The sequence below is a fragment of the Halalkalibacterium ligniniphilum genome, from assembly GCF_000334155.1.
GTDB lineage: Bacteria > Bacillota > Bacilli > Bacillales > Bacillaceae_D > Halalkalibacterium > Halalkalibacterium ligniniphilum.
This window is the reverse complement of the sequence record NZ_ANNK01000111.1, coordinates 1-57,388: the sequence shown is the minus strand read 5'-3', so window position 1 is coordinate 57,388 and position 57,388 is coordinate 1. Positions and strand designations below refer to the sequence as shown.

58 protein-coding genes, 5 tRNA genes, 1 other RNA gene and 1 riboswitch (1 of these 65 cut by a window edge) are annotated in these 57,388 nt (G+C 41.1%); of the genes, 47 read left to right on the top strand and 17 right to left on the bottom strand.

From position 1 onward, the window contains the following. From BLT_RS0113820 to vrrA, 3 genes are all read right to left on the bottom strand, one after another. On the bottom strand, positions 1-471 hold the start of the coding sequence (locus BLT_RS0113820) for a 4-hydroxy-3-methylbut-2-enyl diphosphate reductase (protein ID WP_017728364.1). Its footprint begins 474 nt before the window's first position; the window shows 471 of its 945 coding nt (coding positions 1-471); it begins with the start codon at positions 469-471; the stop codon falls past the left edge of the window. 106 nt (positions 472-577) lie between these two features. Continuing rightward, the gene (locus BLT_RS0113815; RefSeq protein ID WP_017728363.1) at positions 578-1,072 is read right to left on the bottom strand and encodes a CarD family transcriptional regulator; all 495 of its coding nucleotides are present in this window, start codon (positions 1,070-1,072) and stop codon (positions 578-580) included. A gap of 121 nt (positions 1,073-1,193) precedes the next feature. Then, the gene (gene vrrA / locus BLT_RS0113810) at positions 1,194-1,874 is read right to left on the bottom strand and encodes a VrrA/YqfQ family protein (RefSeq protein ID WP_161603247.1); all 681 of its coding nucleotides are present in this window, start codon (positions 1,872-1,874) and stop codon (positions 1,194-1,196) included. A gap of 363 nt (positions 1,875-2,237) precedes the next feature. Here vrrA and BLT_RS0113805 point away from each other — a divergent pair, with 363 nt between their 5' ends. After that, complete coding sequence (locus tag BLT_RS0113805) at positions 2,238-3,563, top strand: DEAD/DEAH box helicase (protein ID WP_017728361.1); 1,326 nt, start codon at positions 2,238-2,240, stop codon at positions 3,561-3,563. Positions 3,564-3,599: 36 nt separating this feature from the next. Beyond that, complete coding sequence (locus BLT_RS0113800) at positions 3,600-4,496, top strand: deoxyribonuclease IV (RefSeq protein WP_017728360.1); 897 nt, start codon at positions 3,600-3,602, stop codon at positions 4,494-4,496. Positions 4,497-4,665: 169 nt separating this feature from the next. On the opposite strand, the gene BLT_RS0113795 is transcribed toward BLT_RS0113800, so the two are convergent. After that, complete coding sequence (locus BLT_RS0113795; RefSeq protein WP_017728359.1) at positions 4,666-4,929, bottom strand: DUF2624 family protein; 264 nt, start codon at positions 4,927-4,929, stop codon at positions 4,666-4,668. Between the two features lie 235 nt (positions 4,930-5,164). On the opposite strand from BLT_RS0113795, the gene BLT_RS0113790 reads away from it, so the two are divergent. The 4 genes from BLT_RS0113790 to BLT_RS23240 all read left to right on the top strand — a co-directional run bounded on the left by BLT_RS0113790 (position 5,165) and on the right by BLT_RS23240 (position 8,816). Beyond that, positions 5,165-6,295 carry a two-component system sensor histidine kinase NtrB gene (locus BLT_RS0113790; protein ID WP_017728358.1) on the top strand — a complete coding sequence of 377 codons (1,131 nt, stop codon included), beginning with the start codon at positions 5,165-5,167 and terminating at the stop codon, positions 6,293-6,295. A 492-nt stretch (positions 6,296-6,787) separates the two neighbouring features. Then, positions 6,788-7,546, top strand: a complete 759-nt coding sequence (locus tag BLT_RS0113785; protein WP_017728357.1) for a metal ABC transporter ATP-binding protein — start codon at positions 6,788-6,790, stop codon at positions 7,544-7,546. Beyond that, on the top strand, positions 7,546-8,409 hold the full coding sequence (locus BLT_RS0113780) for a metal ABC transporter permease (protein WP_017728356.1): 864 nt from the start codon (positions 7,546-7,548) through the stop codon (positions 8,407-8,409). The genes BLT_RS0113785 and BLT_RS0113780 overlap by 1 nt, the downstream gene beginning before the upstream one ends. Positions 8,410-8,588: 179 nt before the next feature. Then, positions 8,589-8,816, top strand: a complete 228-nt coding sequence (locus BLT_RS23240) for a transglycosylase SLT domain-containing protein (protein WP_017728355.1) — start codon at positions 8,589-8,591, stop codon at positions 8,814-8,816. Positions 8,817-9,011: 195 nt separating this feature from the next. On the opposite strand, the gene BLT_RS0113770 is transcribed toward BLT_RS23240, so the two are convergent. Both BLT_RS0113770 and BLT_RS0113765 read right to left on the bottom strand, forming a co-directional pair. Further along, positions 9,012-11,129: an RNA degradosome polyphosphate kinase gene (locus BLT_RS0113770; RefSeq protein ID WP_017728354.1), complete on the bottom strand. Its 2,118-nt coding sequence runs from the start codon at positions 11,127-11,129 to the stop codon at positions 9,012-9,014. Between the two features lie 4 nt (positions 11,130-11,133). After that, on the bottom strand, positions 11,134-12,750 hold the full coding sequence (locus BLT_RS0113765) for a Ppx/GppA phosphatase family protein (RefSeq protein ID WP_017728353.1): 1,617 nt from the start codon (positions 12,748-12,750) through the stop codon (positions 11,134-11,136). Positions 12,751-12,942: 192 nt separating this feature from the next. Here BLT_RS0113765 and BLT_RS0113760 point away from each other — a divergent pair, with 192 nt between their 5' ends. The 3 genes from BLT_RS0113760 (at position 12,943) to BLT_RS0113750 (ending at position 15,150) form a co-directional block, all read left to right on the top strand. Further along, positions 12,943-13,722 (top strand): metal ABC transporter ATP-binding protein, encoded by a 780-nt coding sequence (locus BLT_RS0113760; protein ID WP_017728352.1) that lies wholly within the window; start codon positions 12,943-12,945, stop codon positions 13,720-13,722. A 2-nt stretch (positions 13,723-13,724) separates the two neighbouring features. Beyond that, the gene (locus BLT_RS0113755; RefSeq protein ID WP_035425864.1) at positions 13,725-14,591 is read left to right on the top strand and encodes a metal ABC transporter permease; all 867 of its coding nucleotides are present in this window, start codon (positions 13,725-13,727) and stop codon (positions 14,589-14,591) included. 127 nt (positions 14,592-14,718) lie between these two features. After that, a complete protein-coding gene (locus tag BLT_RS0113750) occupies positions 14,719-15,150 on the top strand; it encodes a Fur family transcriptional regulator (protein WP_017728350.1) in 432 nt (143 codons plus the stop codon). A 314-nt stretch (positions 15,151-15,464) separates the two neighbouring features. On the opposite strand, the gene BLT_RS24075 is transcribed toward BLT_RS0113750, so the two are convergent. Then, complete coding sequence (locus BLT_RS24075; RefSeq protein ID WP_161603246.1) at positions 15,465-15,617, bottom strand: hypothetical protein; 153 nt, start codon at positions 15,615-15,617, stop codon at positions 15,465-15,467. Between the two features lie 165 nt (positions 15,618-15,782). On the opposite strand from BLT_RS24075, the gene BLT_RS0113740 reads away from it, so the two are divergent. From BLT_RS0113740 to BLT_RS0113730, 3 genes are all read left to right on the top strand, one after another. Continuing rightward, on the top strand, positions 15,783-16,472 hold the full coding sequence (locus BLT_RS0113740; RefSeq protein ID WP_017728348.1) for an SDR family NAD(P)-dependent oxidoreductase: 690 nt from the start codon (positions 15,783-15,785) through the stop codon (positions 16,470-16,472). A 127-nt stretch (positions 16,473-16,599) separates the two neighbouring features. Next, positions 16,600-16,758, top strand: coding sequence for a YjcZ family sporulation protein (locus tag BLT_RS23235; RefSeq protein ID WP_017728347.1), 159 nt, complete (start codon positions 16,600-16,602; stop codon positions 16,756-16,758). Between the two features lie 300 nt (positions 16,759-17,058). Continuing rightward, the gene (locus BLT_RS0113730) at positions 17,059-17,277 is read left to right on the top strand and encodes a DUF1540 domain-containing protein (protein ID WP_017728346.1); all 219 of its coding nucleotides are present in this window, start codon (positions 17,059-17,061) and stop codon (positions 17,275-17,277) included. Between the two features lie 146 nt (positions 17,278-17,423). Here the strand turns inward: BLT_RS0113730 and BLT_RS0113725 are convergent, their stop codons facing one another. Further along, complete coding sequence (locus BLT_RS0113725) at positions 17,424-18,008, bottom strand: hypothetical protein (RefSeq protein ID WP_017728345.1); 585 nt, start codon at positions 18,006-18,008, stop codon at positions 17,424-17,426. Between the two features lie 161 nt (positions 18,009-18,169). Between BLT_RS0113725 and BLT_RS0113720 the strand changes: the two genes are divergently transcribed. Then, on the top strand, positions 18,170-18,661 hold the full coding sequence (locus tag BLT_RS0113720) for a DUF4190 domain-containing protein (protein WP_017728344.1): 492 nt from the start codon (positions 18,170-18,172) through the stop codon (positions 18,659-18,661). 56 nt (positions 18,662-18,717) lie between these two features. Here the strand turns inward: BLT_RS0113720 and ispG are convergent, their stop codons facing one another. Continuing rightward, positions 18,718-19,821 carry a flavodoxin-dependent (E)-4-hydroxy-3-methylbut-2-enyl-diphosphate synthase gene (gene ispG, locus BLT_RS0113715; RefSeq protein WP_017728343.1) on the bottom strand — a complete coding sequence of 368 codons (1,104 nt, stop codon included), beginning with the start codon at positions 19,819-19,821 and terminating at the stop codon, positions 18,718-18,720. A 103-nt stretch (positions 19,822-19,924) separates the two neighbouring features. Further along, positions 19,925-20,260: a hypothetical protein gene (locus BLT_RS0113710; RefSeq protein WP_017728342.1), complete on the bottom strand. Its 336-nt coding sequence runs from the start codon at positions 20,258-20,260 to the stop codon at positions 19,925-19,927. 147 nt (positions 20,261-20,407) lie between these two features. Between BLT_RS0113710 and BLT_RS0113705 the strand changes: the two genes are divergently transcribed. The 3 genes from BLT_RS0113705 (at position 20,408) to BLT_RS0113695 (ending at position 23,674) form a co-directional block, all read left to right on the top strand. Continuing rightward, positions 20,408-21,634 carry an MFS transporter gene (locus BLT_RS0113705; RefSeq protein WP_017728341.1) on the top strand — a complete coding sequence of 409 codons (1,227 nt, stop codon included), beginning with the start codon at positions 20,408-20,410 and terminating at the stop codon, positions 21,632-21,634. Positions 21,635-21,759: 125 nt separating this feature from the next. Further along, positions 21,760-22,632 carry a DUF1002 domain-containing protein gene (locus BLT_RS0113700; protein ID WP_017728340.1) on the top strand — a complete coding sequence of 291 codons (873 nt, stop codon included), beginning with the start codon at positions 21,760-21,762 and terminating at the stop codon, positions 22,630-22,632. A 385-nt stretch (positions 22,633-23,017) separates the two neighbouring features. Next, a complete protein-coding gene (locus BLT_RS0113695) occupies positions 23,018-23,674 on the top strand; it encodes an NfeD family protein (protein ID WP_017728339.1) in 657 nt (218 codons plus the stop codon). 25 nt (positions 23,675-23,699) lie between these two features. Here BLT_RS0113695 and BLT_RS0113690 read toward each other — a convergent pair whose 3' ends face one another. Further along, positions 23,700-24,482 carry a DUF1189 domain-containing protein gene (locus BLT_RS0113690; protein WP_017728338.1) on the bottom strand — a complete coding sequence of 261 codons (783 nt, stop codon included), beginning with the start codon at positions 24,480-24,482 and terminating at the stop codon, positions 23,700-23,702. A 355-nt stretch (positions 24,483-24,837) separates the two neighbouring features. On the opposite strand from BLT_RS0113690, the gene BLT_RS0113685 reads away from it, so the two are divergent. The 11 genes from BLT_RS0113685 to BLT_RS0113635 all read left to right on the top strand — a co-directional run bounded on the left by BLT_RS0113685 (position 24,838) and on the right by BLT_RS0113635 (position 32,743). After that, on the top strand, positions 24,838-26,463 hold the full coding sequence (locus BLT_RS0113685; protein WP_017728337.1) for a Na/Pi cotransporter family protein: 1,626 nt from the start codon (positions 24,838-24,840) through the stop codon (positions 26,461-26,463). A 413-nt stretch (positions 26,464-26,876) separates the two neighbouring features. Next, a tRNA-Asn gene (locus BLT_RS0113675) sits at positions 26,877-26,951 on the top strand. A gap of 7 nt (positions 26,952-26,958) precedes the next feature. Then, a tRNA-Met gene (locus BLT_RS0113670) sits at positions 26,959-27,032 on the top strand. A 27-nt stretch (positions 27,033-27,059) separates the two neighbouring features. Beyond that, positions 27,060-27,132: transfer RNA gene (locus BLT_RS0113665), tRNA-His, on the top strand. A gap of 7 nt (positions 27,133-27,139) precedes the next feature. Beyond that, positions 27,140-27,216 (top strand) — tRNA-Ile (locus BLT_RS0113660). Between the two features lie 19 nt (positions 27,217-27,235). Next, positions 27,236-27,328, top strand: a tRNA-Ser gene (locus BLT_RS0113655). A gap of 122 nt (positions 27,329-27,450) precedes the next feature. Next, positions 27,451-27,933 carry a GNAT family N-acetyltransferase gene (locus tag BLT_RS21990; RefSeq protein WP_017728336.1) on the top strand — a complete coding sequence of 161 codons (483 nt, stop codon included), beginning with the start codon at positions 27,451-27,453 and terminating at the stop codon, positions 27,931-27,933. A 374-nt stretch (positions 27,934-28,307) separates the two neighbouring features. After that, positions 28,308-28,916 carry a superoxide dismutase gene (locus BLT_RS0113645; RefSeq protein WP_017728335.1) on the top strand — a complete coding sequence of 203 codons (609 nt, stop codon included), beginning with the start codon at positions 28,308-28,310 and terminating at the stop codon, positions 28,914-28,916. A 158-nt stretch (positions 28,917-29,074) separates the two neighbouring features. Then, the gene (locus BLT_RS0113640; protein ID WP_017728334.1) at positions 29,075-30,337 is read left to right on the top strand and encodes an MFS transporter; all 1,263 of its coding nucleotides are present in this window, start codon (positions 29,075-29,077) and stop codon (positions 30,335-30,337) included. 78 nt (positions 30,338-30,415) lie between these two features. Beyond that, a non-coding RNA gene (gene ssrS, locus BLT_RS23230) (6S RNA) lies at positions 30,416-30,595 on the top strand. A 66-nt stretch (positions 30,596-30,661) separates the two neighbouring features. Beyond that, entirely contained in the window at positions 30,662-32,743 is a 2,082-nt protein-coding gene (locus BLT_RS0113635) for a peptidoglycan D,D-transpeptidase FtsI family protein (protein ID WP_017728333.1), read from the top strand. Positions 32,744-33,016: 273 nt separating this feature from the next. Here BLT_RS0113635 and BLT_RS21985 read toward each other — a convergent pair whose 3' ends face one another. Further along, positions 33,017-33,475: an endolytic transglycosylase MltG gene (locus BLT_RS21985; protein WP_017728332.1), complete on the bottom strand. Its 459-nt coding sequence runs from the start codon at positions 33,473-33,475 to the stop codon at positions 33,017-33,019. Continuing rightward, positions 33,475-33,849 carry a hypothetical protein gene (locus BLT_RS21980; protein WP_017728331.1) on the bottom strand — a complete coding sequence of 125 codons (375 nt, stop codon included), beginning with the start codon at positions 33,847-33,849 and terminating at the stop codon, positions 33,475-33,477. The genes BLT_RS21985 and BLT_RS21980 overlap by 1 nt, the downstream gene beginning before the upstream one ends. A gap of 543 nt (positions 33,850-34,392) precedes the next feature. Here BLT_RS21980 and BLT_RS0113620 point away from each other — a divergent pair. The 7 genes from BLT_RS0113620 to BLT_RS0113590 all read left to right on the top strand — a co-directional run bounded on the left by BLT_RS0113620 (position 34,393) and on the right by BLT_RS0113590 (position 43,088). Next, positions 34,393-35,016, top strand: a complete 624-nt coding sequence (locus BLT_RS0113620) for a DUF4912 domain-containing protein (protein ID WP_017728330.1) — start codon at positions 34,393-34,395, stop codon at positions 35,014-35,016. An 11-nt stretch (positions 35,017-35,027) separates the two neighbouring features. Continuing rightward, a complete protein-coding gene (locus tag BLT_RS0113615; protein ID WP_017728329.1) occupies positions 35,028-37,802 on the top strand; it encodes a 1,4-alpha-glucan branching protein domain-containing protein in 2,775 nt (924 codons plus the stop codon). 18 nt (positions 37,803-37,820) lie between these two features. Then, positions 37,821-40,094 (top strand): sugar phosphate nucleotidyltransferase, encoded by a 2,274-nt coding sequence (locus BLT_RS21975; RefSeq protein WP_017728328.1) that lies wholly within the window; start codon positions 37,821-37,823, stop codon positions 40,092-40,094. Between the two features lie 150 nt (positions 40,095-40,244). Beyond that, on the top strand, positions 40,245-40,394 hold the full coding sequence (rpmG, locus tag BLT_RS0113605) for a 50S ribosomal protein L33 (RefSeq protein ID WP_017728327.1): 150 nt from the start codon (positions 40,245-40,247) through the stop codon (positions 40,392-40,394). A gap of 92 nt (positions 40,395-40,486) precedes the next feature. Continuing rightward, positions 40,487-41,047 carry a 5-formyltetrahydrofolate cyclo-ligase gene (locus tag BLT_RS0113600; protein WP_017728326.1) on the top strand — a complete coding sequence of 187 codons (561 nt, stop codon included), beginning with the start codon at positions 40,487-40,489 and terminating at the stop codon, positions 41,045-41,047. Then, positions 41,047-41,829, top strand: coding sequence for a DUF92 domain-containing protein (locus BLT_RS0113595; protein ID WP_017728325.1), 783 nt, complete (start codon positions 41,047-41,049; stop codon positions 41,827-41,829). The genes BLT_RS0113600 and BLT_RS0113595 overlap by 1 nt, the downstream gene beginning before the upstream one ends. Positions 41,830-42,062: 233 nt before the next feature. Beyond that, complete coding sequence (locus tag BLT_RS0113590) at positions 42,063-43,088, top strand: ThiF family adenylyltransferase (protein WP_017728324.1); 1,026 nt, start codon at positions 42,063-42,065, stop codon at positions 43,086-43,088. A gap of 72 nt (positions 43,089-43,160) precedes the next feature. Here the strand turns inward: BLT_RS0113590 and BLT_RS24715 are convergent, their stop codons facing one another. Continuing rightward, positions 43,161-43,283 (bottom strand): hypothetical protein, encoded by a 123-nt coding sequence (locus BLT_RS24715; RefSeq protein ID WP_017728323.1) that lies wholly within the window; start codon positions 43,281-43,283, stop codon positions 43,161-43,163. Continuing rightward, positions 43,274-43,744, bottom strand: a complete 471-nt coding sequence (locus BLT_RS0113580) for a hypothetical protein (RefSeq protein ID WP_152414356.1) — start codon at positions 43,742-43,744, stop codon at positions 43,274-43,276. Before BLT_RS0113580 ends, BLT_RS24715 begins: the two co-directional genes overlap by 10 nt. A 306-nt stretch (positions 43,745-44,050) precedes the next feature. On the opposite strand from BLT_RS0113580, the gene BLT_RS0113575 reads away from it, so the two are divergent. The 3 genes from BLT_RS0113575 to BLT_RS0113560 all read left to right on the top strand — a co-directional run bounded on the left by BLT_RS0113575 (position 44,051) and on the right by BLT_RS0113560 (position 46,326). Next, entirely contained in the window at positions 44,051-44,251 is a 201-nt protein-coding gene (locus tag BLT_RS0113575) for a hypothetical protein (RefSeq protein WP_017728321.1), read from the top strand. Between the two features lie 122 nt (positions 44,252-44,373). Next, positions 44,374-44,655, top strand: coding sequence for a hypothetical protein (locus BLT_RS0113570; protein WP_017728320.1), 282 nt, complete (start codon positions 44,374-44,376; stop codon positions 44,653-44,655). Between the two features lie 111 nt (positions 44,656-44,766). After that, positions 44,767-46,326, top strand: a complete 1,560-nt coding sequence (locus BLT_RS0113560; RefSeq protein ID WP_017728318.1) for a rhomboid family intramembrane serine protease — start codon at positions 44,767-44,769, stop codon at positions 46,324-46,326. A gap of 172 nt (positions 46,327-46,498) precedes the next feature. Here BLT_RS0113560 and BLT_RS21970 read toward each other — a convergent pair whose 3' ends face one another. Continuing rightward, on the bottom strand, positions 46,499-47,164 hold the full coding sequence (locus BLT_RS21970; protein WP_017728317.1) for a hypothetical protein: 666 nt from the start codon (positions 47,162-47,164) through the stop codon (positions 46,499-46,501). Between the two features lie 139 nt (positions 47,165-47,303). Between BLT_RS21970 and BLT_RS0113550 the strand changes: the two genes are divergently transcribed. Beyond that, positions 47,304-48,767 carry a spore germination protein gene (locus BLT_RS0113550; protein ID WP_017728316.1) on the top strand — a complete coding sequence of 488 codons (1,464 nt, stop codon included), beginning with the start codon at positions 47,304-47,306 and terminating at the stop codon, positions 48,765-48,767. Positions 48,768-48,879: 112 nt separating this feature from the next. Here BLT_RS0113550 and BLT_RS0113545 read toward each other — a convergent pair whose 3' ends face one another. Further along, entirely contained in the window at positions 48,880-49,278 is a 399-nt protein-coding gene (locus BLT_RS0113545) for a YueI family protein (protein ID WP_017728315.1), read from the bottom strand. Positions 49,279-49,551: 273 nt separating this feature from the next. Here BLT_RS0113545 and BLT_RS0113540 point away from each other — a divergent pair, with 273 nt between their 5' ends. The 9 genes from BLT_RS0113540 to thiO all read left to right on the top strand — a co-directional run bounded on the left by BLT_RS0113540 (position 49,552) and on the right by thiO (position 57,371). Then, positions 49,552-50,064 carry a hypothetical protein gene (locus BLT_RS0113540; RefSeq protein ID WP_017728314.1) on the top strand — a complete coding sequence of 171 codons (513 nt, stop codon included), beginning with the start codon at positions 49,552-49,554 and terminating at the stop codon, positions 50,062-50,064. 19 nt (positions 50,065-50,083) lie between these two features. Then, positions 50,084-50,302, top strand: coding sequence for a YqgQ family protein (locus tag BLT_RS0113535; protein WP_017728313.1), 219 nt, complete (start codon positions 50,084-50,086; stop codon positions 50,300-50,302). Beyond that, positions 50,295-51,251, top strand: a complete 957-nt coding sequence (locus tag BLT_RS0113530; protein WP_017728312.1) for an ROK family glucokinase — start codon at positions 50,295-50,297, stop codon at positions 51,249-51,251. The genes BLT_RS0113535 and BLT_RS0113530 overlap by 8 nt, the downstream gene beginning before the upstream one ends. Positions 51,252-51,430: 179 nt before the next feature. After that, positions 51,431-52,846 carry an aspartate ammonia-lyase gene (gene aspA, locus BLT_RS0113525; RefSeq protein WP_017728311.1) on the top strand — a complete coding sequence of 472 codons (1,416 nt, stop codon included), beginning with the start codon at positions 51,431-51,433 and terminating at the stop codon, positions 52,844-52,846. 393 nt (positions 52,847-53,239) lie between these two features. After that, positions 53,240-54,358 (top strand): YqgU-like beta propeller domain-containing protein, encoded by a 1,119-nt coding sequence (locus BLT_RS0113520; RefSeq protein ID WP_017728310.1) that lies wholly within the window; start codon positions 53,240-53,242, stop codon positions 54,356-54,358. A gap of 59 nt (positions 54,359-54,417) precedes the next feature. Continuing rightward, a riboswitch (TPP riboswitch) is annotated at positions 54,418-54,525 on the top strand. 104 nt (positions 54,526-54,629) lie between these two features. Further along, a complete protein-coding gene (gene thiE, locus BLT_RS0113515) occupies positions 54,630-55,265 on the top strand; it encodes a thiamine phosphate synthase (RefSeq protein WP_017728309.1) in 636 nt (211 codons plus the stop codon). Continuing rightward, positions 55,262-55,459, top strand: coding sequence for a sulfur carrier protein ThiS (gene thiS, locus BLT_RS0113510; RefSeq protein ID WP_017728308.1), 198 nt, complete (start codon positions 55,262-55,264; stop codon positions 55,457-55,459). The genes thiE and thiS overlap by 4 nt, the downstream gene beginning before the upstream one ends. A gap of 5 nt (positions 55,460-55,464) precedes the next feature. Beyond that, positions 55,465-56,244, top strand: coding sequence for a thiazole synthase (locus tag BLT_RS0113505; RefSeq protein ID WP_017728307.1), 780 nt, complete (start codon positions 55,465-55,467; stop codon positions 56,242-56,244). Between the two features lie 17 nt (positions 56,245-56,261). Then, a complete protein-coding gene (gene thiO, locus BLT_RS0113500) occupies positions 56,262-57,371 on the top strand; it encodes a glycine oxidase ThiO (RefSeq protein WP_017728306.1) in 1,110 nt (369 codons plus the stop codon). Positions 57,372-57,388: the final 17 nt, after the last annotated feature.

Below are 57,388 nucleotides of genomic sequence, written 5' to 3'. Positions count from 1 at the left end.
GAGCTTCTCAACATCTTCAACGGATTCAACAAGATGAACGGCATGTGGAGCAACGCCAATCGCTCCTTCAGGTTCAGGATGTCCTTTTTTACCGACATAAATAAATTCGTAGCCCTCTTGTGACTTTTCCCGGATAAGGTCGTGGGTTCTCGTAACGTCAGGGCATGTGGCATCAACGACTGTAAGTCCTTTTTCTTTGGCGAGTTTCCGAACATCTGGTGAGACACCATGTGCAGTAAAGATGACGGTTCCTTTATCTACTTGTTTTAATATTTCCAAGCGATTCGTACCATCAAGAGAAATAATCCCATCTTCTTCAAACGCATCGGTTACGTGCTTATTATGAACAATCATACCTAAAATGTAGATCGGACGTGGCAAGTCCAAGTTTTGCGCAGCTTGCCTTGCAAGAACCATCGCATCGACTACGCCGTAGCAGTAGCCGCGTGGGGAAATTTTAACAACTTTCATGACAGGCCTCCTAATGAAAAGCGTATAAAAAAATGCTTTTCTGGCAAAGTGGCTTTCTTTTTTATTCGTCACATATTATAAAGGAGAACTGTCCATATGACAATCACTACGCTTGTTTTGCTTCAAGAAGGGTCGTATCAATAAACTCATATGCTTGCTCTTCGGTCATATCATTGACAAGAATGAGCTCGCTTACGAGCATTTGTTTTGCTTTTTGGAGATGGTTACGATCTTGGATATGAAGGCCATTGGAGCGCTCAGCTTGCTTTTTTGAGAGGCTCGATATTAAGTGTGCGGCATCGATAATGCTTCCGCTTTTCAACAGGTTTTCACTTTCTCTAGAAAAATGACTTGTAGAAGGTGGAATTTCTGGCCCGCTTTTTAACGCTTCAACAAGCTTTTCAATCTCGCTCTGATCAATGATCTTACGTAAGCCAGATTGCTCAATGCGATTTTCAGGGAGCATGACTTTTACATCGACAAGAGGGAAGTGCAGGATGAAGTATGAGTGGGTTTCACCAAGGACATCTTTTTCTTCAATGTCTTTGATTGTTCCAGCACCATGGTAAGGGTAGACAACATGATCACCAATTTTAAACATCAGCATTCCTCCATCTAAGTTATAGTTTTATTGTACCATAAATAAACCAAAATATAAAATTCTACTACCAATCCATAAAGCTTGTCAATGATTTTACTCGATTTTTTGGGTTGATCAAAACTTAAACATATAGCTTCGGACCAGGGACGCTAGAATTTGCTTTTTTGTGATTATCTCGTGTCATTCTATTGGATGGAACTCTTTTATTAATAGTGGATGTTTTTTCTGACCTCGTTTGTTTCGAAGCTTCAGAAACAGCTGATCTTCTCACTTTTTGTTGGGACTGTGATGTCTTTTTTTGAGAGATTGGTTTTTTCCGTTGTTGTGTTGTTGATTTGCTGGCTTTTGCTTTTGGCTGAGGCGCTTTCTTTGCTGAATCGGTTTCATCAATCGTCTTGGTTTGAGCATCTTTCGGATCCGTATCCGTCGATTCATCATTTGGATTACGACGGAACATGGATAAAATGGTGGGTGCGTTCCGAATCAAAGGGCCATATTGTTGGACCATTGGTGTGACTTGCTGGGCGACACCAATTACTTTTTGTGCGTTTTGTAGCACCGACATCATACTCATTCCACCTTGTGATGCCGCTGGGGCTGCAACGTTTGCTAGAGGTGCGGAAACAGTGCCAAATCCACTTGCTGCATTTGTTGCTGATGCAATAGGGTTAAAGCCTTGTGCCATTTGTGAACCACGGGCGAGCCGACTTCCTCCAAGTAAACGAGATAAAAGTCCACCAGTCCTGCGAGCACCCATCATTCCAGTCATATTTTGAGAACTTTGACTAAAAAAGGGAGCCATTCCTCCTCTTGCAACATTCATCGCTTGTGGAGCTTGCATATATAAATTTTGTGATGGTATTCCTGAAAAAAGCGAGGGGGGAGTGGGAGGTGTAGGAGCTCTCATAAAGGGTTGCATGGTAGGTCCCATCCTTTCTCTAAGTTGAAACTCTTTATCATTACATATATGCAGCGCCTTTAAAAAGGTGATGTTTGGTTATTAGGAAATATCGGGAAATAACAACGAAAGTTTCCAAGAGAAAAGACAATTGATTAAAGTATGAAAAGAACAAAGAGATATTTCAATGGTCATTCGCTTTCCTTCAATAAATTATGATAAAATAAACTATTGTGACGTAAAGTACTGGAGAAAGTAGGAGAAAAAATGAAATCAGCTAATTTTCAGCGATTTAATATAAAATCATTTTTATTACATGCTTTAGATGAACAAGGAATAACGCATCCGACTGACATTCAGGAGCGATTGATTCCTGCTATACGGAATGGTCGAGATGTGATCGGCCAATCACAAACAGGAACAGGAAAAACATTAGCGTTTTTACTGCCAATTGTTGATCGGATTGCAGTGGAAAAACAAGTGGTTCAAGCTGTGATAACAGCGCCTACTCGTGAGCTTGCAGGTCAAATTTATTCAGAGCTAGAACGTTTATTGGCACATTGCCCTGAAAATGAACAAATTCAAGCAAGGCTTTTAGTTGGCGGAACCGATCGGGCACGGATGATTGAAAAGCTTAAGCAAGCCCCGCATATTGTTGTAGGGACTCCTGGAAGAATTGCCGATTTAATCGAGGAGCAAGCTCTTCATGTCTATACGGCTGAAATGCTTGTTGTCGATGAAGCGGATCAAATGCTTGATATGGGCTTTATTGCTGATGTGGATAAGGTTGCTTCACGTATGGCAGAACAATTGCAGATGATGGTATTCTCAGCAACCATTCCTGAGAATTTGCAACCATTTCTTAAGAAATATATGAATGATCCAAGGCATGTTCATGTCCAACCTAAAAATGTAACAGCCGCAAAAATTGAGCATCGAATTGTACCTTTGCGTCATCGAGATAAGCTTCAATTGGTGACAGATCTAGCGAAAGCCTTGAATCCGTTTTTGGCGATTGTTTTTACAAATACGAAGGAGCAAGCTGAGGAAGTAGCTGGCGCCATGATTGAGGCAGGTTTAAATGTGGAGAGACTTCATGGTGGTCTGCAGCCGCGCCAACGAAAACAGGTCATGAAGCAAGTTGTTGAATTGAAAGTCCAGTATCTTGTTGCCACAGACTTAGCTGCACGGGGCATTGATATAAAAGGGGTTTCTCACATTATCAATTATAGTCTTCCGAAAGACTTAGACTTTTATGTTCATCGTGTCGGTCGTACAGCAAGAGCCGGTGCGGATGGGATTGCCTTAACGATTTTTGAGCCTTCGGATGAACAAGCTATCCAAAAATTAATCAAGCGCGGCATTTCCTTTACGTATTTTGACTATAAAAAAGGGGAGTGGCAGCAGCTTGAAAAAGCGCCTTTAGGTGTTCCAGGTAAACGAAAACCAGCAAAAGGGTCGGCAGCGACTTCAACTTCAACAGGGAAAGCAATTGCAAAACCGAAAAAGGTAAAGCCAGGATATAAAAAGAAGGCTCGTATGAAAAAAGAACAGGAAGAGCGTCGTCAAAGAAAAATAAATCGACGTAAATAAGTGAACGATTGTCACAGAAAGAGGAGAGGAAGAAGAATGACTGTAAGAATTGGGTCACACGTTTCAATGAATGGAAAAAAAATGTTGTTAGGCTCAAGTGAAGAGGCGGTCTCTTACGGAGCAAATACATTTATGATATATACAGGGGCCCCACAAAACACACGAAGAAAACCGATTGAAGAGCTGAATATTGAAGCGGGCCTTGAACATATGAAAGCCAATGGAATCGAAAATATTATTGTTCATGCTCCCTATATTATTAATATTGCGAACACAGAAAAGCCTGAAACCTTTGAGCTTGGCGTTAATTTTTTGCGCTCAGAAATTGAACGAACGGCTGCGCTAGGAGCAAAACAGATTGTCCTCCATCCAGGGGCACATGTTGGTGCAGGCGCTGATGCCGGAATTGCAAAGATCATTGAAGGTTTAAACGAAGTGCTCACTGAAAATGAGGGTGTTCAAATTGCGTTAGAGACAATGGCTGGAAAAGGTTCTGAATGCGGACGGACATTTGACGAGCTTGCTAAAATTATTGATGGAGTCATCCATAATGACCGTTTATCGGTCTGTTTTGATACATGCCATGCTCACGACGCTGGATACAATATTATTGAAGATTTTGATGGCGTTCTTGACGAGTTTGATCGCATTGTTGGAATCGATCGACTCAAAGTTCTTCATATTAACGATAGTAAAAATCCACGTGGGGCAGCAAAAGACCGTCATGAAAATATTGGGTTTGGGCATATTGGTTTTACCGCCCTTCATGCCATCGTTCATCACCCTCAATTAAAGGATATCCCGAAAATCCTTGAGACGCCTTTTGTTGGCGACGATAAAAAGAATAAAAAACCGCCATATAAATTTGAGATTGCAATGTTAAGAGATGGAAAGTTTAAAGAGAATGTTCTTGCAGAAATCATGGAGCAATAAGTGAACCGCTTCATGTGTGATGATTATAAAAGGGTGACTCATAAGGTCGTTTCTTACGACATGATTGAGTCACCCTTCTTTTTTTGCTTTGCTTTCTTTTTATTCAATTTAATGTTAAAAAACACATAGATTTTGAGGCGGATTTAAGCTGCTCAATCCTCTTAAACGATCACAAATAATGACCAAATTGCTTCAATAGTTGGGCGATAACATTTGATACATGAGGATCAATCTCCACTTGTAGTCGTTGAATAAGTCGATTCACTTGTTCCTTATTTCCTACATCTATTTTTTCAGAATGAATGACAATTAGCACTTTATTTGCTTGTTCCTGAGAAAGTGAGATTTGATATTGTTTGGCTAGTTGAAGCAAATCCATAACCGTCAAAGCATTAATTTTTTGATTCACAAGTTGTTGCATAAATGGATTCATGCTGTTCCTCCTTTGTATCCGTTTCTTTTACCATATGAATGGATAGAATAAATGTGAAAATGGGGATTCTGTATCATTAGTTAAAAATGACTGAAAAGTGCTAGGCATGATGGAGTAAAGTTTGTATAATTAAAAAAAGAGAAAATTTTACCAAGAATTATACGATTAACATAAATCTAGGAGATTGAGTTTTCAACAAGGATGAAGCATGAAATGAATAAGTGGGAGGGCTTTTATGATTGAACGAAATTTAAATGAACTACGAAAGCCTGAGACGAGCGGTAGCTATAATGGATATGCTCACTTTCAATTGAACGATTCCACAAAAAGAACAAACCGAACAATGTTAAAGCAGCGGAACGAGGTCGAGGACTTATTTTTTCAAGGTCTTCAACTTCCCATTTTAAAAATTAATTGTCAGAAAAAAATTGAAGATTGGAATGACGAATTCGTTGAATTGTTAGGGATTCCTGAAGATTTATTGAAATATCAATCACTTGAGGGACAAGAGATTCGTTGGCCGATTTTGGAAAAGACGAGACTGTTGCTAAATCGGACCCTTGTAGAAGGAAAGCTTATTGAAGAGGAATTTGAATATGATGAAACGTTTATTCGTATTCGCGCATTTCCCCCAATAAAAGACGGAAGTGTATATATCGTCTATTTTGACCAATCGATCCAAAAGCAATTAGAACATTTGATGACGTTTCATCATCAAATGGAAGCCGTTTCTCATATCGCAGCTGGTGTTGCACATGAGCTGAGAAATCCATTGTCAGTCATCAAAGGATTTCTACAATTAGCTCAACTTACAAAAGGATTACCAAAATACTACGACACAATCTTATCTGAATTGAATCGAATGAATGGGATTATTGAGGATTTTTTATCGGTGTCTAGGCGTAAAATCGAACGAAAAGTTGAATCTCCTGAACGAATCATGAAGTCATTAATTGAAATTATTAAATCTGAATGCTTGTTACACAATGTCACGTTTCATATTCAATTACATTCTTCTGAACGAGGGGTTTATGTAAATGAATCGATGATTAAACAAGTGATGTTAAACCTACTACGAAATTCGATCGAAGCTTTTCAAGATGATGATGCGAACCGTATGTTTTGGATTGAGTGCTATGAACATGAGGATGGTTACTATATATTTATTGAAGATAATGGTCGAGGGATGTCTGAAGAGGTGTTGACACAATTAGGGAAACCATTTTTTACTACGAAAGAGCAAGGAACGGGAATTGGAATTCCTCTTTGCCGAAAAATTATTGAGGATCATGGAGGCACTTTTATGATTGGAAGCCAAGTCAATAAGGGAACCAAAGTGACGATTGTATTACCGTATGCTGAGTAGGAACCAATTCAAGTAGAATAGGTTCTTTTTTTTTGTGGAAAAGAGGACGGGGCTTACAGGATGATAAAACAGGAAGCGTGTCGCTCACACCGCCTTGATGAAAGGGTGCACAGCATGCTCTGAGGACTCGTTTTCATTCCATTGGGAAGAGCGAGCCGTTCATGAAGGTTTTTGTGGCAAAAAGCTATAGCACAAGGAGAGCAAGGAAAGCGGAGAAGCGGGTTTTGCTCCATTGAAAGGTTTTTTGTACGTGTCTGAGCATTCATAACCTCTTAAAAATAGTTTACAAGGGGGAGATTCAACATTATAATTAACTTAGAATAAAAGTTTCCTTAAGTAAACTTTTATTCCTTAGTCAAAGTTTGCACATGTTTTCTCGTTCTTCATAAACTAAGGTGATAACGACAAGGCATTAACCTATAGAAACTTCTGCTTTAAAAGTTGGATGAAACCAAATTATAGAATGAATCGAATCGATAAGGAGGAGTAGGAATGAGTTTGACTCATGTTGTTGAGGTAAATAAGCTCTCCGTCTTCTATGAAAAAAATCAAGCAATAAAGGACATTAGTTTTTCAGCAGAGGCTGGAAAGCTTATAGGTATTATTGGACCGAATGGTGCAGGAAAATCTACGTTAATCAAAGCGTTGTTGGGGTTAGAAAAGGCTACAGGTTCTGTTAAAGTATTTGGAGAGCAGGTCAAAAATGTTCGAAAACGCATTTCATACGTTCCGCAGCGAAACCTTATTGATTGGGACTTCCCTGTCCTTGTAGAAGACGTTGTCATGATGGGACGTTTTGCTCACATCCCTTGGTATAAACGACCAAGCAAAAATGACTGTAAGATTGTCTTAGAGGCGCTTGAAAAGGTTGGAATGAGTGATTATCGCAAGCAACAGATTGGAAGTTTATCTGGTGGGCAGCAGCAGCGAGTCTTTATTGCCCGTGCTCTTGCTCAACAAGCAGATTTGTTTTTTTTGGATGAGCCATTCGTTGGCATTGATGTAACATCGGAAACGATTATCATTGAATTATTGCGTGAATTAAGAAATGAAAATAAGACGGTATTTGTTGTTCATCACGATCTTAGTAAAGTCGAGCAGTACTTTGATGAGCTTTTATTAATTAATAAACAGCTTGTTCAGTTTGGTGCAGTCGAAGATGTTTACAAACCAGAAGTGTTAGCAAAAACGTACCAAGGAAAAATGACTTTATTCGGATCAAAAGATGAAGTGGTGGCGGTGAGTAGCTAATGAATCATGTGATGTTTTTTCTCGAACAAGTAAGTCGCTATCCCTATTTACAGCAAGCGATGGTTGCAGCCGTCCTTGTGGGCATTATTTGTGGTGTAATCGGATGCTTTATAATTTTACGAGGGATGGCACTGATGGGAGATGCGATTTCCCATGCCGTTTTACCAGGTGTCGTAGCTGCATATATGATCGGTGCGAGCTTTTTTATCGGAGCGGTTATCACAGGTGTCTTAACGGCCCTTGCGATCGGGTATGTTTCTCAAAACAGTCGAATTAAAGATGACTCTGCAATTGGTATCTTGTTTACCGCTGCATTTGCTCTAGGGATTGTGATGATTACAAATTTGCGGGGGACAGGTGTTGATCTTTGGCATATTCTATTTGGGAATGTGTTAGCCGTTTCAAGAAGCGATTTGTGGGTAACAGTTGGTATTGGTGTATTTGTCCTCCTAATGATCGTTTTATTTTATCGTCCCTTACTTTTAAGCACATTTGATCCAATCATGGCAAGAGCGACTGGTGTTCCCGTTCAACTCGTCCATTATTTATTAATGTTACTCCTTTCATTGGTTACTGTGGCTGCATTGCAAACCGTAGGGATCGTTCTTGTTGTTGCGATGCTAATCACGCCAGGTGCAACGGCCTATCTATTAACCGATCGCTTGCCTGTCATGCTCGTTCTATCAGCAATAATTGGTGTCATTTCTGCGGTTGTTGGGATCTTTTATTCAGTGATTTATGATGTGGCTTCTGGTGCGTCGATCGTATTGGTTGCCTCCACACTATTTGCCTTAGCCTTTTTCTTCTCTCCAAAACAAGGAGTGATCACAAAGAGGCTGCGAGCAAAGGTCATGCATAGTTAAAAAGAACGAAAAGCGAGCCGAATGCAAAACAGAAGGCTTGCTTTTTGTGTGCGAAAAAAAGGAACTGCTTTTATTTCATAAAATTAAAAATAAAAGGCAGCCTGAAATCTAAAAAAAGAGGAATAGGAAGCTGTTTAGGTGAAATATATCGATTAATGGTGGCTTAGAAAGCATTAAACGTGGAACAGGATATGGAGACAGGGAGTGCTTTTGACCTAAAAGCGATAGGTCCTGAAACGAAATATGGGCGAGCTTACGGGATGGCTCAATTTATGGAAAACATAGCTCCTTGGGTTGCAGATATGGCTGATCTACCATACTATGCTGACCTATTGTTTGATCCTCTTTACTCGATCCAGTTAGCGATTGAATATATTGCATTTCTCCACGACCAATATGATGATTAGGATCAGACTTTGACTGCTTATCATCGAGAAATGTATGGGTTAGAGCAGTATATAGAGGAAAATGGAAACGCAAAAAGCTGGTATGCAGTTGATACGCAGGAAAATGCGAAAAATGTACGATCGGGCGTCCTATCTTGGTTACGAGTAATACAAAGGAGCCTACCGCGATTGGATAGGCTCTTACATTTCATGCATTTATTCCTCTTCTCCTTCATTGAATTGACTGGCAAGCTCATAGAAGGTTAGCTGACTTTGTACAGGCTGATCTGAGTTTTCACGCTGAATGTAGTGGTAATGCCCTTCAGCGTCCTGCAATCTTGCTTTCATATTGTCTTGAAGGGTTACATCTAAAATAAACTTAATTCGGTTTTTGATCTCTTCGTTATAAATGGGGAACAAAATTTCAATTCGTTTTTCCATGTTTCTCGTCATCCAATCGGCAGACGAAAGAAAGATTTTTTCTTTGCCACGATGGTGAAAATAAAAAATTCGGCTATGCTCTAAAAAACGATCGACGATACTACGGACGGTTATATTCTCACTTACACCTGGAATGCCAGGACGGAGACAACAAATCCCTCTGATTATTAAATCGATTTTGACACCTGCCTGAGAAGCTTCATAGAGCTTAAGGATAATCGGTTTATCGGTAATCGAGTTCATTTTTGCAATAATTCTACCCTCTCCCGTTTCACGGTGACATTCAATTTCTTTTTCAATTAATTCAAGAAACGTTTCACGAATTTCTAAAGGGGCAGTAGAAAGATGGTGCCATGTAGGCTTTTCCCTGTATCCACTTAAATAGTTAAAGAAATTCGTCGCATCAATTCCAAACTCTTCATCAGATGTGATCAAGCCCATATCCGTATAAAGCTTTGCAGTCGTATCATTGTAATTTCCCGTGCTAAGATGTACAAACCGTTGAATGTTGTCTTGAGCATGGCGGACGATCAATGTTATTTTACTATGTGTTTTTAAAGATGTGATTCCGTAAATGACATGGACCCCTGCTTTTTCAAGCTTTTTCGCCCATTGTATATTGTTTTCTTCATCGAATCGCGCTTTTAACTCCACTAGAACGGTGACTTGCTTTCCGTTTTCAGCTGCGCGAGCAAGTGCTTCAATAATTGGCGAATCACCACTTACCCTGTATAAGGTTTGTTTGATTGCCAACACATCTGGATCGTCTGCTGCATTAGCAATAAGATCAATGACTGGCTGAAACGATTCATAGGGATGATGGAGAAAAATGTCTTTTTTTAAGACCGCTTGAAAAATATCATCTTCTCCGATCAAGTCTTGCGGTGTCTGAGGAATAAGCGCCTCGTTTGCAAGATGCTCATACTCAGGTGCTAGTTTGTTATAAAGCTTAAACAAAAACGTTAAATCAAGAGGGCCTTTAAACGAATAGACATCGTTCTTATGAATTTCTAAAACACTGAGGAGAAGGTTAAGGACATGGGGATCCATCATTCCTTCCTGCATCTCAAGACGAACAGCAGCCCCCCATCTTCGTTTTTTTAATTCTTTTTCAATTTCCCATAAAAGGTCCCTGGCTCCTTCTTCATGGATGGTTAGATCTGCGTTTCGCGTAATCCGAAAAGGTGAGACGGACTTTACTTCATACCCTGTAAATAACTTATGGGTGAAATGACTGATGACACTTTCTAATAAGATAAATTGATCTTTGTCATTCTGACTCGGAAGCTGAATAAAACGTGTAAGGACAGCAGGTACTTGGACAATCGCAAGCTGCTCTGTTTGTTGCTTGTCGTGATTTTTTAAGATGATCGCTAAATTCAAGCTTTTATTAAGTAACATCGGGAACGGTCGGTAAGCGTCAATGGCCATTGGTGTTAAAACAGGAAAAATATAATGGTCAAACCGCTTTTCAATATACTGACGTTGTTCGTCATTTAACTCATCGAAAGACAAAAACTGTACGCCCTCATGATAAAGAATTGGAAGAAGGGTTTCACTAAAAACATTGTCCTGAAGATGGACGAGTTGTTTCGTCTTTTCAGCAATTTGCTTTAGTTGCTGTTTCGGTGTTAAGCCTGCTTTGTTTTCAGGGCGATTAAATCCAGCTTTGACTTGGTCTTTTAGTCCGGCAACACGCACCATAAAAAATTCATCTAAATTTGAGCTGAAAATCGCGAGGAACTTTAATCGTTCAAGTAAAGGATTCCGTTCATCAATTGCTTCTTCAAGTACACGTTGATTAAATGCGAGCCAGCTTAATTCACGATTGTTGTAAAAGTTTGGGTTATTTAAATCGTAGCGATCATTTTTTTGTTCAGTATATTTTTCCATCGTTTCAGCTTTCCTCCTTTACGTCATGTTTACTAGACATTGATGATTTAGCTCCAATAGAAGCATTTTTTGTTATCCGTGATTTTTCAGCATTAAAGGTTAACACGATTTCTCGTTTCATTGCTTTTTCTAAATGCTTTACATGCTTGTTAGCTTGCGCTTCTTCAAAATGAACATCTTCTCTGTAATAAAGAGGTATGGTAAGGTGTTGGTCGCTTTTATCAATTTGTCCAATCTCACTTATGACATTCCGTCTTGTCCGATCTAAACAATAGGCAAGCTTTAAGACAGCCCCTAGAAATTCATAATACTTCAATTGCTTTTTTGTTAACAGATTCTCAAAAGGTCTGGAAAGCTGTAAGAGCTGGGCTTTAGACTTAAAGGAAGAAATAAGTGCCACTGCCAATCGTTCATCATGACTAAGGCCGTCAATGGTCATGTTCGTTAACAAATAAAACGTATGCTGACTGCTTGCTTCGTTGTTTATATGTTCACCTAGATAAACAACTCTTGCACTATACCGTAAAAGCCGAAGGGATTCTTTGTTAGTATACTCAGACTGATAAAAAGGAACTAATTGCTTAAAGAGGGAAGCAGCAAGCTTAGACACTTGATTTACATGGTCTGAATGGATCTCATATTGATAAGATAGCTGATAAAAGCTTTCTTCAGCCACGCTTGGAAATAAATCAATGTCAAGCTGGGATAAAATTTCTTTATAGAACAACCCGTCACGCAATCCTTTTCTGCTCATGACAAAGACGTCAGCACCAGTAAATTCAACGAGTGATGTGATCACCTGAGCTGCTGGCACAATTAGGTCTGCTCGGTCTTTTGAAAGGCCATCGATCGATTGTCGCTCATTAAGGCTTGTTTGTTGGAGAAGGGCATTCACGCTTACGAGCTCATTAACTGAAAACGAATATTGATGCAATCCTGCAAGGGGATAACCTACCTTTCGTTGTTGAATGAGTGAAAGGTTTCGTGCACTTCCACCGATACCGATGACAGGAACCGGTTTTCCTTCTTTTAGCCATGGCAAAGTTTGAAAGGAATCAAGGATATACTGCTTTAGCTTTTTAAGTTCGTCGGTCGTTGCATCGTCCCCTGCGATAAATTCATGCTGCAATGTAATTGCACCGAAGGGAAAGCTGTGGTAGTGGAGAAGCTTACGATTTTCAAACCGTGTGATTTCTGTGCTTCCTCCACCTATATCAATGGTAATGCCGTTTTCAATTGAGGTTGAATTTACAACAGCTAAATATCCAAAATAGGCTTCTTCATATTCAGAAAGAACCTTAATCTGAAAGCCAGTTTCCTTTTTAATAAGGGAAAGGACTTCATCACGATTGCTCGCTTTACGCATCGCTGCCGTTGCCACACCAATGACTCTGTCTACTTGGTGATAGGTCATTAATTGTTTAAATTGCTTTAAGGTAGTAACAATGAGCTCTTGTCCTTGACGGCTTAGTTCACCTATTTCGTTCAAATGACTACTAAGGCGTGCGACTTTTTTAAAGTTGTGAAGTTCTTTATAGCTCCCATTGTCTTCAATTAAATTAATGACAAGTCGAATGGAGTTGGACCCCATATCAATAATTGCTAGTCGTTGTTTTTTCACGAAAAATCGTCTCCTCTTCATGCAACATCCACCTTATTAATTATACAGCCTAACTTGTTATCCGTGGAATCTTCGAAAGTAGACATTCTGAAAATAATCGTTATAATTAGGAAAGAAGCGAATTTAAATCGGAATGATTCTTATACAAGTGTCCTCGTTTTGTTAGTATAAGCGAGTTATTGGAGGATATTTATGAGCGAAACAGTAGAAGAGTTTGTTGTTGAAATTGAAAATGTCTCCTTTCGTTACGGACAGCGTAATGTGCTGGAAAATGTGACGCTGCCAATAAAAAAAGGAGCATTTCTAGGTCTTGTCGGTCCAAATGGTTCTGGAAAGTCAACCCTTATTAAATGCATCCTAGGCTTGCACCGCCCTCAACAGGGAAGCATCAAGCTTTTTGGACAAAAAGTGGAACGTTTTCGAGAGTGGGATAGAATTGGATTTGTTTCACAAAAAGCAAATAGCTTTAATTCTGGTTTCCCAGCAACTGTTTTTGAAGTTGTATCTATGGGACTTTTTGGGAAGGTCGGTCTTTTTCGGTTTTTAACTCGGAAGCATAAACAAAAGGTAAAGGATGTCATTAAGAGCGTCGGAATGAGTGATTACATTCATCAAAACATTGGCGAGCTCTCAGGAGGACAACAGCAGCGAGTCTTTATTGCCCGTGCTCTTGTTAGTGACCCCGATTTGTTAATCTTAGATGAACCAACCGTCGGTGTTGATACAAAATCGGTACAAAATTTTTACTCAATGCTCACTCGCTTAAATCGAGAACGGAAGATTACTTTACTATTAGTCACCCATGATATTGGCGCCATGACCGATAATGTCACAGACGTTGCCTGTATCAATAAGCATTTACATTTTCATGGGGATTCAAAATCGTTTGAAGAGAATCCTGATTTGTCTGCGTTTTACGGGCATGATGTCCATTTGCTGACACATAATCATCACCACCATGGGGGCCATTAATGATGTTTGACGTGTTTCTACGATATGAATTTTTACAAAATGCCCTTTTTACAGGGGTGATGATAGGTTTTTTAGCCCCGATGCTAGGTGTTTTTCTTGTTGTCCGTCGTCTATCACTCATCGCAGATGCTCTTTCTCATATTACCTTATCAGGAATTGCTGCAAGCTTATTACTTGGAAATCATGTTGCATTATTTGCAGGGTTAAACCCCCTTTATTTAGGGATTGTGTTTTCTGTTGCAGGTTCTCTCTTTGTTGAGAAGCTGAGACAGGTGTACAAATTTTATCAGGAAATTGCGATTCCCATCATTCTATCCAGCGGAATTGGTCTTGGAGTTTTGTTTTTATCGTTAGCGGATGGCTTTAATAATGATTTGTTCAACTTCTTATTTGGAAGTGTCATTGCTGTGAGCCGCTCTGACCTGTGGACGATATCTGTCATTACGTTCATCGTTGTTTTTGTACTTATTCTATTTTATAAAGAGCTCTTCTTTCTTTCTTTTGATGAAGAGCAAGCGGTTGTCTCAGGTGTAAATCGCCGTATGATTCATTTTATCTTTATTGTTATGGTTGCATTAGTGATTGCTGCTTCCATGCGAATTGTCGGTATTTTGCTCGTTTCCTCATTAATGACGCTGCCTGTTGCAGCAGCGATGCGGTTTGCGAAAGGGTTTAAGCAGATGTTTCTTTATGCTGTTGCTTTTGGAGAAATCGCTGTAATTGGTGGTTTAATTTCGGCTTACTATTTGGATTTAGCACCAGGTGGAACGATTGTGATTCTTGCGGTTATCATTTTGGTATTGTCCATTTATGTTCAAAAAATATCAAGCATGTTAAATCGAAAAAAGACAACTGGAAACGGGGTATAACCGCCAAATGCATTGTCGGATGAAGTCACCTTGTGTAAAATAAGGGAAAGATCAACCTTTATGATTCGATCAAAACAAGAAAGTGACAAGAAAAGTCTTAAATTTGTGGTGAGAGGAGGAAAGCGACGTGAACGTAACAGAAGCGATGGAACGTTTAAAAGAAGAAGGCTACAAGCATACAGGAAAGCGAGAACAAATGCTTCAACTCTTTTCTGATGAGAGCAGGTACTTGTCTGCAAAAGATGTCCTTGAGTCCATGCAGGATGATTATCCAGGTTTGAGTTTTGATACCATTTATCGTAACCTCTCTCTCTTTGCAGAGTTGAACATCCTTGAAGTGACAGAGCTTGAAGGAGAAAAGCGCTATCGCTTTACTTGTGCTACCTCTCATCATCATCATCATCTTATTTGCTTAGACTGTGGAAAGACCAAACATATTCATCATTGTCCAATGGAAGGAATAAACAAGGCTTACCCTGATTTTGAAGTCACAGGTCATAAATTTGAAATTTATGGATATTGTGAAGGGTGTAAAGCAGGCGCGAGTGTAACCCAATAACAACAGGGAGCACTCGTTTTTTGTGTTTAATGACTTTTAGAAGAGTCGTTTTTCCTCTAGTCAGGATACGAACGTACGTTTTTGTTGGAGGCGAAAAGGGGCTGGGACAAAAGAGTTTTTATAGATGAGACATCCGAACGTAATGATATGCATAGCCTTCGCTTCGGAAATATCCTTCGCTTTCCGCGGGCGGCTGGTGAGCCTCCTCATGCTTTTTGCACTGTGGGGTCTCACCCTTGCCTTTGATCCCGCAGGAGTCTACGTCTATTTCCTCCGCGAAGGTTGTGCATCGTTCGCAATTTCAAACATACACGTTAGTTAATTGTCCCAGTCTCTTCACCGGGTGCACCAATCGGTTCAACTTCTTCATCATCCAAAGGCTCTAAATTATCGCCACAAGCAACTAAGCTAAGTGAAAGTGCAATCGCAGACATAAACAACAAGGTCTTTTTTAGCAGTTGAATCACCTTCCTTCTTTCAAGTGTAGTTACTATATACCTTTCAAGGAGCGAATTAAAACACCTAAAATAATCTTTAATTTTCTAAATTTATTGACAATTAATGTTGAGGTTATTACACTAAGTCATGATATGAAAAAGTTGAGGGATAGAAGTTGAAGGGAGATGGTAATGATGTCATTAGAAAACAAAGTTATCATCATTACAGGTGCAAGCAAAGGGTTAGGAAGAGAAACGGCGATTGAAGCTGCAAGGTCTGGTGCTGCAGTTGCCATTTGTTCTAGAAATGCATATGAAATCAAAAAAGTAGCAGACGAGCTAAGCCGTTATTCTAAACAAGTACTTGCTGTTGAAGCAGATGTATCCAATGAGAAAGCTGTGAAAAAATTTGTCGCTGAAACGTTCGAGCGTTTTGGTGCCATTGATGTGCTTATTAACAATGCTGCCGTTTTTGAAAATTATCAAATCGCAGATTCCACTTTAGAATCGTGGCAAACACAGTTCGACAACAATGTCACAAGTGTGTTTCTCATGATAAGAGAGTGCCTTCCAATTATGCGTAAGCAGAAAAAAGGTCGAATCATTTCTTTGACAACGGGACTTGCCAGATTAGGAGCATCAGGCTTTGGGGCATACAGTGCAAGTAAAGCAGCGCTTGAAACCTTAACTTTCTCAGTAGAAGAAGAAGAATACTCAAATGGGATTTCAGCAGCTGTATTTAATCCCGGTGTGATGAAAACGAAGATGCAATCACAAGGTGATGATCCGAAAGAAGTTGCGCCCATTCTTCTTAATCTCGCTAGCAGCAGCAACCAGGGGCAGGGGAAAGTTGTGAGAGTGGATGATTGGAAAGCAAATGATTAAAAAGCTTATTCATTTGGCATATTATTAAAAAAAAATTAAATCTTATCATTATGCCCACTCAAAAGTGATTGGAGAAACATAGCCTATCATTGAAGTCCATTCCAAAATGAGAAAGGAGCTGTTCGACATGGGGGCTGAGGCAGGACCGGTTGCAGGAGCAGGCTATGGTTACAGAGGTGGAGGGTTCGCCCTACTAGTGGTTCTTTTTATTTTAATTATTATTATTGGTGCTAGCTGGTATGGGGGTTATGGCTATGGACCTGGCCCAGTAGGCTACGGATACTAATCTTAATGAAAAAATAAACTGTCTATACGTCACATTATGTGATGGAGGGCAGTTATTTTTTTGAAAATAACAATTATACCATAAAGATAAGTTTGTTTTGAATTTTCTTTCTTTTGATAACTAATACATTAGAATGAGGTAAAGTATTTTTGAAACGCAAAGAACAAAGAGATGAGACAGAAGAAAAATCCTTAAGATGAGTACCATTTCAGCTATCTTGAAAAAGCAGTTTTTTCTCGGATTTTCCATGAGTAATTAGTGTTTTTTCTGGAAGGCTAAAAGCAAGGGGGGATAACACTTATGGAAAATCCAGTAGTAAAGTGTAACGTTGCGAATTGTACGTACTGGGCAGAAGGAAACAATTGTAACGCAGAGGCAATCCTAGTTGAAATTGATGCACACTCGAAGCGTGATTTTAAGATGGAAGCAGGTAGTGAACCTTATGCTACTGCACTAGAGAAAGATCGTGCAAACAGTATTGCTGAAACATGCTGTTACACGTTTCGCCCAAAGTCCTAAGCTGCTAGGTGTTCCATGTATGGAAGGACAGAGTGGTTTAAGCTTGATAAAAGACGATAAAAGACCGGTCTAGTTTGAACCGGTCTTTTACACTTGATGCAGCTGAACAAGGAGCTTGCTCTTGTCTTAGGAGCTATATCTCATTCTTATTGATAGCTATGCTGCTTTAGCCATGTATCTACCCATGATCTTGCTTCTAGCCAAGAGGTGACGCGGATGACGTTGTTAGGGGCAGGAAGACGGTTGTATGGTGTATCCATTAAGATAACGGGGATGTTAAATTCCTCAGCGATAGCGACAGCGTTATCATGCTTATCTTCAAAGAAAATATCAATATTTAGCGACCGAACGGCTTCGAGTTTATCATGTTTTCCAACAAGTTCAATGTGGTCAAATGGAAGTGTATGATGCAAAAACCAATTTTTTGTAATATCTGCTAAATGCTGGCCTCGAGCTGTAATATAAATAAGTTCATGTTCTTTTTGCCATTCATGAAGTACCTTATCAGCATGTTCAGCGAGCTCCGCCTCTTGATAGATGGTCCCTTCGTGCACTTCCATCCATTTCCAAAAATCTTCAGTCGTAATCTCTAAAAGCCCGGTTAAATCATATTCTTTAATATCATCTAACGTAAGTTCCTTTTGGAAATGGTGATTTAAGTACGGAATAAATGTCCCAGGGTGAGTGACTGTACCATCAATATCTAATCCAAAACGTTTCTTTGGTGCCATCTCTTTTCACTCCTTATCACGACTACATATATTATACAATACACGACTGCTGTCATAAGGTCTAGGATGTTTCCTGCCTTTGCAAAGATTGTCACCTATAATCCTAAATTTAAGCGTCATACTATAAATGTTCCCCTAAACAAAGAAAGTGAGGGAGTATTATGGCAAATAACAATCAAGAAAACAAAGAAAATCAAGAGCCCATTCGCTTAGTTGATGAAAATGACCGTTCTTTAACGCTAGTGGATCAAGAAAAAGATGCTGCAAATGAAGAGCAAACAGAGCATTCAGAGGAGGATCGACCTTCCTTTGAAGCAAGAGTTGACGAAGAAACTGCCGCTGAATATGCAGCAGTAGGTAATATGGCAGGAGATCGTCCAGTGAATGAAGAGCGAGTGAAAAGTGAAGAGGCTGAAGCTAGAGAAACAGCGCTTATGAATGAAGATGACGTTACGGCAGGACGAGGAGTGGGAACTTTTGCAATTGTTCTTTCCATTCTTTCGTTGTTTTTCTTGCCAGTATTGCTTGGAGCGGCAGGCATTGTTGTTGGATTCGTGGCACGTCGATATGGCGCAAAAGCTTTGGGAAACTGGGCAATAGGAATTGGTGCCCTTTCGATTATAATGACCGTCTTTTTCTCACCGTTCTTTTAGCCGGCTATGTGTGGGGGACACATGGAAGGAAAATAAAAGCATAAGCCGATTTCGGCTTATGCTTTTTCTAACTCACGCTGTTTTGCAAAATATTCCTCTGCAATTTTATCAACTTCACGCTTTAATTCTTCGACCATCGTTTCTTCTGGAACCTTACGAACAATTTCACCTTTGCGGAATAGCAACCCTTCACCTCGGGCGCCAGCAATGCCAATATCAGCCTCGCGAGCTTCACCCGGTCCGTTAACGGCACAGCCAAGAACAGCGACTTTAATCGGGGCTTTAATCGTTGAAATGTAGTCTTCAATTTCATTTGCAATGCTAATCAAATCAATTTCAATCCGACCACAAGTTGGACATGAAATCAATGTGGCAGCATTTGCTGCAAGACCAAATGATTTAAGCAGTTCACGAGCAACCTTTACTTCTTCAACTGGATCAGCACTTAAAGAAATTCGAACGGTGTTACCGATTCCCATGTTAAGAATGGCACCAAGCCCTGCAGCACTTTTAATGGTTCCAGCAAATAACGTTCCAGATTCAGTAATTCCAAGATGCAATGGATAATCAAAAGCTCTTGCTGCTTTCTCATAAGCTTCAATGGCTAGGTTAACATCGGAAGCTTTCATTGAGACGATAATGTCATGAAAATCAAGATCCTCTAAGATTTTGATGTGATGTAGGGCACTTTCAACCATCCCATCCGCCGTAGGATACCCATATTTTTCAAGAATACGTTTTTCCAAAGATCCAGCATTCACACCAATTCGAATCGGAATCCCTTTTTCTTTTGCTGCTTTTACAACGGCCTCAACCTTATGTCGTTTTCCGATGTTTCCTGGGTTAATTCGAATTTTGTCGGCGCCGCCTTCAATGGCTTTTAACGCCAATTTATAGTCAAAATGAATATCAACGACGAGAGGAATGTTGATTCGAGCCTTTATGTCTGCAATCGCTTCTGCTGCACGCATGTCAGGGCATGCAACTCGGACAACTTGACAGCCCGCTTCTTCCAATCGTTTAATCTCAGCTACAGTTGCTTCAACATCATGGGTTTTGGTGGTCGTCATACTTTGTACAACCACTTCATTGTTTCCACCAATCGTCAAATTTCCAACCTTAACTGGTCGTGTCTTTGTACGATGTGTAAGTTCGGTCATTGACCAATCGCTCCTTTATATCACGGACCATCTTGGACACGTGTAGTCACTACAAATACGACTTTATTTTATCAATGTCACCTTTCTTTTGGCAAGGACAAAGTCACGGGTGTGAATATAAAGGAAAGCGATACGTCTGTCCCGCTTGAATTTCTTCGGGCTCTAATTGATTATTAAGACGTTTAAAATCATAGGAAATTTCTTGGATCGTGGCAGGAATTGGACCATCATGTAAATGTTCAACAATGGAAAGAACTGTAAAGCCTGGCTCAACCACGACCTCCTGATAAACAATACCAAGCTCACTATTTTCTGTAGAAGGACCCACTGCGGCGGCCGCTCGAAGTTGCTCATAACTGGGTAAAGTTCCAATGGTAAGGTCATAATAAGCACTATATACTACGATGACAAAAAGGACGAGGAAGCCGAGTTGTTTCATCAGAGCTTGTCCTCCTTACATGCTGGATTATTAATCTCTAAAAGTATATGCGGTTGAGAAAAAGATATGACAAAAAATAACACTTTAATTTCAAATCAATGTTGCCTAGATAAAAAAGCACATTACGTGAAAAGGATGTGAATAAGAATGAAGAGACATACGGATGCCCGTGTTCTCATGGTTGCTCTCGGTTTGGCCCCTTTTATTATGGTGCTTGGTAATTCAATGTTTATTCCCATTCTGCCGGACATGCAAAGAGAGCTTTTGTTAACGACAGTTGAAACAGGCTTCATTCTATCGGCTTTTTCGATTCCAGCTGCCTTATTCATTCCTCTAAGCGGTGCACTGTCTGAACGTTTTGGAAGAAAAAAGATAGGAATGATAGCTCTCCTTCTTATCCTAGTAGGAAGTTTTTTTGCTACAATTGCTGCAATAAGTCTGCCTTTACAATGGCAGTTTCCAATGATTATTGTTGGTCGAATTCTTCAAGGCATTGGGGCAGGGGGGATCACGCCAGTTGCGATGATTCTCGCCTCTGAATTGTTCATAGGGCAAAAGCGCAACGAAGCTCTTGGTATGTTAGAGGTTTTTAACGGGCTTGGTAAAGTGATCAGTCCAATAATTGGAGGAATTCTTGCGATGGCTTCATGGCATTTTGGTTTTGTGATCTATTTTGCTGTAACGTTATTTTCTTTGGCTGGTATTTTGTTTTTTGTCAAGGAACAGAAAAGAGAGAAGGCAGCTTTTGATTGGCGGAGCTATGTACTTGATGGGGTTATAACATTTAGATATAACTGGACATGGTTACTTCCAATCTATATGATGGGAGGCGTAGGCATGTTTTTACTGTTCGGTTTTTTATTTTATTTGTCCTATACAATTGAATCAGTCTTTCCGTTCTCAACGGTTTTAAAAGGTGGGATGATTGCACTTCCTCTTGCTGCCTTAATGGTTGCTTCTTTTTGGACAAGCAGGACAGTAAAACCAGCCATTTCATCCTTTCAAAAAAGGATGCTATTTGGGGGATTTGGCATGTTTTTTTCTGCGGCGCTGCTTCCCGCAACGAATGATATCGTAGCGTTTTTTTGCTTATTGATGGTTTTAGCTGTCGGTTTAGGTGTATTTTTACCAGCAGCAAGTGGTGCCCTTGCCGCTTCATCACGATCAAATGAACGTAGTATTGTTATGTCTATTTATGCAATGGTGCGGTTTTTGGGGGTGGCGCTCGGGCCTGTCGCTTTCGGTGTGTGGATGGAAGATAAATTACAATCAATGTTTTTCGCTTTTTTTACAGTAGGTGTCTCTACGGTTGTGATGATGATTCTGTGGGCGCGCATCCCTTTTTTTAAATGTGAGGAAGCGAAAATGCTGTAAATCGTTTGCCATCAGGAAAAAAGTCCCTTTTCTTTTTTTGAGAAAATATGTTTCTTATTAAGTAAAACATTCGTTCAACAAGCGAAATGAATCACGTAATGATGAAAGAAGGAGAGGTTAAGAAGATGAGAGCACGGATAAAGAAGAGTGTAATGCTTCTTTTTGTACTTACGTTATTATTGCCAGCATTGGTGTTAGCTGATGCAGCGCCGGGAGATGTTATTGTCACATTAGGTGAAGATCTTTCAGAACAACAAAAACAACAAATCTTAAATGAAATGGATGTTCCAGAAAATGTGGAAGTCATTTATGTCACCAATGAAGAAGAACATCAATATTTAGGTAACTATATTTCAAGGAGTCAAATAGGTTCTAATGCCCTTTCCTCTTCGAAAATCACGTTAACAGAACCAGGTAGTGGGATAAATGTAGAAACGAATCATATTACGTGGGTATCTGAAGGTATGTATGCAAATGCCATGATCACGGCAGGCGTGGAGGATGCAGATGTTTATGTAACGGCTCCTTTTAACGTTTCAGGTACAGCAGGATTGACAGGAATTATTAAAGCATATGAAATCGCAGCTAATATTGAGATTCCAGAAGAGCAGAAGCAGGTGGCGAACGAAGAATTGGTTCGTACAGGTGAACTAGCTGATAAAATCGGTGTTGAGCAGGCAACTGAGCTGATGAACGAGATCAAAGAAGAGATTGCCAACAACCCGGTTGAAACGGAGGAGGACCTTCGAGATTTAATTCGCCGTGTGGCAGAACGGCTCGGAATCACCTTAACAGATGAAGAACTAAATGGACTTGTCTCTCTTTTTATGCGAATGCAGAATTTAAATATTGACTGGAATCAAGTGCAAGATCAAATATCACAAGTAAGAGATAATCTGGATGAGTTTTTAAATCGTGAAGATACTCAGTCTTTTATCCAGAGCTTTTTAGACCTCATTAATCAGATTATTGATTCCATTCGGGGACTTTTCAATTAAAGTGGGGTATTCTGCCGAAGATCCGTCTCTGATTAGAGACCGAGCAAGACCATATAGTGTATACTTTTTATGAGGTTTCTGGCGCAGCCCAAGCTTTTTAAATAAAACAGATGCAAAGTCAAAACTAGCGCTCATCCTCCCTGTCATAAAGAGGGGAGGAAAAACAACGGATTGTTTTTCCTGAACGAACTTTATTAAGGGTGAAAGAGGAAGGAGCTTGGGAAGTAAGAAAAGCTAAGGGCTCCGCCGAAGATCCGTCTCTGATTAGAGATCGAGCAAGACCATATAGTGTATACTTTTTATGAGGTTTCTGGCGCAGCCCAAGCTTTTCTAATGAAACCTTTTATTTTGTGATTCGTATGGTATATGGAAGGGGGTCATGGTGATGGAATGGTTAAATGTTGCGAGTATCGGCTTTGTTGTTATTTTATTAGGAACGCTCTTTTTATTCGGAGAATTACTTGTACGAGCAAAAGGATTGTTTGGATTACTTGGTGTAGCCATTATGAGCATGTATTTTTCATTTCATCTTGCTGGAGATAGCAATTTAGGTTTCTGGGTTGTTATCCTGTATGTTGTAGGATTATTGCTAATTATTATTGATGGTAAAGTGATCACGGATGGAACCATTGCATTGCTTGGTGTCGTTCTTATGATCGTGGGGCTAGCTATTCCTGCTCCAAGTGTCATCTATGGAGTGCTTGCGGCAATGGGCTTCTTACTTGGTGGATTTGGTGCAAGCTTGTTTTTAAAAGTGTTTCCTTCACGAAACATGTGGTCAAAAATGACGTTAAAAGATCGGCTTACAGGTGATTTAGGCTATAATTCGATAAATGAAAGCTACCATTCCTTAAAGGGAAAAAGAGGTCGCACCTTGACTCCGTTCCGTCCGACAGGAAATATTGAAATTGATGGCAACCAGTACAGTGCTACAAGCGGGAGTCAATGGTTAGAAGCGAACGAGGAAATTGAGGTTGTTTCCGTGGATGGTACACGAATTCTCATTAAAAAAGTTTCAGATGATAAGGAAAACCAAGCATAATCAGGCAAAGGGACACAAGATTTGACTACTTGTGTCCCTTTGTTTGTGTTTTTGGTTTTGGAATACTGCGAATGGCAAGAAAAAGCATTAAAATTGAACCAAGAATAAGAAAAAAGAAGGGCACAGAAATAAAAAATGGATCAATAATGGCAAACGATATAGCAGGTAATGTTATCGAAAATGCAGCCATTGCCCATAATTGACCGTAAGACAAACGGGTAGCCCTTTTTTTCAACATCAAACCAATCATAGCCAAAAGGCTAATTCCTAGATATGAGGCCCCTGCTAATCCGATATACATGATTAGTATCGCTAAACCTGCTAAAAGAGGGAAAATCCCCATAAACTGTTCGATAACCTCAAGGAGCGTATCGTTTGATATTTCTTGAGAGAGGACAAGTCCATAGGAGATCGTTTGTGATTCCCCGTGATTGAATATTACAGCCTCTCGTTCGAGGAGTGCAACACCGCTTCCGTAGCTAGCAAGGTCGTCATTTTGGATCGTGCCTGTACCATCAAGGATAAAGACGCCATCGATGATTTGGTCATTGATATAAGGAGCCGTTTCAATGGGTACTGAAAGCTGCCCGTTTTCGATCTGAAAGGTAGGGATGTCTGCAATCAGAGCAGATTGTAATTGTGAGACCCCTGCATGTAGCGTGGAGACAAAAGCAATCCCAGAAGGTAGGGTTGCTATCAAAATTGTGAGCAATACATGGGTAATTGCTTTCGTTATACGTTGCAAACGTCCGTAGGCAATGATTTTAGGTGAATACAAACTTTTTAAAAACAGCTGAAAGACATTCATTGCTTGTCTCCTTTCAATGTTCCGTTTAACATTTTATCGAAAGGCGAGTACAATAGACAAGGGAAAATAACAAGGATCACCAATTTGTGCGAGTTAACAATTTTTTAATAATGAGCAAGCTGGAAGCAAGAATGATTGTGAAGGATTTGTAAACTTAAGTTAATAAAATACTCTTATTACAGTAAACAAAGAAGAAATTATAAAATGAATTGTGTCATTTTTAAAAATTTCTTTAAAATCTTAATAAATTCTTTACAAAAGATCAATATTCACTCAATAATGAACAAGTACGCTTGTAAGAGTTTGTCGAAATGGGGAAGGATAAACAATTTTTATGTAAAGGGATGAGAGAATTTTGGATTTACAATCGCTTTTGTTTACATTTTTAGGCGGTCTTGGGATTTTTCTTTTTGGTATTAAGTTCATGGGGGATGGACTTCAAAAAGCTGCAGGAGACCGTTTGAGAGATTTGTTGGATAAGTTTACAACAAATCCGGTGATGGGAGTTATCGCTGGGATCGTTGTAACGGTGTTAATTCAATCAAGCTCTGGAACAACCGTCCTAACAATTGGGCTTGTAAATGCTGGTTTTATGACGTTAAAACAAGCGATTGGTGTCATTATGGGCGCGAATATCGGTACAACGACGACCGCTTTTATTATTGGATTTAATATAACGGCATATGCGCTGCCAACCATTGCATTAGGTGCGTTTTTGATTTTCTTCTTTAAACAAAAGAAAGTGAATAACCTTGGTCAAGTTATATTTGGATTTGGAGCTCTATTTTATGGCTTGTCTCTTATGGGAGATGGTCTTAGGCCATTACGTGACCTTGAAGTATTTAGAGAACTGACGATTACGCTTAGTGATAATCCGCTTCTTGGAGTTTTAATAGGAACGATTTTTACCGTCGCAGTTCAAAGCTCAACAGCCTCGATTGCACTACTCCAGCAATTATATGACCAAGGAGCTATTGACCTTTGGGCAGCATTACCTGTTTTACTCGGTGATAATATTGGAACAACGGTTACGGCAGTATTGGCTGCAATTGGTGCTTCAATCACAGCAAAGCGTGCGGCACTTACCCACGTTGTTTTTAATATTATCGGGGCCATCATAGTTCTTATTGTATTGGTGCCATTTACAAACCTGATTGCATTTTTGGAGGCAGAGTTATCATTAAACCGACCGATGACGATTGCGTTTGCTCATGGGATTTATAACGTTTCGAATACGTTGATCCAACTGCCATTTATTGCGGCATTAGCATGGATTGTCACAAAGCTTGTACCAGGGGATGACGTGATTGTTGAATATAAAACAAAGCATCTTGACCCTCGATTTGTCGGCAGTTCACCAGCAATTGCCTTAGGACAAGCGAAGCAAGAGGTACTTCGTATGGCTGATTTCTCTGAAAAAGCACTGCTCGAAGTGAGTAATTATTTGGAAAACAGCAATAAAAAGCATGCTGATATGGCGATTCAATATGAAGAAGCCATTAATAACCTAGATCGAAAAATTACCGATTACTTAATCCAAATTTCATCACGTTCTTTGTCAGAGCAAGATTCAAAAATGCACTCAATGCTTATGGATACGGTCCGCGATATTGAACGAATCGGTGATCACATTGAAAATGTCGTTGAACTGAAAGATTATCAAAATGCTAACAAGGTGAAGCTTTCAGATACAGCTCTTGCTGATTTGCGTGAAATGTTCGAGCTTACGATTTCTACACTAAAAGAAGCGATCATGTCTCTAGAAAAGGGTGACCATGAAGCTGCTCAATCTGTTCTAGAAAAAGAAGAACAGATTGACCAAATGGAACGCAAATTACGGAAACAGCATATTCTTCGGGTTAACGAAGGAAAATGCTCTGGTGCAGCTGGAATTGTCTTTGTAGACATTGTCAGTAACTTAGAACGAATTGGCGACCATTCTGTGAACATTGCAGAAGCTGTTATTGGTGAAGATCGTTAATGGAGAAGGGGCTGGGACAAAAGAGTTTTTATTGATAAGAAATCCGAACGTCATGATCGTTGCTGCATAGCAATCGCTTCGGACATATACTTCGCTTTCCGCGGGCGGCTGGTGAGCCTCCTCGTGCTTTTTGCACTGTGGGGTCTCACCTTGCCTTTGATCCCGCAGGAGTCTACGTCTATTTCCTCCGCTAAGGTTGTGCATTGTTCGCATTTTCAATCATACACGTTCGTTATGTCCCAGCCACCTTTTTTAATAAAAAAGGTGGAATAGGTATTCTTATCACTACTTGTCTCAATGGAAAGGGTATGGTATATTCTTCTTGATTCAGACATCCAATAAGGAATAAAATGTTTTGAAAAAGCGTTGACGATCCGTGCTAATAATGATACTATAATTCTTGTCTTTAATGTTCCACAGTAGCTCAGTGGTAGAGCAATCGGCTGTTAACCGATCGGTCGTAGGTTCGAGTCCTACCTGTGGAGCCATTTTTATGGCGGCGTAGCTCAGCTGGCTAGAGCGTACGGTTCATACCCGTGAGGTCGTGGGTTCGATCCCCTCCGCCGCTATCCTTTCTACATACTAAAATTTTTTTGGCGGTTGTGGCGAAGTGGTTAACGCACCGGATTGTGGTTCCGGCATTCGTGGGTTCGATTCCCATCAGCCGCCCCTTTTAGGACCCTTAGCTCAGTTGGTCAGAGCAGTCGGCTCATAACCGATCGGTCGTAGGTTCGAGTCCTACAGGGTCCACCAAGTTTTTCTTATCACATCTGGAGGAGTACCCAAGTCCGGCTGAAGGGATCGGTCTTGAAAACCGACAGGCGGGTTAAACCGCGCGGGGGTTCGAATCCCTCCTCCTCCGCCATCTACATATGTTAAAATGCGTGCCTCTATCGAACAGTCGATAGGGGTCTTTTTTGTTTATTTGTCACGATAGGTAGGCACATAGAATAAAATAAGTAATGAGAAGAAAAGGAGAGGATGCTCTTGTTAATACGCGAAGCCGTGCATGGAGACTATGAGGCTGTTCATCGTTTGCACCAGCAAGTTCACCGTGCCCATGTAGAAGCAAGGCCTGATCTGTTTGTGTTTGAATTACCCACCCTTGATCGCTCGTTATTTTGGTCATTGATTAGCGATCATTTAACCAAAGTTTTGTTGCTTGTTAACGAAAAGCAAAAAATTGTCGCTTATGCCATTGTCCGATTTATTGATATTCCAAAAATGTATGGCTTTATTTCAAGACGTACCCTGTATGTGACAGATTTATGTGTCGATGAAAAAATAAGAGGAGCAGGTTATGGGAAATTATTTTTTGAGAAAATCAGTGATTTTGCGAAACGACATCACGTAGATGCTTTAGAATTGGATGTATATGCATGGAATGTGAAAGCGCAAGGTTTTTATTATCAAATGGGGATGAGTTCTCAAAAAATGACAATGGAGTATAAAATAACGCCAATTCAATGAATAAGCCTGACAATCCTGTTGAGTGTTTAGATCAAAGAAAGGTTATGAAGCGAAGCTCCGTATGCTCCTGTTTTAGAATAAAAAAGGGAATTTTGCTGAAAAGAATAAGCTTTCATTCAACGATTGACAACGAAAAACAATATAAAAATAATAAAGATAGGCGTGTTTATCTTTTAGATCTAAGGGTAACGTAATAAATATGAATTTGGGGAATCGTTTATGAGCGTTTTCATTGAAAGTAATTAAAAAATTTGCTAAGGTTATAAATGACAACTTAGTAAACATTTCTGTTGTTTAAATTGTTTTACTCTTTTGGGGAGCTGATCCTCAAATGTTAATTTGATAGTTCATTCATTATAAGGAGGAGTTTTAAAATGGCATACGAATTACCACAATTACCTTACGCAGCAAACGCACTTGAACCTCACATTGATGAGCAGACAATGAACATTCACCACGGGAAGCATCACAACACATATGTGACAAAGCTTAACGCGGCATTAGAAGGTCATGATGATCTTGCAGGAAAAAGCATTGAAGAGTTAGTAAGCAACCTTGACGCTGTGCCTGAAAACATTCGCGGTGCAGTACGTAACAACGGTGGTGGACATGCTAACCACACTCTTTTCTGGCAAATTCTTAGCCCGAATGGTGGCGGGGCACCAACTGGTGAGCTAGCTGATGCAATCAATGATGCTTTCGGTAGCTTTGACGCATTTAAAGAACAATTTGCTGATGCAGCAGCAAATCGTTTCGGTTCTGGTTGGGCTTGGCTGATTGTTGACGGTGGAAAGCTTGCAATCACAAGCACACCAAACCAAGATACTCCATTAATGGAAGGAAAAACGCCAATTCTTGGGTTGGATGTTTGGGAACATGCATACTATCTAAATTATCAAAACCGTCGTCCTGATTACATCAATGCGTTCTGGAACGTTGTAAATTGGGATGAAGTTACAAAGCGTTATAACGAAGCGAAATAGTTAGGTACATAGAAGGCAGTCATTCATTGGTTGTCTTCTTTTTATTGGAGATGTAGCACAGAGTGCCCCTTTTTTATGAGAAATTCAACGAACCGATTCCATGTGCATAAGCGCAAAGAAGCTACGCACACTAGAGGTGTGAAGGTGGTGGAGTCGGTGTGAATCAAATCGTAAAAAAGGTTATCGGAAACATTGACATCTCAAGGGATCTCACCTTGCTGCTCGTCATCGGAGGACTCTATGCCCTGAGCATTGCTCTATCAAACACATTTGTGAACGTTTTTTTATGGAAGCAATCCGGGGAGTTTACAGATCTCGCTCTCTACAATTTAGCTTCAGTCGTCATGCAACCAATCACATTTATATTAGCAGGGCGTTGGGCAAAAAAAATGGACCGTGTCATCGTTCTCCGATTAGGAGTCATTTTTTTGTCTGCTTTTTTCTTTACGGTTCTCTTTTTAGGAGAAAAAGCAAATGGATATTTACTATTATTAGGTGCCTTAATTGGGGTAGGGTTTGGCTTTTATTGGCTTGCGTTCAATGTTCTTACGTTTGAAATAACAGAACCTGAGACACGTGATTTTTTCAATGGTTTCCTAGGTCTTATCTCTTCTTTTGCGGGAATGATCGGTCCGATTTTATCAGGGTTTCTCATTACGCGTATGGAAAAGCTAACAGGCTATTCTGTGATTTTCTCCATCTCCTTAGGATTATTTATTCTTGCGGTCGGGATCAGTTTTATGATTAAACGTCGGTCTGCTGAAGGTAGCGTTTATTTTCGAGAAATATTGGCAGAACGGCGCACCAATAAAAACTGGCGGTATGTTCTTTATGCGCATTTTTTTCAAGGGTTACGAGAAGGAACATTCGTCTTTGTTATTGTCGTATGGGTGTATCTTACAACAAACAACGAATTGGCAATTGGAACGTACGGGCTAGTATCATCAGCGGTTTCTTTTATTGCTTACTATTTAGCGACACGTCTTATAAAACCAGCGTATCGAAAAAAAGCGATTCTGATCGGTGGGATTACCCTCTATTTAGCGATATTTCTCATCATTTTTGAGCTTTCTTTTCCGCGGCTTATCCTTTATGGAATGATTATTTCGTTGGCTTACCCAACCTTGCTTGTCCCATATGTTTCATTAACTTACGATGTGATTGGAAAAGCATGGAGAGCGAAAGAAATGAGGATCGAATACATTGTCGTTCGTGAATTATTTCTTAATAGTGGTAGAATTGTTTCAATCTGTGCATTTTTAGTGACTATTTCTTTTTTACCTGAGAAAAAGGGGATTCCTCTACTATTTCTTATTCTGGGGGCAGGGCATACTGTCATTTATTTCTTTGTACGAAAGATTCAATTTTCAAAAGATCGGATAAGGGAACGGGGCACCGAAAACACCAGTGTAAAAAATTAACTGAAAGATAAAATGTGTGTCCCTCTTTCGATCTTAAAACCATTGTGCTATAATTTCTCTACAAGATAAAAATTGAAAAGAGGCCTGCCGTGTTTGTGAGCTTTTATTATGTTTCGAACCTTGCACATTAAAAGGGAGCCTTACATCGACATCCTGCCAACATGCCATATTGATGGACGTTGAAAGGACGTCTGCGGGCACCCACCTACGAGAGTAGGTTCATGAAACATTTTAAGCAACGGCATACGCGGGTTTACTATTTACGTAAGGCACCAATGATTGATGTGGTGCCTATTGTTATGTTGAGAGGAAAGGACGAAGCATATGGGGAAATCGCAAAGAAAGAAAAAACACCATGTTCCAGTCCGTTTGAATATCTTGTTTTTTGCTGTCTTCATTTTGTTTTCCGCCCTTATTTTAAGGCTGGGCTATGTTCAAATTGTTCAAGGTGAAGAAAACTTACAAAAGCTAGAACGAACGAGTAATGCCACGGCGAGAATTGATGCACCTAGAGGGCTGATGTATGATCGTTATGGAAACATTGTCGTTGATAATGAGCTAGAGCTGTCTCTTACATATACAAGTCAGTCTCAAAGTCGAAATACGACAGAAATGCTTGAAGTGGCAAATAAACTTGTCGACTTGATCGATGTAGATACGGATTCAATTACAGAGCGAGATAAAAAAGACTATTGGCTTTTAAATGCTACACAAGAGGAAAAATTTGAGCTTGTTTCCCGTGAAGAAAGAAGTGAGCTTGATGGTCCACAAGAAGAATATGAGCTAGAGCTTGAGCGAATCACAGAAGAGCACCTGGCTGAGCTCACAGAGAGGGATTTGCAGGTGCTTGCCATCTTTCGTGAGATGAACCGAGGCTACGCTATGACGCCACAGCGAATCAAACGAGGAATTACAAATGAAGAAGCTCATGCTGTAAGTGAAATTCTTGATCAGCTACCAGGAATCGACATTTTGCGTGATTCCCGTCGCCAATATGTGTATGGTGATTCATTACGTAGCTTATTCGGCAATAGCGGATCGATACCAAGAGAGAAACTGAATTATTATTTATCAAGGGGCTATGACCGTTCTGATACAGTGGGTACAAGCTTTTTAGAGCTTCAGTATGAAGATGTCCTTAGAGGACAAAAAGCCGTTGTAGAAAGTGTCAGTACGTCAGCTGGGGGTCGTACCGTTGACCGTACGATTAATGAGCAACAAGGCTCACGTGGGAATGACCTCGTCCTTTCAGTTGACATGGAGATGCAACAAAAGCTTGAAGAAATTGTAAGAAGAGAAGTTGAAGCCTCACCAAATGCCTTTATTAACGATCGCTCCGCTTATGCGGTGATGATGGACCCACGAACAGGTGACATTATCGCCATGGCTGGTTATTTAAATGGGAATGCAAATGATCAAATTGGCAATGTTACAAAAGCCTTTGAAATGGGATCTTCGGTTAAGGGAGCCTCGGTGTTGACAGGCTTTGAAACAGGGGTTGCTTCCCCTGGTACTGTATTCCTTGATCAACCGATTCGTTTGGGAGCAGAAGTGAAACAGTCGTATGGTGGGTCAATGGGCCGTATTAATGATTTAACTGCGTTGGAACGTTCTTCAAACGTCTACATGTTTGAAATTGCTATGCGTATGGCCGGCTATAATTATGCAACAGGATGTTGCTGGAACCGAGAGTCAATTGATCGTGCCTATGATCAAGCCCGCTATTATTTTAGTCAGTTTGGTCTCGGAGTTGAGACGGGAATTGACTTGCCATCTGAATACACAGGTGTAAATGGTGGATATCAAGCTGGAGGGAATCTTCTCGACTTATTTATTGGTCAGTTTGATACGTATACCCCTCTTCAATTAGCGCAATATATTTCAACGATAGCAAATGACGGGTATCGAATGAAGCCGCGCCTTGTTACTGAAATTCGCGAGCCGAGTGCGGATAAGGAAAAACCGGGTGCCGTAATTCAAAAAATTGAACCACAAGTTTTAAACCGAGTCGATATGAGCCAGGAAGAGATATCAAGAGTGCAACAAGGGTTTCGTCAAGTGGCAATAGGTTCTCGTGGTACGGCTGCTAGCTTTTTCTCTAATAAATCCTATCAACCGGCAGTAAAAACGGGAACAGCGCAAATTCGTGTCGCAGTAGGGGAAGGAGCTAACCGCCGTCTGCAAAATGGTAATAACCAAGCCCTTGTCGGTTATGCTCCATATGATAACCCTGAGGTCGCCTTTGCGATTATTGTGCCCTATGCGAAAATTAATCAAGGAAGAGATGCTGCCATTGCTCGACGAATTGGAGAAGGGCTCCTTGACACATATTTTGAACTAAAAGAATCAAGACAAGGCCCTGTGCCAGCGGAACAACCAACGCTCGAAGAATTTGATGAAGAATAAAAAAGCGAGTGTACCTACATGGGTACCTCGCTTTTTTCGATGAGAAAGGAAAGTATTTCAAATCTTTCTTGCTCCTAGGGCCATCGGCTTGAGATTGATTCAACTCCTCCACCGAAGACCAAAAACGTTTTCTAGTAAATCTGAACAAGGCGCTTGCGCTTTTTTGGCAGCAGAAAAGGTCGGGGGTTCTTGCAGAATGAACGACTAGGGTCTTCTCTCTCATCACGATTATGTACTTGCTTCCATTCCGTAGAGTAGCCGTCAAAGCTGTATCTATGTAATAGCATCAGCAATTTCTTCTAAACTCATCTCACTCGTCAGGTCATAGGTGCCAACGCGGAGAGAATGGATAAGATCATGGCTTGATAGGTAGGCAAGAAACTCGCTTTCATCCTTAATAACATTTCCTCGAGCGAGTCGATTGGCAACCTGCTGGCTTGACATACCTGGTTCAATTGAAAGCGTCATGGCGTAAATAATTGTTGATTGGTGCTCTGATTGAGACGGTGAGGATTCGTCAATAAGAGTCTCTTGCTGCGCTGCAAGCTCATCTTCCGTAAGAACAAGATATCCTTTTTCCTCAAGGGTAAGGACCATTTCATCTGTTGAAACGGTATGAGATGGAGCTGTGGTTTGGGCATTGCTTTCTTCAAAAAAATAATAAGCAGTTGCGCAGAGGATTGTACCTAAAAATAATCCGCCCGCTACACCTCGTAGTCCACTTCGGCTCATTATACTCTCTCCTTTGTTCCAAGGTCGTTCAAAGAGTCATTCATATGACCGAGTAGCTGCTCAACCTCTGGTTTATTTAAACCTGTGGATTTGGCAATTTCATCAATAGAATAGCCTGCTTCATAAAGCTGAAACACCTCTTCTGTTAATGCAGCTGTGGAAGAAGAGCGTGACCTTGATGTTGGGTTCTGCTCGATTAGAAGTTCTTCTTCGAGAATGCGAATTTTCTTTTTTAATTGATAGATTTCTTGCATTAAGGTTATTGAAAAATTCTCCATCTGTCTCTCTAATTCAGCCGTTTTGTCTTTCCGAAAAAAAGAAAGGATAAAAAGGACGATAGAGAGGATGAGTAAACCTATAATCATCCATTCCATTAACAACGCCTCCGTATAACAACACATTGTATCGATTTATTATTTTTCTATTATACACAGGAAAATTCTCTAGAAACAAGGGAGGAATCGACCAAACCAGCTACTACCTTGAACAAAGAGCGAAAAACAGTGTATATTTTCTGACATTAAATTCAGAAAACAAAAAATAATTAGTTATAATAGTTGTATATCGTTATCTCTTTTTGTCCTCTCCATAAAAAAACGCCTTCAGTATGCTTTATCACGGTCTGTTTCTTTGGCTCTTATCAATAAAAACCGACAGGTTTAGCAAACACCTTCGACAATCGTTCGTTTTTTTAGGTCAAAAGACGTCGTACAATGACTAATTTGTATAAGTAAACAAAATAAAAAAATTTTTTTCAATGTTAATCACAGGTCTCTTCTACGTGTGACATAAATAGACAATTTACCCTTCTTGTTCCTTTTGCTGGCTCTATGTATGATAAATGGAAATGGCCATTCTCCTCACAAAATTGATTTCATAACTAGAATAAAGGTCAATTTCTCTAGGAGGTTGTATAGGTGATAAATGAAATCATTGCCTTACGAAATGAAGGTTATTCTTTTCGTAAAATTGCTGAGGAATTAGGTACGACCGTTGGAAAGGTGCAATATCGCTATCAAAAGCATCAGGACAAGAAAGCTGATTCTGTGAAAAAGAAAGAGGTTTGGATGTTGCCGAATCGTTATGAACAGACGCAAGTTACCCTATTATCACAAAGTCCATTAAGTATTTATGCGTTTTGGGATCTCAGTGAAGCAAGCAAGCATTTAATCGAGCACCAAGTTCGCCAGAGTTGGGAAATTCTAAAAAAACAACTGCGTCTTTATGACATCACCGCTTTGGAATTTAACGGACATTACGCCAACTACTATGCAGATGTGCCTTTACCTGAAATGACAAACAATTGGTTTTTTCGAGAGCTAAAGCCGAATCGAACGTACTGTGTCGATATAGGTGTCATTTCACAAACGGGTGCTTTTCTGAGCATGGCAAGGTCCAATGCCATTGACACCCCGCGATTCAAAGATAGCAACAGAGGCTTACATGAAGGCGTGGTCTATGAATGGAAATTAGGGCTTCAACAAGAGCCAGCTTGGCTGGAACACTTTAGTACGTATTCGTTTTATGAAAAATCAAAGTGAGGAGGTTTGTTATGAAAGAAGGCTATTATTCCCTCGTTCTCCATACCCACTTACCTTATGTGCGCCACGAAGAAGAAGGGCGCCTTGAAGAGCGCTGGCTATTTGAAGCAATAACAGAATCTTACATTCCTCTCCTTTGGGTATTAGAAACCACACCAGTAGCTGAAGCTATCACCATATCATTCTCTCCACCAGTCATGGAAATGCTGAGTGATCCTCTCATTCAAAAGCGTTACCTTCACTACCTTGAAACAACGGAGCAACTAATTGAAAAAGAAAAGAAAAGTGCTAGCGATAAGAAAACAGAAGCCCTCGTGCAATTTTATGATGAACGCTACAAAAAAATAAAGCAAACCTTCCTTTCATGGGATAAACAGCTTTTGTTCGCCTTCCGAACTCAAATGGAGCAAAAACGATGCGCACTCATAACATCGGCAGCGACCCATGCGTTTCTCCCCTATTTAAAAACAACTGGTGCTTTACGAGCGCAAATTAAACACGGCATCGATTGCTTTGAAAGGCATTTTGGAAAAAGACCTCTAGGTTTTTGGTTACCAGAATGTTCCTTTTCACCAGGCGTTGACCGAATTTTATTCGAGGAAGGTATTCGCTACACCTTTGTTGACGAACATGCCTTAATTGGTGCAGATCCAAAACCGAAAAAAGGAGCCGGCGCCCCTGTTTATAGCCCTCATGGAGTTATTCTCTTCCCACGGCATAGTGAATTGTCAGGTAAAGTGTGGAGCTCAACACTTGGATATCCTGGTGATGTGGATTATCGGGAGTTTTATCGTGACATTGCCTATGAGCGTGATTGGGAATACATTCAGCCGTTTGTCCATGAAAAAGGGATACGGATCGATACAGGCTTAAAATACCACCGTATAACTGGAAAGACTGACGAGAAGGCTGAATATGTTCGAGAATGGGCCGAAGGTAAAATCCACTCACATGCAAGCGATTTTATTCACGGGATACGAGCGCAAATTGAACAGCATGGGGGGCAAAGCTACCCACCTTATCATATGGTCACTCCTTTTGATACTGAATTATTCGGTCATTGGTGGTTTGAGGGACCAGAATGGATTGGCGCGCTTTTTGAACAAGGCCAAGATCAAATTGCATTTGTTACTCCCGAAAACTATATACGTAGGCACTATCAAGATTTTGAAACGGTTCATGTTTCGTTTTCTACATGGGGTCGCGAAGGCTATGGTGATGTTTGGTTGAATGAAACAAATGCTTGGCTATATCGACACTATCATCGGATGGAACAAGAACTTGCCACCTTGTCTGCTCTATACACGAATCCGACTTCACTAGAGAAACGCGCAATGCAGCAAATGGTTCGAGAATGGATGCTTGCGGTAAGTAGTGACTGGGCTTTTATTTTAGATGGTCAGAGTGCGGTGCAATACGCAAATGAACGGATTCACACACATCTCGCTCGATTTGATGAAATAAAAAAACGATTGCTTACGAAAAAGCTGACAGAATCATGGCTGACAACAACTGAAAAGGCATTCCCGTTCCTTAAACAGATTGATGAGACGATTTTTATGAGTCCCCATGATCGGTATGTCCAGAAGAAAGAGCATCATTCTTCAAAAGCGAAAAAACGCTCGATCCTTATGCTTAGCTGGGAATATCCGCCAATGATGGTCGGTGGGCTGTCTCGTCACGTCTTTGATTTATCACGAATGCTTGTTCTTGAAGGGCATGAAGTCCATGTCGTTACCACTTCAGTAGATGGTTATCCTGATTATGAAGTTAATCAAGGTGTCTATGTCCATCGTGTTAAAGGGCTGCAGCCAAAAGCAGATGCGTTCTTTGATTGGGTTGGAAGTTTAAATGCAGCCATGTTTGATTATGTTAAAAAATTCACAAGAAAACATCATTTTGACTTCATTCATGCCCATGATTGGCTCGTTTCCGTCGCTGCAAAAGCGCTTAAAAAAAGGCTGGAAATTCCACTGTTAGCAACCATTCATGCAACTGAGCATGGTCGTAACAATGGTATTCACTCTCCATTACAATACGAAATTAACCAAAAGGAGTGGGAGCTGACCTATGAAGCGAATCGGGTGATTGTTTGTAGTGACTACATGAAGCAAGAAATTCAGTCGATTTTTTCCTTGCCTGAGGAAAAGCTTGTGGTGATTCCAAATGGGGTGGACCCGACGCTTCTTCAATCGGAGCTAGATAAAGAAGAATACCATTTGGAGCGATTTACTGTATTTTCAGTTGGACGAATTGTGAAAGAAAAAGGCTTTCAAACTGTGATTGATACAGCAGATAAAGTGAGAGAAAAGCACCTTCCTATTCAATTTGTGATCGCTGGAAAAGGGCCACTGTTAGAAAGTTATCAACAGCAAGTAAGAGAAAGACAGCTAGAGGAGTATGTGACGTTTTTAGGATTTATTAATGACGAACAACGGAACTGGTGGCTTCACGCTTGTGATGCAACAGTCTTCCCAAGCTTGTACGAGCCTTTTGGTATTGTCGCCCTTGAGTCGATGGCCGTTGGAAAAGCAACGATCGTTTCTGATACTGGAGGGCTTGGTGACATTGTTAACCATGGTGAAAACGGGTTAAAGATTTATCCTGGCGATGTAAGAAGTCTTTTGGAGCAGGTAATTTCATTATACAAAGACCCTGAGTTGAAACGCAGAGTTGCTGAGAATGGAAGAAACGATGTAGAAACAAACTTTAATTGGCGGACCATAGCAAAACGAACAGAAGAAGAAATGGAACGTTGTTTAAAAAAAGAGATGATAAAAATTTAGACTGGGGAGGCGGAGTGGATGAAAGGTGTAATTATGGCAGGAGGAAAAGGAACCAGATTACGACCGTTAACGTGTCAATTACCAAAACCGATGGTGCCTTTATTAAATAAACCGGTTATGGCATATAGCATTGAGCTGTTAAAGAAGCATGGGGTAACAGATATTGCCGTTACCGTTCAGTATTTATCAGAAGCGATCCGTGATTATTTTGGAGACGGCAGTCAATTCGGAGTAAATTTGGTTTATTTTGAAGAAACGACACCTCTTGGAACGGCTGGAAGCGTAAAGCAGGCAGAAGCCTTTTTAGATGAACCATTTATCGTTGTTAGTGGGGATGCCTTGACAGACTTTGATCTGCAAACGGGAATAGAGTTTCATCAAGAGAAAAAAGGTCTAGTCAGCTTTTTTATGAAAACCGTTGAATGTCCATATGAGTTCGGCGTAATTATGACAGATGAAGAGGATAAAATTACACGCTTTATTGAAAAGCCAAGCCCTGATCAAGTATTTAGTCATACGGTTAATACAGGTATTTACATTATGAATCCTGAAATTTTTTCATTGATCGAAAAGGATACGGTCACAGACTTCAGTAAAGATGTGTTTCCATTCATTCTTGAGTCAAGCCAAGAAATGTATGGCTTTGAGTCAGATGGCTATTGGTCTGATATTGGCTCATTAGCTCAGTATCGTCAAGCGCAATTTGATTTACTCTCAGGAAATGTGCAAGCAAAAATCAATGGAATCCAACGAGAGAGTGGTGTATGGGTTGCTGAAAATGCAATCATTGAAGAGGGTGCTAATATAGAAGGGCCTGTCATCATCGGGGAAAACTCAGTCATTCAGTCAGGAGCGCACGTTGCTGCTTGCTCGGTCATAGGTGCAAATGTGACGATATCAAATCGAGCATCCTTGAAACGGAGCATCGTATGGGATGGCTCGTACATAGGTAATGATACAGAGCTTCGTGGAGCCACGATCTGCGACCTTTCTGTTGTAGGAGAAGGGGTTAAAGTTTTTGAGGATGTGGTCATCGGCTACCATACGCAAATTGGGAATGGTGCAAGCATTCAGCCAAAAGCGAAAATTTGGCCATTCAAAGAAATTGAAGCAGAAACGAGCGTCCATGCATCGGTTGTTTGGAATGAACAAGGGGCTCAGCCTCAGCCTCAGCTTACAGGCTACCGTGCCATCGGAATTGCAAACGTAGGAATGACGCCAGAGCATGTTACGAAATTAGGGGCAGCCTTTGGAAGCTTGATTGACCAAGGTGAAAGCATCCTAGTTGCTTCTGATAGCCATCCCTTTTCAAAGCTTATTAAATTGACCTTCAGTCAAAGCTTGCGCGCAGCAGGGCTAAATATTATCGATCTTGATGAATCAATCGCACCGGTTCTGCGCTATAGTCTCGAACAAGGGAATGAAAGGGGAGGTGCCTACGTTCGATTGGTCAATCGGCATGGGGAAAAACGAATTGTGATCGAATTTTTTGATGAAGAGGGTATGCCTATTTCAAAACGTTTTCAAAAAAGCCTAGAGCAAGCATTTACGCATCAATCGTATCGGCGCATACCGTTTGAATATGCTGGTCGCTACGAACAAGGGCATGATCGCTTATTGACGTATGAAGATGACCTTATAAGACCTTTTTATACAAAACGAACCAGAAAAAGAATTCATGTTGTGTTGCAATGTCGACAAGATGCTTATTTAGCAAGCATTCCCCAGCTACTAGAGAAGCTTGATTGTGAGGTTGAGCATGTTCCATTAAGTGAAGGCCATACGGCTGTAGCAAAAAACATACGAGAAAAGCGGGCAGATCTAGGAATTGTGGTCGGTGAAAGTGGCGAATTTCTTTTATTTTTAAACGAGAAAGGTGAATCGTTGTTAGAGGAAGAACAGCTCTCTCTTTATGTTCATTTACAAATGATGCTAGAGAAAAGAGATAAAATGGCGATTCCTCTGTATGCGTCACAGGCGTTCGAGTCAATGGGTCATCAATCCTCGATGGAATTTACACGTTCAAAAAGCTCTGCACGTGAAATGATGAGGGTTGAAGGTACAGTACAAACCTTTTTCTATGACGGTCCGTTTGCCCTTGTCCATTTGATTCAAGCATTAAAACAATTGGATATGCCTTTATCCGAATGGGTCACATCTCTTAATGCCAAGTTTGTGTTAGAAAGAGATGCTTCTCCTAAAGCGGATAAACAACAGGAGGCTGTTCTGACAGTGGTTAACGAAGCAGAACGTAATAAGATTGATTTTTTTGTAGCTCTTAAGGTTAATTAATAAAGGGGCAAGTTAATAGTGCTAGCCCAGAATTTTCCGAAAAAGAGGAAAAGAGCGCTAATTTACTGTAAAGAAAAAACACTTGATTCCTCTATGTACTTTTGCTATTATTTTATGAGTATGAGATAGCAGAGGTTTGGAGGGATAAAGATGCGTGTTAAAATTACACTTGCTTGCACAGAGACTGGTGACCGTAATTACATTACGACTAAAAATAAACGTACCAACCCTGAGCGTATTGAACTTAAAAAGTACAGCCCGCGCTTAAAGCGCTACACGGTACATCGCGAGACAAAATAAGCAGCTGGAATTTCCACTGCTTATTTTTTTATATCTTTTTACCATTTTAAGGGACCAACCATTGAGAACAATCTTTGTGGGAGAGTGGAAAGATGGAAGAGAAAATAAAACTCCGTCAGGAAATGAAAAAAAAGATGGCAGCGCTTTCGAAAGAAGAATTACACAGGCGTTCAATGAGCGTGTCGAATGAACTATTTGCCTTACCTGAATGGCAAGCCTCCAAAACAGTAGCTGTTACAATTTCAAGGAAAACAGAGCTTTCAACAGATGCGATCATTCAAAAAGGATGGGCTGAGGGAAAAGATATTGTCGTTCCAAAAGTAAACCCGTTGGATCATTCCATGGCGTTTTATTCTGTTACTTCTTATACTCAGCTAGAGCCAACCTTTTATGATCTGATGGAACCAATCACTTCTTTATGTGACCCAGTTGCAAAAAAATTGATTGACTTAATCATTGTACCTGGTCTTGCCTTTGATCAATCGGGCAGAAGGCTTGGCTATGGGGGGGGATATTATGATCGCTATTTGCAAAACTATCATGGTACAGCTGTCGCTCTTGCTTTTTCCTTTCAATTGGTTCCTTCTGTACCTACAGAGGAACATGATTGCATAGTAGACTACGTTTTGACTGAAGCGAGCTTGGACGAGTGATGCTGCTATATGTCGGCGTACTTGTCATAGCGCTTGTTGCCTATCGATTGAAAAAGCTAACCAAGTTCGGAGCAGTTGCCGCCTTTTTTGTTGGCTCGATCATTGCTTTTGGTCTCGGCTTTTTTGGCCTGCTTCTTCTTGGTCTATTTTTTGGCAGCTCAAGCTTTTGGAGTAGCTATCATCAACAGAAAAAGGAAAACGAAATCACAGAAAAAGGAGAACGGCGAGATGGCTGGCAAGTGGTTGCTAATGGTGGTGCTGCTGGAATCATGGCGCTTCTCTACAGTATTTTTCCATCACCTATCTGGTTAAGTGCCTTTATCGCTAGCTTGGCGGCTGCTAATGCTGATACATGGGCATCTGAAATTGGTTCATTAAGCAGACGTAAACCAGTTCATATTACAAAATGGAAAGCTGTGGAGCCTGGTACTTCAGGTGCGGTTTCTCCTTTAGGACTAGCCTCCGCTTTAGCGGGGTCCTTTTTCATTGTTTTCTTCGGTATTTACCTTTGGTGGGGAGGGGTTATTTATAGCTACGGCCTTCTCCTGTTGTTAACGCTAGCTGGCTTTATGGGAAACTTAATGGATACGTTTGTAGGGGCAACCGGTCAGGTTCTTTATCGCTGTAAGCAATGTGGAATGGATACCGAGCGTAAAACACACTGTGGGATGAAGACCCGTAAAACGTTTGGCATCCGTTGGTTAAATAATGATGTGGTAAACGGGATTTGCACATTGACTGGAGCCGTTATAGGTGCGCTTATCGGTCAAATGTTTTTATAATAGAAGAAGAGAAAAACGTTTAATGCATAAGGCGTCTTTTTCTGTGGAAAAGGAGACGGAGCTTACAGGATGTATAAATCAGGAAGCTTGTCGCTCAGACCACCTTCATTGAAATGATGCGCAGTATGCTCGTCATCCCTGTGGGAAGAGCGAGCCGCTCATGCAGGGTATTGTAGCTTGACGCGAATATTACTGAAGGCGTCTTCGTGTTTTTTAAGAAAGGAGAGTCAGCAATGTCAGACAAGCAAGAGGAACGCTATTCCCGTCAAATGCTTTTTGCTCCCATTGGCGTCGAGGGACAAAAACGTTTGCAGGAAAGCCGTGTGCTGATTGTTGGAGTAGGAGCACTTGGAACGGTGCTAGCCAATCATCTCGTTCGAGCAGGGGTGGGGTTTGTCCGTTTTGTCGATCGAGATTACGTGGAGGCGAGCAACCTTCAACGCCAGATGCTCTTTGATGAAAATGATGTGAAGGAGAGCGTACCGAAAGCCATTGCGGCAGAGAGGAAGCTAGGTGCGATTAATTCATCTGTCCGAGTGGAGGGTGTGATTGCAGATGCAACAAGAGAAAATATCGAAGAGCTGATGGACGGAGTCGATCTTGTATTAGACGGAACGGATAACTTTGAAACTCGTTTCTTGTTAAATGATGCTTGTTATCAAAAAGGAATTCCCTTTGTCTATGGTGGTGCTGTTAGCTCAAGGGGAATGTCAGCAATGTTTGTACCTGGGAAAACCCCTTGTCTTCGCTGCTTTATCAATGGGGGACAAGCTTCAGGTCAAACGTGTGACACAGTTGGTGTTGTCAGTCCAATCGTTGATATTGTTGCATCCTATCAAGTCATGGAGGCATTAAAATACCTTGTGGGTGCAGAAGATGCTTTTCGGAACAGTTTATTAACAATTGATGTGTGGCGTCATCACCAGTATGAAATGAAATTTAAAAAGCCAAAAGAACAATGTCCAACCTGCCAACAAAAAGTCTACCCTGCCCTAAAAGAAGAAGCAGGTGATCGTGTAACCTCTCTTTGTGGCCGTGAGACCGTACAAATTCAAAGTGGGTACCCCTTTGATTTGCAGGATTGGGCTGCCCGCTTACGGAAAGTGGCAAAGGATGTGAAGGAAACCCCGTTTTTATTACGTGTCCATTTGCAGGAAGGGGAACGACTTGTCCTTTTTAAAGATGGACGCGTCCTTGTGCAAGGAACGGAAGATATTGCCCGGGCAAAATCTTTGTACAGTAAATACATTGGGATGTAATGTGAGAGAAAGAGCGTTCAGCGTCGACTGAATGCTCTTTTAGATTGTGAAAATAAAATGAATTCATGCTCATTATTCATTTGAATCAGACTGCTTTGGTTGTGTAAAGAAAAAAATAAAAGTAGCAAGTGAAAGTCCAATAAGAAACGTACTTGGCTTTGAAGGTTTAATGGTAGGTAGATTGGTTAACGCCATTTTTCACCCTCCTTCGTAAATACTTCTAACAAATTCTGATCGACGTTAAAATATGTGGATACTATGGAACAAAAATCGTCATAATTTTTCAGTAAAAAAGGCATAATTGGTTCGATTTTCGGGCGTCCAAAAATAGGGCCAGAAATAGCAAGAGAAAAACTTCCCCCAAATGTAATAAAAACCCCGTGTACATTAATTTTATCCTGAATCAATAAAACGGCTAACAAAAGGTCTATGACATCAATTAACGCATTCACTGCGTTGCTCCCGGTTTTGCTTTCAAGTCGCTCGCTTCCAGTGAGAGGACCACTTACAGTGAGAGAAAAACCTCCAGGAGCAATGACGACTCTGCTAATGGTTAATTGTCCTGTGACAAGCAGAACAGCTGTCACAAGATCAATTTCTCGTATGATGGCACGAATCATATGTTGTTCTCTGTTAGTTAGATTGTGTTTTCTCAATTCTCTCACACCCTTTAATGCCATCCTAATTATAAAGACGAGAATAGACTTTTTTTAAAAAAAGACAAAATTGATATACGTAATATTTATATTATTTGAAAGTTGATTATATTTTTTGTGTGTTGAGAATATATGAAAGGCTCTTGAAAGCAAAACCTAAAACGTGACGTCAGCTTTAAATAATAAAGATTCTTTCATTTATTCTATTTCTATGCTTCTCTCCACAATTTTGTCTGGTTTTATGAGAAGAACGGGTGGATAAAAATGGCCCAATGTTGACAAAGTAGAGGTAAGGAGGGATGCTGTGTGCTAGGCCGGATCATTACATTCTTTTCATTCGTTCTATCCATATATGTTGCCTACCGCTACCGCTATCGTATGCTAAATCTACTGCTTGGTCGACGCTTTTTACGCCAAATTGCTGTTTCGCTTGCCATGCAAATCCCGTTTATTCGCGATAATGTCATGGGCTCTATGCTTCGTTATGAACGGGCGAATAAAGGATAATTCAGCAAACACCCGTAGATTCTTGGGTGTTTTTTTTGTGAAAGGTGTAAAAGTAAGCAAAGGCGCATCAATACTCAACTACTGTTTTCCTTGGTATAATACGGTTGTGGAGGTTATCTTGAATGAAGTGGAATGTACTACGTTTCGATTTAGATAACACCCCATTCAGTCCTGAAAAAGCCTTTCAAAAAGCGATTCTTTTTTGTTTCTCGGAACTAATGTCTCGCTGGGAGTGTGAACGAGGGAAGCTGCCATTGATTGAATCAAACAAATGGTTTCATGTGTTTAAAAATAATAGTAACCGGATTTGGCAAGCATTCGAGCAGGGAGAGATGGATGGAACAACCTATCGGCGCTTGCGATATTGTGAGCTATTGAAGCGGGCTGGGAGGCGGTCTATTTGAACAGCAGGAGAAAACAGCCGACCTCAGGACACCAACCCCTTATTACGGTAAATGACCTTTCGTCCTTTGCCGCCTGGTTCAAAGAAACATGGGAGAGGGAAGGATGAGAAGATGGACGTTTTACGACATGATTTGTTTTTTTGGCAATTGGTTCATTATTTTGTGACAGAGCGTCATTTTCGCGTGCTTGATATGAATCAAAAGGAAGTGTGGCTTGAAAGCGAAGAAACGAAATCGCGGAAAGTTCTTCGAGTTATACGGACTGATATTGATTGGGGCAATCACTTGAAGCAGGATGCTTCGTCTGCTGTCACTCGATTTGAAGCTTTGCGACGTCAACTTGGTCTACGTCAGCTAGAAGGGGAGAATCTGTACGTAACGGTCTTTCCACCAGTTGATGATTGGAGTGACTTGCGGGAGCCAACCTACGCTGATCGAAAGAAAAAAACAAAGGTCTATACATCGTTACTCATACAGGACGAAATCGAAAGGGAAAAAGCATTAATGGAGGTCGGAGAACGCCTCCATATGTCACTACCAACTTTCTTGGAAGCCTACGAAGATTCAGAGACGCTCATTCGCGAATATCGCAAAGAAATAAAGCAAGCAGCGAATGCTAGAATGAAGCGGGAAAGGGAGCTGTTTTTATACGGAAAACCGATCATGACCTTTGTGTTGCTTGCTATGATTGGCGTGATGTATGCGTTATTGGAGCGTAACGGTGGTAGCACAAATCTATTAACGTTGATTGAATTTGGTGCAAAATATAATCCTGCCATAATCGAAGGAGAATGGTGGCGTTTCTTTTCTTCAATGTTTTTGCACATCGGTTTCCTGCACTTGTTTATGAATTCATTAGCACTTTTCTATTTAGGTGGAACGGTGGAACGGATCTACGGGACGAGTCGTTTTATTCTCATTTATTTTACTGCTGGACTCTTTGGTTCTATCGCTAGCTTTGCTTTTAACGAGCAAGTGGCAGCAGGTGCTTCAGGGGCAATTTTTGGTTGCTTTGGTGCCCTTCTTTATTTTGGGACCATTTATCGTAAGCTCTTTCTTCGTACGATGGGAATGAACTTACTCGTCATTTTAGGGATTAATTTGGCCTTCGGCTTTGCCATTCCCGTTATCGACAATGGTGCTCATATTGGTGGCCTTATCGGCGGATATCTTGCTTCAAGTATTGTTCATTTACCAAACCATAAGGGGAGAGCCAGACAGGTGGCGATGCTTGGTGTCACGCTTTTTCTCACGGCTGCCTTATACGTATTTGGTCTTTCAAATGAAGAGAAGGCTGGCTCTGAAATAATGGATGTGCAGATTGGTCAGGAGTATATTCAAGCGGACGAGATTGAGCAAGCGTATTCGGTTCTCAAGGGTGCTGTTGAAAATGGGACTGAGATGCCTGAGGCCTATTTTTTATTGTCTTATACAGAAGCACATTTAGAAAGGTATGAGGATGCGAAAAAGCACTTATTGAAGACAATCGAGCTACGTCCCACCTTTCATGAAGCCCATTATAATCTAGCTCTTGTATATCTCGAATTGGCTGAAGTGGAACATGCATTTGCCGCTGTGGAGCGGGCGGTAGAGCTTGAGCCTGCGAAAGAAGATTATCAGAGGCTATATGAAACAGTGCAAGACCGACTAGAAGGAGAGGGGCTGCAATAGTTGGATTGGCTCTCCTTCCGACGTTCGAAAAAGAATCAGAAAATGATCAGGTGGTTTCGGTAGTAAGATAAGGGGGACGGTGCTGCCGATCGGGCTCAAAATACGCCCATCTTGGTTTTGAATGCCAAGTACATAATTTTTGTACAACACTTCCCAAAGCGTGCTTAAAAACTTAGCCGTTTGCTAAAGATTCGTTTTGAAACCGAGCAAAACGACTCAATGGAATCGATTCGTAGCTCGCAGAGGGAATGGAGAAATGCTCCAATAAGTCTCCTTTCAAAAAGGTCATCTGCTGCTGCAAAATATAATCCAATATTCGTTTCCCTTCCTCTTCTTCTGTTGTTTCTGGGATTTTAAAGGCATGAAACGAACTAAGTGGTGAATCAAAAACGTAAAGCTGGTCAAAGCTCATCATTTGCGCACTTTTGAGCACATCATTTGGGTAATGAATTTCTGCATGATGAAGCGTGATCGCTTCATAATGACCGCTATCTTCGCCAAACACCCCCTTTTCTAATTGAATAAGATCGGCATCTTCCTTCCATAAGGAAAGGGTATCCTTTAAGTAGCCATCTTCAAAAAGCAAAGAAACATCTTGTCGCAAATAAGATGTTTGGTTAAGAAGTGATTTCACGTTCCACTTTAGAATGTATTCATCGGCATCCTTGCTTGTAAGAAAATCAAGGGATGTTTTTGCCTCCGTATAGAATGCATCAGGGTCCAAAGGGAAAAAGATTAACGTTTCGTTTAATTGGTCGTGCTTTGGAATCAAAGATAAAAAGAATCCGACAGTGAAAGCTGAAAGGATGATCAATAAAATGGATGGCTTTTTAAACATGGTCGCTCCTCCAGTTACATTCAACTATGACCATATGTATGTTTGAATGAAGGAAATATGTAAACAAGCTTTCACCTGCTTTTCCTGTGCATGGAACTCCATCTTTTTGCAAACAATGCAGGTAGGTGGAGGCGATTTAATGAGTGCAAATAAAGTGAAGCATCCTGTAACAGGTAAGTTTGAACATAATGTTCATTTTTTAAGAGAAGAGCTAGCCGTTGATAAAAGTTTCGACCTAATTGATCATGAAATTGTACACGGTGGGAAAAGGATGGTTCTTTTTCTTGTGGATGGATTTGCTAAAGACCAGGCGCTTACGCAAATCCAACGGGAGCTTCTACGTATAAAGCCAGAGGAATTAGAAGAAAATGCCCTTGACCACTTAATTAAAAGTCAAATCCCTTATGTTGAAATCTCTACAAGCGATGACTTAGATGAAGTCGTCGATGAAGTGCTGTCAGGACCAGCTGCCCTTGTCGTAGAAGGAGTTCAAAAGGTCATTCTTTTAGATACACGGGAGTATCCAGTAAGAGGTCCTGAAGAACCGACAACGGAGCAAGTGATAAGAGGTGCAAAAGATGGATTTGTCGAGACCCTTGTCATGAATGCAGCCTTAATCCGACGAAGGGTTCGTGATCGCTCGCTCCGAGTTGAATATGTCAAGGTTGGTAGGCGCTCAAAATCTGATCTAGCAATGATTTACCTGGCAGATATAGCGGATGAAGCGATTATTGAGAAAATGAGAATAGGTCTAGGTAAAATTGACACAGATGGCTTGCCGATGGGTGATAAGACGATCGAAGAATTTATTTTTGGTCATCATTATAACCCATATCCTTTGGTCCGTTATTCTGAACGTCCAGACGTAACCGCAACTCACTTATTAGAGGGGCATATTGTGATTATCGTCGATGGCTCCCCTAGTGTTATGATCGCACCAACGACATTTTGGCACCATCTTCAGCACGCTGAGGAGTACCGGCAAAAGCCAGTGGTGGGCGCAGCTTTACGAGGGGTCCGTTTTCTCGCTGTGTGGGCATCGATTTTCTTGCTCCCACTTTGGTATTTACTTGCAACAAATGAGACGCTAATTCCGGCCGATTTATCATTCGTAGGAGCGGAGGATGAAGGAACGATCCCGCTTATTTATCAATTTTTAATTGCTGAAGCAGGAATTGAAATGCTGAGAATGGCGGCCATTCACACACCACAAGCTTTATCTACTGCTCTTGGCCTTGTAGCAGCTCTTTTGATTGGGGAGGTTGCGATCCAGGTTGGTTTGTTCTCACCAGAGGTTGTCTTGTATTTAGCAGTGGCAGCTGTAGGGACGTTTGCAACACCGAGCTATGAACTCAGCTTAGCAAATCGGCTCATTCGCGTAGTACTACTCATTAGTACCGCTTTTTTTAATCTTGGAGGGTACGTGATTGGTCTAACCTTGTGGTTGCTTCTTCTTATTCGGATTGATGTAATTGGGACGCCATATATGTGGCCTTTTATTCCTTTTAATGCAAGAGCTTTACGCGATGTGCTATTTCGAGCTCCTATGCCGTTGAAAAATCGCCGACCTGCCTCTATTCATCCTCAAGATCCTGACAGATAAAAGGTTGACCTCTAAGTGAAAAACGTTCCTTTCAATGTGAGTGTTTTCTCTCTTGCGGTCAACCATTGCATTTCAAAGCTTTCTAGCTACAGGCGCCCGCCTTGCGCTTTTCTTACTGTCCACCTTTCATATCTGCCTTGAAAAATTCATCCTCAACAAAAATGCTTTGTCTCTCAATTGCTTCTTTCGGGTTTGCTAAAACGAGACCAATTGGAGTGGGTTTATTTGGTGAGACAATCGTAAAAGGAATACGTAAGTCATTTGCCTTTTGTAAATAGTGAGCGTATTGCTGGTACGAGAGATGACCATTTAGATAAAGATGAAGGTCCGCTTCATTTTCCATCATTTGTTGTGCCTCAGTATAGATTCCTGTTTGGATGACTTGCCGCTTTGTTAATGCAAGGTAAATCCGTTCGCTAATGGTTGTTAAAAATATGGCTCGTTCCTCTGGTAGAACCTCAGGTGTTCCATAGAGTGCTTGGTTGATCACATCTTGTATTTTTTTGGTCAACGTCGATCCCTCTTTCATTAGAAATAATCATAAGCGTGGCGCCGTTTTTCCCACATGGAACGAAGCTTATAAAGTGTGTTGGGGCACAGCACTGAGTGTACGTTGTCGAGTTCTTAACAAGTACTTAAGCTCCGTACCCTTTTCTGAAGTAAGTGAAATCTTGTCCTGATTTCTTCGTCCAACTCATAGGATATCATATATCTCTTTTTAGGGGTGCTTCTCATAAACTTTATGATGAAGATTTCAATTAAAGCACGGAGGAGGTGTTCTCCAGTGTGGGTTAGTATGACGATTCTTGTCTTTGTTTTTGTGTTAGGTTCAACAATTGGTGGTTTGCTTGTTAGTGCAAAGCTACCACCAAGACCGGCTTCCTTTTTGCTCTTTGGTTTTCTTTTTTTTGCAATTACCTATGGCGGAATGTTTGCTGGTATGTTCTTAGATTCGTTTCTAATGATTCGGCTGCTTGATGTGATTCTTGTGGTCATCAGCCTTTTGTTTATTGTCGCCTGTTTTAAGACCTTTCATCCGACCTTTGGCTTTTTCCAACAAGAAAGGAAGCTGAATTTGCTTTTAGTCGCTGTCATTTTTTTTATTCTCGGATTAGAATGGGGAATCCTAGGGCATCGAACAGTTTTTACCCTATTCGCTTCTGCTCTTTTTTTACTAGGCTTATTTCTTGGAGGAGGCACACAACAACGCATTCGAACCAATCTTTGGAGGCTGCCTTATCATGTGTTTTTCCCCCTTACCTGGCTTCTTTTCGTAACCGTCTTAAAGCTGTTATAATAAGGGCGAGGTGAAAAGTTTGAAAACCATGTATGATGTCCAGCAACTGTTAAAACGCTTTGGGACATTTATTTATACGGGTGACCGTCAACTTGATTTAGAATTAATGGAAGATGAAATTCGTGAGTTGTACAAATGGGAATTTGTGGACATCCGTATGTTTCAGCAAGCACTGTTGGTTATTCGAACCGAGCGTGCTCAATTACAGAAGGATAAAGGTGAATCAAAAAATGGATGAGAAGTGGATAGTAGGGGTCGACCTAGGTGGAACAACAATAAAAATGGCCTTTATTACGACCTATGGCGATATCGTAGACAAGTGGGAAATTCCGACCAATAAAAAAGATGCGGGAAAGCATATAACAACAGACATTGCCCGAGCGATAGACAGCAAATTAGAAGAAAAAGGGCGTTTGAAAAATACATTAATTGGTATTGGAATGGGGGCACCTGGGTTTATTGAAATGGACACAGGGTTCATTTACCAAGCGGTAAACATAGGCTGGCGGAATTTCCCGTTGAAAGATCGATTGGAGATGGAAACGGGATTACCTGTGACGGTTGATAATGATGCGAACATTGCAGCGCTCGGGGAAATGTGGCGCGGAGCAGGCGATGGTGCGAAAAATCTACTACTTGTGACATTGGGAACAGGTGTAGGTGGTGGGATTGTCGCCAACGGACAAATTCTCCATGGGGTAAATGGGATGGCTGGAGAAATTGGTCATATTACCTCAATTCCAAAGGGTGGCGAACCGTGTAATTGTGGAAAAAGCGGTTGCCTGGAAACCATCGCGTCTGCAACGGGCATTGCACGGATCGCAACGGAAAACCTTCAAGCCCATACGGATAGCCGATTATGGACTGTGTATCAATCAGCAGGAATGCTCACTGCGAAGGATGTGTTTGAAGCAGCCGATGAAAATGATGCCTTTGCCTTAAAGGTGATTGATGAGGTTGCCTTTCATTTAGGATTAGCGATTGCTAACTTAGCGAATAGCCTTAACCCAGAAAAGATTGTCATTGGCGGAGGGGTTTCGAAAGCAGGGGACACGTTGTTACAGCCTCTTAAAAATCACTTCAAAACTTATGCACTAGAACGAGTTGGAGCAGGGGCAGAATTCCGCATTGCAACGCTTGGAAACGATGCAGGTGTTATTGGTGGGGCTTGGCTAGCAAAGCAATAGTTTGATTTTGTTTTCTGGCAGCTTTCTGACCATACAAAAGGAAAAGGAAGCTCATACTTTAAAGTAAGGATAAATGTAAGGAAGTTCTTATCATATGATGTTTGAGCATGCTTATTGGCAAGGTGAATGAACATACATGAGAATGAAATAAGTGAAAAGAAAAAGGGGAACGAATCGATATGACGGAGTTTCGAACGGAGAGAGATTTACTTGGTGAAAAGCAGGTGCCAAAGGATGCCTATTACGGTATTCAAACAATGAGAGCACGAGAGAATTTCCCAATTACTGGATACCCACCCCATGAAGAGCTCATTCGCGCTTTTGGTTACGTAAAAAAAGCTGCAGCGATGGCAAACAGAGATGTTGGAGTTCTACAGGTAAACATTGCTGATGCGATTATAACCGCAGCTGATGAAGTGATCGACGGAAAATGGAACGACCAATTCGTAGTTGATTCCATTCAAGGCGGCGCAGGTACGTCCTTTAATATGAATGCAAACGAAGTCATTGCCAACAGAGCCATTGAGTTGTTAGGTGGAGAGAAAGGTGAATATATGCGTGTGAGTCCAAACACCCATGTGAACATGGCTCAATCGACAAATGATGCCTTTCCTACAGCCATTCATATTGCTTCCCTTCGTTTAGCACAAGCATTAGCAGAGGTTCTCGGAGAGTTAATCGAGGCAATGAAAGAAAAGGAACAAGAATTTGACACGGTGTTAAAAATGGGAAGAACCCATCTTCAGGATGCCGTACCGATTCGAATGGGACAAGAATTTGGTGCGTATCGTCGTGCTCTTACAAGGGATTTAGGTCGCCTTCAACAGGCAATGGACCATCTTTATGAGATAAATATGGGTGCGACAGCGGTTGGCACTGGTTTAAATGCACAGCCTGAGTATATTAAGAAAGTATCAGCCTATTTAGCTGAAATTACTGGATTCTCTTTTAAAACGGCTGAAGATCTCGTGGATGCCACACAAAATACAGATGCCTATACAGAGCTCTCCGCTGCCTTAAAAATAATGGCCATCAATCTTTCAAAAATTGCTAACGACCTAAGGCTCATGAGTTCTGGTCCGCGAACGGGATTAAATGAAATCAACTTACCGCCGCGTCAGCCAGGTTCGTCGATCATGCCAGGAAAAGTGAATCCTGTTATGTGCGAAGTGATGAATCAAATTTCCTTCCAAGTAATTGGGAATGACCATACGATAAGTCTAGCGTCTGAAGCTGGTCAGCTTGAGTTAAATGTGATGGAGCCAGTTCTTGTTTTTAACCTTCTTCAATCACTTTCCATCTTAAAAAATGGTATTCAAGTGTTCCGTCAATTCGCCATTGAAGGATTGACTGCAAATGTTGAACGCTGCCGGCAGATGGTCGAGAGAAGTGTAGGAATTATTACAGCGATTAACCCACATGTAGGCTATGAAGTCGCAACAAGAATTGCAAAAGAAGCGATTGAAACCGATCGTCCTGTTCGTGAAATCTGTTTAGAGCGAGGAATTTTATCAGAAGAGGAATTAAATGAAATTCTAGATCCGAAGGAAATGACAAACCCTGGAATTGCAGGGGCACGGTTTATTTACGGATAAATGTTGAGGCGCCTACTCGCTAGGTGCCTTCTTCTTTTAAGTTGAGGTGAAATAAAGTGAAAAATTATTGAAAAAAATGAAACTTTTTTTATTGCTAAAGCGTTATAATAAAGAGAATTGCTTTTTCTATTGCTAGCAAAAAAGGTTTATGAATCGAATTTTTTAAAAAACGATGCATCGCCGTCCTTTCTACATCGTAAGGACGAGATTTAAAAAAAGAGAAAACACATACCAGTTCAAAGCTGTCTAGCTCCCAGCGTCTAGCTGCTTGAGGTTGTAATAGCCTGTAAATGGTTGCCTAAACGTGGCAACACATTGACGGGCTTCCAGCACTTGTCTTGGTTAATCAAGGCGCTTGCGCTTTTCTTACTTAAAGCAGGAAGGAGAATCTTGTTGAAGCACGTTTTTTTATTAATGAGCGTATGTGTGCTAGCATTGACAGGATGTTTTTCAGGAGAGCAAGAGAGCCAGCCTTTACCGGAACGGCTGGCTCAAACACCAGAAAAACGTGATGTGCCTCCAGCTTTCTTTTCAGGTTCAGATGTCATTCCTATTACAGACAATGCCCAACGTTATCTCGAGGTTGCTGACTGGTTTGATGACCAGTCGATCCTTTATATAACCGATGAAGTTGAAGGTTCCGTCGTCTATCGATATCAGCTACTTACAGGAGAGCAAAGTCTTTTCTTTCAGGTAGAAGAACCGATCGTTGCTGTCTCTTCAAATGATGCGAAAAGTCTTTTTGCGATCCAAACGGTGACGAACGAAGGGGACGCCCCTGTTTATTTAGTGAATGAGCAAGGTGAATTGCAAATGAAGCTAGAGGAATTAGGAGAGGACTTTTCTCTGTATTGGAACCCCTATAATGAGCAAGAGCTAATTGCGGTTGCATTTTTGCCTGATTGGGAACAGGACATTTACGACATTGATGTGGCGGCTCGTAAGATAATGCCTCTAAACTTGAATCAATCGTACCTTCAATGGGTGAACCGTGATACGATTGCGTACTTAGAATGGGATGAGTTCGAGCCTAGCTTTTCAGCACCGCTTTATTCTTATGATATTGAAACGGAGGAAGAGTCACTCTGGTTAGAAGACATCATTGCGTTTATCGGCTATGGGACAGATGTTTCGTTGACGGTTTCAGTTTCGAGTCCATATGATGCCTATTCCTTATACCGTTTTTATGAAGGGCAAGAGCCAGTAGCTGAGCTGGAAGTTCCGATTTTAAATACGTATTCTGAACAGTGGTGGATTCCCTTTCATGATTTTGATGAAAAAAACGGCATTTTTTATTATCTTCGTCCAAAAGAAAACGGTGATTTCTTCGATTACAATCAAGGCTACTCTTTAATGGCGTTTAATGTTGAAAATGGGAGCGAGACTCACGTCATGGAGATAGCGGACCATTTACCGATTCTCGTCTCACCGTCTGGTAAATGGTTATTGTACGGCTCAAGCTTTGAGACCGTGATTGATTTAGAAGAAAAGCTATCGACAGCCTTGTTTTAACGATGCGGTGCTTTGCATGAAAACAATGATATGTCATAATAGAATGGACAACTTGACGAGTAGAAGACTAGGGGTGTCGGCATCAAGCTGACTGAGAAAAAGGTGAACCTTTTACCCTCATACCTGATCTGGATGATGCCAGCGTAGGGAAGTCGACTGTGAATGAGAAGATCATGAGTAGCCGGCGTCCTGCGAAGGATTGCTGGTTTTTCTTTTACATTCGATGTTGAAACGCCATAAATTTAAGCACTTGAAAGGTGGGACTTGTATCATGAAAGACTTTCAGCTCTATGCGATTACAGGGGAAGAGTTTCATCCGAACCGTGACCTCGTTGAAGTCATGGAAGAAGCAATTCTTGGCGGGGTGGATATTATTCAGCTCCGCGATAAAAAAAGCAAAAAGCGTGACGTTTTAAAGAAAGCGAGAGCGTTGCGGGAATTGACGAAAAAGCATGACGTTACATTCATTGTAAATGATCACATTGATATCGCTCTTGCCGTTGATGCAGACGGTATTCATCTTGGCCAGGACGATTTGCCTCTTAAAGAGGCAAGGGCGATCATGGGACCTGAAAAAATAATCGGAATCTCCACCCACAGAATCGAAGAAGCACGTGAGGCCGAAGTGGGTGGAGCAGATTATATTGGCGTTGGCCCTATCTTTCCAACAAATAGTAAGGAAGATGTGGTCGATCCCGTAACAACAAGCTATATTCAACAGGTTGCCGGGGAAATTTCAATTCCATTTGTAGCGATTGGTGGAATTAAGCTTCATAATGTTGAGCGAGTGCTTGATGCGGGGGCAAGCCGGATTTGTATGATTAGTGAAATTGTTGGCGCTGAGAAGGTTCGAGAAACATGCGAGCAATTTACGCAAATCTTAAAGAGGAAGGTGCATTTGTCATGATGTTGTCGGTGAACGGTGAAACGATCGAAATTAACGTGTCGACCTTAGATGAGCTCGTACAGCATTACAAGCTTGAAAAGCAGCTTGTCGTGACAGAGGTGAATGGGGTTATCATCGACCGAGATAATTGGGGCTCAACAGCCGTCGAGCCAGGTATGAAAATCGAGCTTGTACATTTTGTAGGGGGAGGTTGAACACGATGAAAAATGATCCACTTATGATTGCAGGGCAAGAATTATCGTCCCGTTTCTTTTTAGGGACAGGGCGTTATCCGAACCCATTTGTGCAAAACGAAGCGATTAAAGCATCTGGAACAGAAGTTTTGACGTTTGCGATTCGTCGAGTCAACTTAGATGCACCAGGGGAAGATGCGATTTTACAACATTTAGAAGGGCAAACGTTTACCTATTTACCGAATACCTCCGGGGCAAAGAATGCGGAAGAAGCGATACGCATTGCTCGTTTAGCAAAAGCATCAGGCTTAAGCAATTGGATTAAAGTCGAAATCAGTGTGAATGAACGAACCTTACTTCCTGATCCGATTGAAACATTAAAGGCGACAGAAGTACTGGTAAAGGAAGGTTTTACCGTCCTTCCCTATACTTCTGATGATCCCGTCTTATGCAAAAGGCTTGAAGAGGCCGGTGCGGCAGCCGTCATGCCTGGAGGGGCACCGATTGGTACAGGACTTGGAATTTTAAACCCATACAATCTTGGATTAATTGTTGAAGAAGCGAATGTCCCAATCATAGTAGATGCAGGGTTAGGCTCTGCAAAGGATGTGACAGAGGCAATGGAGCTAGGTGCTGATGGAGTGCTGATGAACACGCCTGTCGCTAAAGCGAAAGATCCTGTGAAGATGGCAACGGCGATGCGGTATGCCATTGAAGCTGGTCGACTGTCTTATCTTGCTGGACGAATTCCGAAAAAGAAATATGCAACTGCGAGCAGTGGCTTTGAAACGTTAATTTCTAACTAATAGAAAGAGTGAAACAAATGGGGGAAAACATACTCGTCCTCGGAGGCGGTGTTATTGGTCTTGCAACAGCCTTTGAGCTCCGGCAAAGAGGCCATGAGGTAACGATTCTTGAAATTGCTACATGTGGGGGACAGGCATCTGGTGCTGCTGCAGGAATGCTAGCACCTTATTCAGAAATTGGTGAAGATCCAGATGATTTTTTTCGGTTTTGTTTAGCTAGCTTAAAAGCGTATCCACAATGGCAGCAGATGGTCAAATCGATTTCAGGAGCAGCGTTTGAATACACTAATTCAGGCAGTCTTCATGCTGTCTATCATGAGGCTGATTTGTTAGCGCTCCAGTCACGAAAGCAGTGGCAAGGAGCTTTTGGGGCTGAGTCTGAGCTGTTGGATCGAGAACAATTAAGCAAGCTGGAGCCAGAATTATCACGTGATGTTGTTGCAGCGATGTATTATCCGGAAGAAAGCCACCTGTTCGCACCAGATTATGTAAAGGCGCTAGAGCAGGGCTGTCGTAAACTAGGTGTAACCATTGTGGAACACCTAGAAAAAGTGGAGGTTATCGAATGGCAAGCTGATCTTTTCTTAAAAGCAAAAAATGGACAAACCTTTACAGGAGACCGTCTCGTTGTTTGTTCTGGTGCATGGTCACAGGAATTAGAAGATACCTTCTCGATTCGGATTCCAGTCTATCCGATTCGTGGACAAATTTGTGCCTATCACATACCAGTTGGCACAGTGAAGCATATCGTCTACACGAGCCAAGGGTATCTTGTGCCGAAAGAAAACGGCACACTCGTCAATGGTGCGTCTGAAGATATTGCTGGCTTTGCCACATCAGTGACAGAAAAAGGAATTAAGCGGTTGACGAATTGGAATCGAAACGTCTTTCCTTTTCTAGAAAAGAAAGAACCTTTTCATCGGTGGGCAGGTCTGCGTCCAGCAACACAAGATGGATACCCATTAATCGGGAATCTTCAAGATGCTCCACACATTACATTTGCTACAGGGCATTATCGAAATGGAATATTGCTAAGCCCGATTACGGCCTTAACTGTGGCTGACATCGTGGATGGAAAGCAAGAGCGTGTGTCTATTAGCCTTTTTGATCCGCAAAGATTTACTTAATTTTGGAAGGAGAAAGA

Bases quoted from the DNA above. Each gene is read 5' to 3' on its own strand.
- BLT_RS0113550 (WP_017728316.1), top strand. From the start codon at position 47,304: ATGAGTGCAAATAAAGTGAAGCATCCTGTAACAGGTAAGTTTGAACAT.
- BLT_RS21970 (WP_017728317.1), bottom strand. From the start codon at position 47,164: ATGTTTAAAAAGCCATCCATTTTATTGATCATCCTTTCAGCTTTCACT.
- BLT_RS0113635 (WP_017728333.1), top strand. From the start codon at position 30,662: ATGGGGAAATCGCAAAGAAAGAAAAAACACCATGTTCCAGTCCGTTTG.
- thiS (WP_017728308.1), top strand. From the start codon at position 55,262: ATGATGTTGTCGGTGAACGGTGAAACGATCGAAATTAACGTGTCGACC.
- BLT_RS0113560 (WP_017728318.1), top strand. From the start codon at position 44,767: ATGGACGTTTTACGACATGATTTGTTTTTTTGGCAATTGGTTCATTAT.
- BLT_RS0113790 (WP_017728358.1), top strand. From the start codon at position 5,165: ATGATTGAACGAAATTTAAATGAACTACGAAAGCCTGAGACGAGCGGT.
- BLT_RS24715 (WP_017728323.1), bottom strand. From the start codon at position 43,283: ATGGCGTTAACCAATCTACCTACCATTAAACCTTCAAAGCCAAGTACG.
- BLT_RS0113800 (WP_017728360.1), top strand. From the start codon at position 3,600: ATGACTGTAAGAATTGGGTCACACGTTTCAATGAATGGAAAAAAAATG.
- BLT_RS0113695 (WP_017728339.1), top strand. From the start codon at position 23,018: ATGGAATGGTTAAATGTTGCGAGTATCGGCTTTGTTGTTATTTTATTA.
- BLT_RS0113795 (WP_017728359.1), bottom strand. From the start codon at position 4,929: ATGAATCCATTTATGCAACAACTTGTGAATCAAAAAATTAATGCTTTG.
- BLT_RS0113505 (WP_017728307.1), top strand. From the start codon at position 55,465: ATGAAAAATGATCCACTTATGATTGCAGGGCAAGAATTATCGTCCCGT.
- BLT_RS0113570 (WP_017728320.1), top strand. From the start codon at position 44,374: ATGAAGTGGAATGTACTACGTTTCGATTTAGATAACACCCCATTCAGT.
- BLT_RS0113710 (WP_017728342.1), bottom strand. From the start codon at position 20,260: ATGAAACAACTCGGCTTCCTCGTCCTTTTTGTCATCGTAGTATATAGT.
- BLT_RS0113645 (WP_017728335.1), top strand. From the start codon at position 28,308: ATGGCATACGAATTACCACAATTACCTTACGCAGCAAACGCACTTGAA.
- BLT_RS0113720 (WP_017728344.1), top strand. From the start codon at position 18,170: ATGGCAAATAACAATCAAGAAAACAAAGAAAATCAAGAGCCCATTCGC.
- BLT_RS0113815 (WP_017728363.1), bottom strand. From the start codon at position 1,072: ATGTTTAAAATTGGTGATCATGTTGTCTACCCTTACCATGGTGCTGGA.
- rpmG (WP_017728327.1), top strand. From the start codon at position 40,245: ATGCGTGTTAAAATTACACTTGCTTGCACAGAGACTGGTGACCGTAAT.
- BLT_RS0113615 (WP_017728329.1), top strand. From the start codon at position 35,028: ATGAAAGAAGGCTATTATTCCCTCGTTCTCCATACCCACTTACCTTAT.
- BLT_RS0113730 (WP_017728346.1), top strand. From the start codon at position 17,059: ATGGAAAATCCAGTAGTAAAGTGTAACGTTGCGAATTGTACGTACTGG.
- BLT_RS0113740 (WP_017728348.1), top strand. From the start codon at position 15,783: ATGTCATTAGAAAACAAAGTTATCATCATTACAGGTGCAAGCAAAGGG.
- BLT_RS0113595 (WP_017728325.1), top strand. From the start codon at position 41,047: ATGCTGCTATATGTCGGCGTACTTGTCATAGCGCTTGTTGCCTATCGA.
- BLT_RS0113600 (WP_017728326.1), top strand. From the start codon at position 40,487: ATGGAAGAGAAAATAAAACTCCGTCAGGAAATGAAAAAAAAGATGGCA.
- BLT_RS0113760 (WP_017728352.1), top strand. From the start codon at position 12,943: ATGAGCGAAACAGTAGAAGAGTTTGTTGTTGAAATTGAAAATGTCTCC.
- BLT_RS0113590 (WP_017728324.1), top strand. From the start codon at position 42,063: ATGTCAGACAAGCAAGAGGAACGCTATTCCCGTCAAATGCTTTTTGCT.
- BLT_RS0113530 (WP_017728312.1), top strand. From the start codon at position 50,295: ATGGATGAGAAGTGGATAGTAGGGGTCGACCTAGGTGGAACAACAATA.
- BLT_RS0113805 (WP_017728361.1), top strand. From the start codon at position 2,238: ATGAAATCAGCTAATTTTCAGCGATTTAATATAAAATCATTTTTATTA.
- BLT_RS0113780 (WP_017728356.1), top strand. From the start codon at position 7,546: ATGAATCATGTGATGTTTTTTCTCGAACAAGTAAGTCGCTATCCCTAT.
- BLT_RS21980 (WP_017728331.1), bottom strand. From the start codon at position 33,849: ATGGAATGGATGATTATAGGTTTACTCATCCTCTCTATCGTCCTTTTT.
- thiO (WP_017728306.1), top strand. From the start codon at position 56,262: ATGGGGGAAAACATACTCGTCCTCGGAGGCGGTGTTATTGGTCTTGCA.
- BLT_RS0113700 (WP_017728340.1), top strand. From the start codon at position 21,760: ATGAGAGCACGGATAAAGAAGAGTGTAATGCTTCTTTTTGTACTTACG.
- BLT_RS0113785 (WP_017728357.1), top strand. From the start codon at position 6,788: ATGAGTTTGACTCATGTTGTTGAGGTAAATAAGCTCTCCGTCTTCTAT.
- BLT_RS21985 (WP_017728332.1), bottom strand. From the start codon at position 33,475: ATGAGCCGAAGTGGACTACGAGGTGTAGCGGGCGGATTATTTTTAGGT.
- BLT_RS23235 (WP_017728347.1), top strand. From the start codon at position 16,600: ATGGGGGCTGAGGCAGGACCGGTTGCAGGAGCAGGCTATGGTTACAGA.
- aspA (WP_017728311.1), top strand. From the start codon at position 51,431: ATGACGGAGTTTCGAACGGAGAGAGATTTACTTGGTGAAAAGCAGGTG.
- BLT_RS0113755 (WP_035425864.1), top strand. From the start codon at position 13,725: ATGTTTGACGTGTTTCTACGATATGAATTTTTACAAAATGCCCTTTTT.
- vrrA (WP_161603247.1), bottom strand. From the start codon at position 1,874: ATGGCTCCCTTTTTTAGTCAAAGTTCTCAAAATATGACTGGAATGATG.
- ispG (WP_017728343.1), bottom strand. From the start codon at position 19,821: ATGACCGAACTTACACATCGTACAAAGACACGACCAGTTAAGGTTGGA.
- BLT_RS0113770 (WP_017728354.1), bottom strand. From the start codon at position 11,129: ATGGAAAAATATACTGAACAAAAAAATGATCGCTACGATTTAAATAAC.
- thiE (WP_017728309.1), top strand. From the start codon at position 54,630: ATGAAAGACTTTCAGCTCTATGCGATTACAGGGGAAGAGTTTCATCCG.
- BLT_RS0113690 (WP_017728338.1), bottom strand. From the start codon at position 24,482: ATGAATGTCTTTCAGCTGTTTTTAAAAAGTTTGTATTCACCTAAAATC.
- BLT_RS0113725 (WP_017728345.1), bottom strand. From the start codon at position 18,008: ATGGCACCAAAGAAACGTTTTGGATTAGATATTGATGGTACAGTCACT.
- BLT_RS0113705 (WP_017728341.1), top strand. From the start codon at position 20,408: ATGAAGAGACATACGGATGCCCGTGTTCTCATGGTTGCTCTCGGTTTG.
- BLT_RS21975 (WP_017728328.1), top strand. From the start codon at position 37,821: ATGAAAGGTGTAATTATGGCAGGAGGAAAAGGAACCAGATTACGACCG.